Below are 56088 nucleotides of genomic sequence, written 5' to 3' on the forward strand. Positions count from 1 at the left end.
TGCTCGGCTTTATCCGACATGCGCGTGATCTAGGTTTTACCGTCGAAGCCATTCGAGACCTGATCGATCTTCAGGAGAACCCTGGCACAGATTGTGCCAAGGCGGACGAACTTGCGCGGCATCATCTAGTTGAAACGCAAAAACGCATCGAGCAGCTTCGTGTGCTCGAAAGCGAACTTATGCGCATGATCGACGGCTGCGCCGGTGGCAAAGTCGGCTCTTGTGAAATCGTCACAAGCCTCTTCGATCACTCCAAATGCCTGTCGGATCACAAATCAAAGGCTCTCAAAGAGCAATAGTTGACTATTGCTCGCCGTCTTCCAAATTCTGAGACCCATTCCTCCATGCGATCAGTAACAGAACTACGCCAATGAAGATAAGAATGTCGGCCAAATTGAATGTGGGCCAGCGGAGCGCCTGCCATCCAAAATCCAAATAATCTGTTACGGCTCCATCGCCAAGCCTATCGATCGCATTTGCCAACCCGCCCGCCGCAAACAGAATGCCGGCGAAGTTGATGAGTTTGGAGCTTTGCCGTGCGGCCCAGCTCAATGCAAAAACAACCAAGACGATGGCGAAACTTGAAAGCAGATAGGGCGCAATCCAATGCGAACTATCCAGGATTCCGAAGCTAACCCCCCGATTGCGGCCTAAGGTAAAGTTGAACCCAGGGAAGATCGGGATCGACGCGCCAACCTCGGTGAGAATTTGTTCAACTTTGAATTTCACAAGAAGATCGGACGCGATCAGAATTGGCAACATTACCAGTTGGTCGCCGCGAATTTGGCTTAGGCTGGACGCGGTGCGATCAAGAAATTTCGACTTAAAAATTGACATGAAGACAGCAATCTTGGCGGGTTACACGGCGGTGGAAGTGTCATGCCGAATAGCCCGACATTTCCACATTTGTCTTCAGCCAGCTAGTCACGCCATCAGGTCGAGAGACTAGATCGGCGCCCATCGGTCGTTTGCATCACTACCGAAAATGGCAGTCGATCATCTGATCTGAGCCCTTCGGCTCGTTTGACAAGGCACAGACGATTAGGTTGAACCTCCAGCCGCTAGATGGATTAGACTGTTCCAATTGCTTGAGAGTTGATCGACACGGCGCTTCTCTGTAGGAACTGTCGAACCGGAGGTGTTGGTGCTAAACTTGCTGCGCACATTGTTGGCTCTCCTGACTGTCCTATCCTTCTCGGGAGAGGTGGTGGAAGCCGCTGTGCCAGGGTAGGACCACCATCAGGGCCATGAGGACCGCGCCGAGGACGATTCCGGTGAGAGCAATCACCGTCATGCGCAGCACCCCGTCCATGCCTGTGGGGTTTGCCATCATGCGATGCCGGCCAAAACGGGCGCGCCGCACCTGAGTGCGCCGGCCGGTCGGGTCTCCTATCGCCTTTCCCACGAATCCGGTACGGGCCGAGCGCAGGCGCCGCCATACCAGCCGCCGATTGCCTGACGAGAGCGTTCGAACCCTTCGTTCTCTTCAGACAACTGGAAAAACTGAATGTATTCAGACAAATCTCCCCGGCCGAATTGGCCGGGTCGAGGGGTTGCAGGCATGGCTTGCAGCGCTCTCATCGCGTCCGCGGTGCTGGCACAGCCGGTCTCGCAGAATGGTCCGCTTGAACTCTCCTCGGCCCTGCAACGCGCCGTACATTCCAACCCGCATATCGCTTCGTTGCGCGCTGAGGTGACCGCCCGACACGGCGACGCCCTTCAAGCTGGGCTGTGGGACAATCCCTCCTTCGAGGCAGAACTCGAAGGCTTTGGCGGTGATCGCGGCGGTATAGGAGATGGCGACCTCACCGTCGCCGTGCGCCAGACCATCCCGCTGGGCGGCGACCGTCGCCGCGCCCGTGAGGCGGCCGAGGCCTGGGCCGGTGTCGAGACAGCAAGGCTGAACGCCGAGATTGCCGGCCTTCTGGGCGAAGCGGCCACGGCATTCGTAGACGCCCGTGCCGCCCAGGAAACCGCCCGCGTCAGGGCGGAGCTCCAGGATCTCGCGGAAGCTGCCGCTTCGGCCATACGCCAGCGCGTCGAGGCGGGGCGGTCCTCGCCGATCAATCTCGACCGGGCCGATATTCTGGCCGCCACGGCCGGCATCGAGGCGGCATCGGCGTTGACCGAGGCGCGGCGTGCAGGTCTTGCGCTGGCCGCGATGTGGGGCGGCGCGGCGGCGGGCGAGGTCGCGCCCCCGTCCGTGCTTGTGAACAACCCGGAACTGTCGGCACTGACGCCGGAGGCGATGATGCGGCGCAATCCGGATCTGGCGGTGGCCCAGCAGACATCCCGGGCACGAAGCGAAGAGATTGCCAGGGAACGGGCCGAAGCCATCCCGGATATCACGGTCGGTGCCGGGATTAGGCGCTATGGCAGCGATAGCGAGACGGCGTATCTCGCCATGGTCGAAATGCCGATCCCGGTGATCGACCGGAATCAGGGCGCGATCGCCGCAGCCGCGGCGCGCGAGACCGGGGCCCGACTGGACGAGGAGGCTCTGCGGCGGCAATTGCTGGCGCGACATGCAGCCGCCTACCGTCGGTGGAGCGACGCGCAGCAGCGTTATGCAGCATTGAGCGGACACGTGCTGCCTGCCGCTGAGAACGCCTTCTCCCGTACCAGTCTCGCCTATCGCGAGGGCGCGCTGCAGCTTCTCGATCTGCTGGACGTCCAGCGCACTTACTTCGACACACGCATCCAGGCGATTGAGGCCCGGGCAGAACTCGCTCGCTCGGCCATCGAACTTGACGTGCTCTTCGGAGCACCTCGCCTGAAACAGCTCGCCGGCGTTGCCGGCGCGGAGGCAAACCCATGACAATGACCAGAACACTGCTCGCCGGCACGGCGGCATTTTCCCTCCTGGCTGCTTGTTCGGGCCCGCCCGCTCAAGTGTCCGCGCACGAGGCTCCAGTAGGCGCAGATGCCCATGACAACGCGACTGACACCGGGCATGCAGAGGACAATCACGCCGATGAAGTCGGAATCATAGAGCTGTCCGACGACGATATCGCCGCGCTCGGCATTACGGTTGACGCGGTCGATTCTGGCCCCGTGGATGGCGAGGTGGAATTGCCCGCCGAGGTCAGGTTTGACCAAACGCGTCTGGCCCATGTCTCGCCGCGGGTATCCGGTATCGTTCATGCCGTCCATGTCACCGAGGGTGACGCGGTCGAAACCGGCCAGCTCCTCGCCGTGCTCGACAGTCGCGCCCTGGCGGACGCCAAGGCCGGATCCCTGTCCGCCCTGGCCCGCCTCGACCTCAACCAATCGCGGTTCGAGCGCGAGAGGCGGCTGTGGGAGCAGCAGATTTCGGCGGAACAGGATTTCCTCGACGCCCGCCAGGCGTTGGAGGAATCGCGCATCGAGGTGCGCAGCGCCCGCCAGCAATTGGAGGCGCTGGGCGTTGACGAGGCGGCGCGCGCCACCCTTGCCTCGGGAACCGATCAGCCCCTGACACGCTACGCGCTCGCGGCACCGATCTCCGGAATCGTCATCGAGCGCCACGCCGTGCTGGGCGAGGTGATCGAGGAAGGCGCGCAGCCGCCGGCCTTTATCATTGCCGATACGTCCACGGTCTGGGTCGATGCGGCCATCTACGGTGCCGATCTCGACCAGCTGCGGGCCGGAAGTCCCGTCCGGATCGATCCGGGCGACGGCGGCCCCGAAATCGTCAGCGAGATCGCCTTCGTCAGCCCCCAGCTCGGCGAAAGCACTCGCACGGGCCGGGCACGGATCGTGCTCGACAATGCCGGCGAGCGCTTGCGTCCGGGCATGTTCGTCACGGTTCACGCCGAGGCGCTCGCCGCCCGAGCCAGCACCCGTGTGCCGGCCAGTGCGCTGCAGACGATCGACGGCGCCGATGCGGTCTTCGTACGTACCGATCACGGTTTCGAAGTTCGTCCGGTCCGCATCGGACGGCGCTCTGACCGCTTTGCGGAAATCCTCGCAGGGGTCGAGCCGGGCGAACGTATCGCAACCGCCGGCGCCTTCGCTCTGAAATCGGAACTGCAAAAAGGGGAGTTCGAAGATGGACACGCCCACTGACAACACCTCCCCGGAATACCAAGGGGCGGCCACGCGGCTCCTGCATCGCCTCGCCGGCGGACGCCTCCTGGCGGTGCTCGGCTTCATCGCGGTCATCGTAGCGGGCGGCGTCACCTTCCGGACCATGCCGGTTGACGCTTTCCCCGACGTCACGCCCGCCCTGGTGCAGGTCTTCACCGAAACCGAAGGCCTCGCCCCCGAAGAGGTGGAGCGCTACGTCACCTTCCCGGTCGAGACGGCCATGAACGGGCTGCCGCGGCTGACGGAGGTCCGCTCCACCTCGAATTTTGGCCTGTCGGTGGTGAATATCTATTTCGAGGACGGGACCGATATTTACTGGGCCCGCCAGCTTGTCGGCGAACGTCTCCGGCTGGCACGCGAGGACATACCGAACGGCTTCGGCGAGCCGGCCATGGGGCCGATCACCACCGGGCTCGGACAGATCCTCTTCTATTTCCTCGACAGCACCGATGGCGCCCTGAACGGTGTCGAACTGCGCACCATCCAAGACTGGCTGGTGAAGTTCGACCTGCAAACCGTACGCGGCGTGACGGAGGTTCTCTCGCTGGGCGGGTTCGAACGGCAATACCAGATCGAGGTGCGGCCGGACGCGCTCCTGCGCTACGACCTCACCGTTGCGGACGTGGTGGCGGCCGTCGGGGCCAATAATGCCAATGCCGGGGCGCAGTTCCTGGTCGAGAATTCCGAACAATATACGGTACGGGCGGTCGGCCTGGCCGAAGGCGAGCACGATTTGGGCGATATCGTCGTCAAGGTCGTCGATGGCGTGCCGGTGCGCGTTCGGGATATCGCCGGGATCGGGATCGGCGGCGCACCCCGCCAAGGCCTGGCTACGATGAACGGCCAGGGCGAGATTGTCGCCGGGCTGGTGCTCAAGCTGATCGGGGCCAATACCAATGAAGTGATCGGCCGCGTTCACGACCGGCTGGACCGCATCAACGAAACCCTGCCCGAAGGTGTCGAGGCCGTGCCCTATTACGACCAGTCCGAACTGGTCGGTGCCGCCGTCTCGACCATGACGACGGCACTCTGGCAGGGGGCCCTGCTGGTTGCCGTCATCCTGTTCGCCTTCCTGCGCGGCTGGCGGCCGAGCCTGATTGTGGTGGCGTCCATCCCCTTCTCGGTCGGCTTTGCCCTGATCGCGATGCGTCTCTTCAACGTTTCGGCGAATCTGATGTCGCTGGGCGGGATCGCGACCGCTATCGGCATGATGGTCGACGGGGCGGTGGTCATGGTGGAGAACGCTAATCGCCGCCTGCGTGAGGCCGAAGCTGAGGCAAACCGGCGCAATGTGGTGGCACAAGCCTGCGCCGAGGTGCTGCAGCCGCTGGTTTTTGCCATCCTCATCGTCGTGGTCGTCTTCCTGCCGATTCTCACGCTCGATGGCGTCGAGGGGAAAACGTTCCGGCCGCTTGCATTTGCCGTTGTCTTTGCCATGGCGGGTTCGCTGGTCTTCGCCGTCCTTCTGGCGCCGGCCGCGGCCTTTCTCGGTCTGCGGCCAAGGTCGGCCCGTGCGCAAGGCGGCGGACTCTATGCCCGCTGGTTTGGTCCGGCGGTCGGCTTCTTCGTGGCGCGGCGCTGGGCGGCCGTCCTGCTCGCCGGCGTCATGCTGGCGGCGGGCGCGCTGATCTTTCCGCGCCTCGGCTCGGAATTCACCCCGCGCATGAACGAGGGCGACCTGCTTATCCGCTTGACGATGGCCCCTTCTATCAGCCTGCCGGAGGCCCGCAATACGGTCACCCGGTTCGAGCAGACCCTGCTCGACGATTTTCCGGAGGTCGAGCGCGTGGTGACACGGGTCGGCCGCGGCGAAGTCGGCGCTCATGCCGATCCGGTCAACAGCGGCGAAGCCTTCGTTGCCTTGAGGCCGAGATCGGAATGGACGACGGCGCGCACGCAGGCGGACCTCCTGGCTCGCATGAGCGAGCGCTTCGAGGACTTCCCCGGAGCACGGTTCAACATCACCCAGCCGATCGCGGCCGCGACGGACGAACTGCTCACCGGCACCAAGGCGGACCTCGCGATCAAACTGTTCGGCGAGGACATGGCGGTGCTGGAACGGGAAGCGGCGGAGATCGCCCGCGTGATCCGCGGCATCGACGGGTCGGCGGACGTCCAGACCGACCAGGTGACCGGAGCGCCGCAATTGCGCATCACGGTCGATCGCGACGCGATGAGCCGCTTCGGGCTCAACGTCGAGGACGTTCTGTCGGTCGTGCGCAGTGCAGTCGGTGGTGAAACCGCCGGGCAGGTCTTCGAGGGCATTCGGCGGTTCGATATCGTCGTGCGCTATCCCGAGGCCGATCGCGCCAATGCGGAGCGCATCGGCCGTATCGTCCTGAACGGGCCGGGCGGCGAACTGATCCCGCTGAGCCAGGTGGCGAACGTGGAACGGATCGAGGGGCCGCGCCAGGTGACCCGCGAGAACGGGCGGCGCTTCATCACCATCCAGACCAATGTCCGCGGCCGCGACATCGGCTCCTTCGTGACCGAAGGGCAGCAAGCCGTTGCCGCTGGAGTTGACCTGCCATCCGGCTACTACGTCGAATGGGGCGGTCAGTTCGAACTGCAGCAGCAGGCCAATGCCCGCTTCGCCGTGGTCATCCCGGTCACGCTGGGCATCGTGATGCTACTGCTCCTGTTCAGCTTCGGCCGCCTGAAAAGCGCCCTGCTGATCGTGGCCAACATCCCGCTCGCCCTGGTCGGCGGCATCGCAGCGCTCTGGCTGACCGGCCAGAACCTGTCTGTGCCGGCCTCGGTCGGCTTCATTGCCCTGTTCGGCATCGCCCTGGGCAATGGCATGGTGCTGGTCTCCTTCCTCGACCGCTTTGCGCGGACGCGGCGGGATGTCGACGCCTTCAGCGTCGAGGCCGCCGTGATGCGGGCCCAACCGGTGCTGATGACTGCCACGACGACCGGGCTCGGCCTGATGCCGCTCCTGTTTGCCAGCGGGATCGGTTCGGAGGTGCAGCGTCCCCTGGCGGCGGTGGTCATCGGCGGACTGGTGACGTCGACCGTCCTGACGCTGCTGGTCCTGCCGGCCGTCTACAAATGGTTTGCGCCGCGGCCGGTGCTGCCGGAACAGGAGGAGCAGACCTAGCTTGGACTCGCGTTCGGGCCCTCGGATCGCCGCCCCGGTCCGGGGGCTCACTACCAGTTCCAATCCCACCCCGCGCCGACGCCGGTGTTGGCCCTGTAGTCGCTAGAGGAATTAGGTTGTTCCAGATTTCGCCAAGGAGTAGCCCGATGCCACCGGACCATGACGAGCTTGGAGCCGAAATGCAGTCCGGCGAGAGTCGGGCGTTTGCTGCCAATCGGGAAAAGGCCTGCTGACCGTGGCCCGAAGCCTGGGCAGCCTCTAGCCAGCTGTCCGCGTCCTGGTCGCCGATGCGTTTCACAGTTTTACCGAGAAGCTGCGCGGGGCGTCACAATCTGTCGGTCAAGGAGGACGACGATGTTCAACGAAACTCTGCGCGAGAGTGACGACGGCCAAGGCGGCACCTGCGAGAGACGGCGCTCGCAGGTCAATCTGCAATGTGTGCACGTATTGTTGCCCCGGCGGCTCAATTCTGCGAGCCGCCGCCGCAGCGTGCTGGTTGATGCCACTATATTCGACGGTAGCGATGAGTCCAAAGAGGTTACGAGCAACGTTGAGATTAAGCTTGAACGATGCATCTACCTCCCTCACCGTGCCCTCGTGGAACCTGTTGGTGAATTGAATGAGTTCAATTGTTCCGCTGTTGCTTCACAGGTGCCGAAATTCTCTGTCTCGGCATCATGCTCCCTGTTCGATTTGGCCGAAGTGTGATCATGAGCCGTAGTCTGACATCGGCCTGGGCCGAAGAAATGAACCGCGCGCGCTGCTTATGCTCTCCTTGAGGACGAACTGGCGTTCTGCCATTTTGAGCGGGTCCACATTCTCGGCCAACGCTATTTTCTCAAACACTTGTCCGCGCACTGGTGGATGCTGAAGCTCGGTATCCGCCGGTCCAACCGGCAGGAAAATCGCGGACAGGTTGTGCGGCTCGTGGCCGTGATACCGGGCTACGTCTTCGGATGGGTCCCCAAGGGCAACACCGGAGGGGCAGGTGTTCTCGCTATCAAGCCAATGGCGATCCCGAAAGACCTCGAGGCGTTGCTGCAGAACTACTCGGTAGCCCGTGGTGTCATCGGTAGGGGCCCTGTACTCGCCCTCCTCGCGGCTTCGGCTTTTATCGTCCTGAATCGTTGACGTGGACTGAACCGGAGAGCGCGGGATGGACAAGGCGACGGAAAACCAAACGATCACTTCCCGCAGCCCTGAGCTTTATCTGCCAGTACGCGCCGATATTTCCAGCCACATGGTGTTGGCTTATTGCCATCAGCTTGACCCACAGGAGAGATCGTGGCCGCTTGGTTGAAGCTGTTGCCGCGAGGGTGTCATGACTGAGCACAAACAAACGCATTACAACGCTGGCTCCATCTCGCTTCCCGGTGCTGTTGCGATGGGAACAGGCGTGATGATCGGCGCCGGCATTTTTGCGCTGACTGGTCAGGTGGCAGAGCTGGCTGGCCGCCTTTTCCCGCTGGCGTTCATCATCGGCGCTGTGATCACGGGATTCAGTGCCTATAGCTATATCAAAATGTCCAATGCGTGGCCGTCCTCTGGCGGCGTCGCCATGATCTTGGAGAAGTGCTACGGGTCGGGAGCGATTGCAGCCGGCGCGGCTCTCCTTATGGCGTTGAGCATGGTGATCGCGGAAAGCTTGGTGGCGCGGACTTTTGCGACTTACGTCCTGCGAGGTTTCGATGTGTCGGGAGGTCCGCTGGTGCCCGTCCTGGCGGTCAGCGTCATCGGATTTGCCTTTCTGATCAACATTTCGGGCAATCGGTCCATCGGACTGTTCTCGATGTTCATGGCCCTGCTCAAGATCGGCGGGATTGCCGCGTTTGGGATCGCGGCGCTCTGGTCCAGTGGAATCGGGTTTGCCGCTAGCGCAGCTGGTGATGAGGGCGCGAGCGGACTGCTCGGATTCGTCGCGTCAGTAGCGCTAGCCATTCTCGCCTTCAAGGGGTTCACCACCATCACGAATAGCGGCGCGGAAATCACCGAACCGCATCGTAATGTCGGACGCGCTATCATGGCGTCGATCCTGGTGTGTGTCCTGCTCTACCTACTCGTGGCATTCGGTGTCGGGTCCAGCTTGCCACTGGATAGGATTGTGGCGGCACGGGATTTCGCGCTGGCAGAAGCCGCCGAGCCGGCGCTCGGGCGTTTCGGGTTTTATCTTACGGTATTGCTCGCGGCGGTGGCGACTGCTTCGGCCGTGCTCGCCAGTGTATTTGCCGTCTCTCGCATGCTGGCCATGTTGACCGATATGAAAATGATTCCACACAGGCATTTCGGAATGCCTGGGCCGATCCAGCGCCACACCTTGGTATACACGGTCGTTATCGCGTCCGTGCTGGCGGTGTTCTTTGATCTGGGCCGGATCGCGTCACTCGGCGCCTTCTTCTATCTGGTCATGGACATGGCCGTTCATTTCGGTGTGTGGAAATTCCGCCGTGTGGAAATTGGCGCGTCCGGTGTCATTCTACTGATCGCTCTGGGGCTGGATGCTGTGGTTCTGATGGCGTTTACCGGTCTCAAACTGCAGCAGGACCCGTTGATTGTTCTGATCGCTGTGATTTCGATCGCTGCCGTTTTCGCGTTCGAACGCATCTATCTGTCTCATTGGGTCCGGACGGCAGCTGCCGAGCAGAGCGGAACGTGAGCCTCCCGGATCATAAAGGGGACACGCCTGTGACATTCCGTGTGAGGGAAATACCAATACTCATCGTATAGGGTGTCATGATCGGCGCGCGAAGGAGGCACACGATTTTGGTTTGGCGACGGTTCAGCCTGATCCTGGTTTTGCTGGGCGCACTCGCGCTGGGCGGGACAGGCTATGCCTCCGACGTCGGCCCGGATGCCGCGGCCCCAAGCGACATGACCCAAATGTTGGACCATGATTGCTGCCCGCAAGGCAGCGGCATTGAAGATGTCGGCGCCGCAGAGCGTGGCCAGCCCTGTAATGGCATGGATGCGTGCTCCGGTAATCCGTGCGGCCTTGCTTGTTCCTTTTCGACCCTGATCCCAGATAGTGCGACGACGCGCCCGGCAGCGGGCCATATCGAACGAACTACCCGCAGGGTCGTGCTCCGGCCGGTTTCCACCATTCTGGATCATCTGGATCGTCCTCCGCGCGCGTGACGAAGCCGAGCCTTGTTAATGGGCTCATTTCACCTTCGTTCTGCCCGCATCGGAGACATTCATGTCCATGCCCGCCATTGCCGCATTTGCGGCTGCGCTTCAGCTTTCAACTGCGATTGCGCAACCTGCTTCTGAACCCTCTCCGCTCAGCTTGGCGGAGGCCGTGTTGATCGCCGGCCAAACCGAAGACCCGGCCATTGGGAGTTTGAGATCGCGTGCCGTAGCGCTCGAGCGTGCCGGCGAGGCGGCCATGGCTCTGCCGGATCCGACGTTGCGGGTTGGCCTCGCCAACCTCCCCCTCAGCAATCTAGACCCCAACAGTGAAGCGATGACCCAGATGCAGGTCGGCGTGCGGCAGGTCATACCCAGCAACGCGAGCCGTCACCTGCAGCGAGAGCGGCAGCGGGCGCAGGCCCAGGGCGTTCTGGCCCTTGGCGGGTTGGAACAGCGATTGATCACACGATCAGTCCGTCTGGCCTGGCTGGAAGCCTATTACTGGGAACAGGCAGGTGAATTGACGCGGGCCCGGCGCGAAGAGATCCGACAGCTCAGCGAGGTGGCTACGGCCCTGTTTGCCAGCGGGCGAGGCAATTCCCATGACGTCATCCGCGTGGACCTGGAAACCGCATTGCTGGATGCCAGGCAAATTGAGATCGATCGGCAAATTGGAACAGCCCGGGCGCAGTTGGCGCGTTATGTCGGCGCTGCCGCAGCAGGACGAGACATGCTGCCGCGATTACCTGTCCTGCCGGCATTGCCCGGGGGCGACGAGGCTTTGGATGCCTTGGCCAGACATCCGTCCGTGATGTCACGAAACGCCCGGATCGAGGCAAGCGAGCGGGAGATCGATCTGGCACTGGAGGCCTACAATCCGGTCTGGAGTGTGGATGCCGGATATGGCGTGCGAGGCAGCCGGTCGGACGTCGCCAGCATCGGTGTGAGCGTGCAAATGCCCATTTTCAGTCAGCGGCGGCAGGATGAAAGCGTGGCTGGAGCCCGTCAGATGCGTTCCGCCGAAGAGCTGGGCCGTCGAGCGTTGCTGCTCGATCTGCGCCGACAACTGGATGAAGACTGGATACGCTTCCAGCGCCTCAACGAAACGGCCATGATTTATGAAACGGGTGTGCTGGAGCGCGCGCGTGAAACAACGGCAGCCGTCCTTGCAGCCTACGAAAACGAGCAGGCAGACTTTGCCGAACTCGTGCGCTCCGAGCTCGCCTTGCTGGATATCGAGCTGACCTTGATCCGGACCCGCGTTGACGCGTTGCAGGCGCATAGCCGGATCCTGTTCCTGACGGGAGACGTCCAATGACCCCGCGTACAATCCTTCTGGGTACCGGCACTTTGTTGGCGGGGATCGCTCTTGGCGCGCTCGGCATGAGCCTTGTGGGCGGAAGCGATATTGCCGCAACATCCGACGAGCGGGAAATTCTCTACTGGGTCGCTCCGATGGACCCAAATTTTCGCCAGGACGAGCCGGGCAGGTCGCCCATGGGTATGGACTTGATCCCGGTATATGCCGGTAGTGAGCCCACGGACGATTCCACCATTACCATCTCCTCGGCTGTCGAGAACAACATCGGAGTCCGGACGGCAAATGTGACACGGGGTCGGTTTGCGGAAGACCTGGCCACGGTTGGCTATGTGCGGCCCATTGATGACCTAGCCTCTGTGGTTGATGTGCGGGCGCAAGGCTGGATCGAGGATCTGCGCATCGCCGCTGTAGGTGATGTGGTGGAAGCGGGCGACCTGCTTTTCCGTATGTACTCGCCGGAAATTGTCACGGCTCAAAGTGAATTCCTGCAAGCCGTCAATGTGTCCCGCCCAGGCCTGGTGGCGGCGGCGGGCTCGCGTCTGCGAGCCCTTGGGGTCAATCAGGCCCAGATTGACTCAATCGCGCAACGCGGCACGCCACAAAGATTGGTTGACGTTTACGCGCCACGAACAGGCGTTGTGCTGGAGATGAATGTTCGCGAAGGCGCGCATGCTCATCCGAGCATGGTGGTGATGACGATTGCGGACCTGCGAGAGGTCTGGGTTGTCGCGGATTTGTTTGAAGATGAGGCTGCAGCGATCGAGCCAGGGCAAAGCGTCCGGCTGCAGTCGCGCGCCCAGCCAGGCCGGATGTGGCACGGTCAGGTAGAGTATCTCTACCCGACTGTGGACCCGCGAAGTCGTTCCATTCCGGTGCGCATGCGCTTTGCAAACAGCGATGGTGCCTTGCGCCCCGAAGCCTATGTGAATGTTCGCATCGAGGCGTCGCCGCGCGACAATGTGCTGTCAGTTCCGTTCGAGGCGGTCATCCGTACCGGTCAATCGGAGCGGGTGGTTCTGGCACTGGGTGACGGCCGGTACCGTCTGGCGCAAGTGCGCACGGGTGCTGAGGCCGATGGACGCGTCGAGGTTCTCACTGGCCTGTCGGAAGGTGAGCGCGTGGTGGTGTCCAGCCAGTTCCTGATCGATTCCGAAGCTAGTCTTCAGGGTGTCGCCTTGCGCATGGCGGGGGCTGACGCGCCCGCCGCCCCCCCGGAAATCGTACAAGGCGCAGGGGTTGTCGACGGTGTGATGGCGTCGCACGGCATGATCGACCTGACACATGATCCGATCCCGGAACTCGGATGGCCGGTGATGAGCATGTCTTTTTTCACGTTGGACGCCGTTTCGCTCGACGGCCTGTCGGAGGGTGATGAGGTTAGCTTCACCTTGCGTCAGAACGATGAAGGGCAGTGGCGCCTCGCCTCGATAGCTAGATCGGACGCGGCGCAGCCGGATCCCGTGGTCGAAGGGCAAGGCCGTGTCGTTACCCTGATGTCCGATATCAACATGGTTGAGATCGATCATGAGCGCATCGAGGCGATCGATATGCCGGCCATGAGCATGGTCTACGAGTTGGGCGACGGTGTTACGCTTGATGGGGTCTCTGAAGGGGACCATGTCAGCTTTTCGATTGATGAAACGCGGCCAGGCCAATGGCAGATTTCGGGCATTGCGGTCGTGCGGCCAGTTGATGCTGGGGGCGAGGAATGATCGGCTCTCTTATCCGTTGGTCGATAGGCAATCGGCTGATCGTCCTCATTCTGGCAACCATGTTGGCAGGGAGTGGTGTGTATTCGCTCTCCCGCATGCCAATGGACGCCATTCCCGACTTGTCGGATGTTCAGGTCATCATCAAGACAACTTACCCCGGGCAGGCTCCGCAGGTTGTCGAGGATCAAGTCACCTATCCACTGACAACGGCCATGCTGGCGGTGCCGGGCGCCGTGACAGTTCGCGGCTACTCCTTTTTCAACGACAGCTATGTCTATGTCATTTTCGAGGATGGGACCGATCTCTACTGGGCTCGTTCCCGGGTTCTGGAATACCTGTCCCAGGTGGCTCCAACCTTGCCAGACGCGGCCCGTCCGGCATTGGGGCCGGATGCAACCGGCGTTGGCTGGATCTATCAATATGCCCTGGTCGACCGGACCGGGCAGCACGATCTGGCCGACCTCCGCTCACTGCAGGACTGGTTCCTCAAATACGAACTCCAGACAATCGAGGGTGTGTCCGAGGTGGCCACGATTGGCGGCATGGTGCGGCAATACCAGGTTGTCGCCGACCCCGACCGGCTGCGTGCCCTGGGTATACCACTCTCTGCGGTCCGAACCGCGATCGAACGGGGCAACCAGGAAAGTGGCGGCCGAGTCATCGAGATGGCGGAAGCCGAGTACATGGTTCGGGCATCCGGCTATATCGAGGGTGTCGAGGACCTGGAAGCGATCCCGGTTGCGGTTACTGAAACCGGCACACCAATACTGATGTCGGACATTGCCGACATCACAATTGGACCGGAATTACGGCGGGGCATCGGCGAGCTCAATGGCGAGGGCGAGGCGGTCGGCGGCGTTGTCGTCATGCGATATGGCGAGAATGCCCGCGCGACCATCCAGCGCGTCGAAGAGCGTCTGAGTGAACTCGGCGCTTCGCTGCCCGAGGGCGTGGAGATCGTCACCACCTACAACCGGGCAGGCCTGATTGAACGGGCAGTGTCCTCCCTGCGGGAAAAGTTGATCGAAGAATTCCTTGTCGTGGGGCTGATTTGTGCGCTTTTCCTTTTCCATTTCCGCTCGTCACTCGTGATCTTCCTGAGCTTGCCGCTGGGTATTCTCACCGCGATTATCGTGATGAATGCCCAAGGCATTAATGCCAATATCATGTCGTTGGGCGGCATAGCGATCGCCATCGGCGCCATGGTGGATGCCGCGATCGTCATGATCGAGAACATGCATAAGCATGCTGAGCGTGAACCGATCACGCGCGAAAACCGGTGGGAGATCGTCACCAAGGCCTCTGTCGAAGTGGGGCCGGCGCTCTTCTTTTCGCTCCTGATTGTGACCTTCAGCTTCGTTCCGATCTTCGCACTGGAAGCCCAGGAGGGGCGGCTCTTTCATCCGCTCGCCTTTACCAAGACCTACGCCATGGCGGCGGCTGCCGGCCTGGCCATTACCCTGGTGCCGGTTCTGATGGGTTATCTTGTGCGGGGCCGGATCACGCCGGAGCACAAGAATCCGGTCAATCGCCTTTTGATCGCGGGCTATCGGCCTTTCATCGGTCTTGCGATCCGCCGTCCTGTTGCCGTGCTGCTCGCGGCCGGCCTGGTGCTCGCCAGTGCCGCCGTGCCGTTGTCCCGCATGGGAAGCGAGTTCATGCCGGATCTCGATGAAGGTGACATCCTCTACATGCCGAGTGCTTTCCCCGGCGTGTCGGCGGGCAAAGTCACCGAATTGCTGCAGCAGACCAACCGCCTGATCATGACCGTGCCGGAGGTCCTGACAGTGCACGGAAAGGCGGGGCGAGCCGAGACCGCCACAGACCCGGCTCCGTTGACCATGATTGAGACCACCATCCAGCTGCGACCGCGCGAAGAGTGGAGGCCGGGCATCACAATTGACGACATTCGAGCCGAACTGGATGCCGCTGTGGATGTGCCCAGCCTCACCAATGCCTGGATCATGCCGATCCGCGGTCGAATCGACATGCTGGCGACAGGAATCAAGACGCCTGTCGGTATCAAGATTGCCGGCCCGGACCTGGATGTGATTGCCGAGATTGGCGAGGAGGTGGAAGCCATTATCCGGACACTGGACGGAACCGCATCGGTTTATGCCGAACGGGTTACCGGAGGCCGGTTCGTTGATATCGACGTCAATCGGCTGGAAGCCGCCCGGTTCGGGCTGAATGTCGCCGACGTCCATGATGTCGTTCGGACTGCGATCGGTGGCATGACTGTTGGCGAGAGTGTCGAGGGCCGGGAGCGTTATCCCATCAATCTTCGCTACCCGCGTGACTATCGTAATTCTGTGGACTCGATCCGGGATCTGCCGGTGGTCACGCCGACCGGTGCCGAGATTCCGCTGGGGCGGGTTGCTGATATCTCGATCGCCGATGGCCCTGGTGTGATCCGCAGCGAAAATGCCCGTACCAATGGCTGGGTTTATGTCGATATCAATGGGGTCGATATCGGGAGCTATGTTGAGGAAGCCCAGCAGGCTTTGGCCGAGTATATGGAATTGCCGCCGGGATATTCGATCAGTTGGTCCGGTCAGTTCGAATACATGGAGCGGGCACAGGCAAAGCTGGCGGTGGTCGTTCCGGTGACCCTGGTCATCATCTTGCTGCTGCTCTTCCTGAATTTCCGGAGGCTGACCCCGGTCCTGATGATCATGGGGACGCTGCCGCTGGCTTTGGTCGGCGGGGTCTGGCTGCTCGACATGCTCGGGTATAATCTCTCCGTCGCTGTCGGTGTGGGTTTCATTGCCCTGGCAGGCGTTGCTGTCGAGATCGGGGTGTTGATGATCGTCTATCTGGAGCAAGCGCTCACCCGCCATCAGTCTCTTGCAGATGAAGACGGCCGGCCGCTGAACAGATCGGATATTGACGAGGCGGTGATCGAGGGGGCCCTGTTGCGGGTGCGCCCGATCATGATGACTGTCATTGCTACGATTGCCGGCCTATTGCCGATCATGTTCGGTGATGGAACCGGGTCTGAAGTGATGCGACGGATCGCGGCACCCATGGTCGGCGGTATGACCAGCGCCACCATCCTGACCCTTCTGGTTATTCCAGCGGCGTTCCTGATCTGGAAACGTGTGGGGCTGGCCGGGCCGACACAATCCGCCGCAGTGGCAGGAGGCGTGCAGTGAATGTGAAAGACGTCTCCCGTGCGACCGGCCTGCCCTCGAAAACCTTGCGGTATTACGAGGAGGTGGGCCTGGTCGCGCCGGCGCGGGCGGACAATGGATACCGCGTCTACTCAGAAACAGATGTTCACAAGCTCGCTTTTGTCGGTCGGGCGCGAAGTCTGGGCTTTTCGCTCGACGACTGTCGCGCTCTGCTGTCGCTGTACGAAGACCGATCGAGGGCGAGTGCCGATGTGAAGGCTTTGGCGATGGATCATGTTGCACAGGTTGATCGGAAATTGGCCGAGATGACGATGATCAAGTCAGAGCTGCAACGTCTCGTTCTGGCGTGTCATGGCGATGACCGGCCAGACTGTCCGATCATGAACGGGCTGGCCGGCGATTAATCAGAAACGTGCCGCTTGACCTTCCAGCCACTGGAAGCCTCACAACCGGGAAATCCAAAGGAGGACTGCCCGATGAGTTGTCAGCATTGCACATCAGATAAGGCCGACGAACATATGCATCACCAGCCCGTCGCGACCGATCCGGTCTGCGGCATGGAGGTGCGGCTGGGTGCCGGCAAGCCCAGCTACGAGCACGCGGGAGACGCATACCATTTCTGCTCGCAGCGCTGTCATGATCGTTTCGCTGAGGATCCCGAGCATTTTTTAAGCGGAGCCCATCGTGACGCGTATGAAGACATGCCGGCAGGTACGACATACACCTGTCCAATGGATCCCGAGATCATTCGCGACGAGCCGGGTGATTGCCCGATCTGCGGCATGGCGCTCGAGCCGATGGGGGTGCCAACCGGTCAAGAGGGGCCCAATCCTGAGTTAATCGACTTCACACGTCGCTTCTGGTTCGGTGCCGCCCTGACCCTTCCGGTCCTGGTTCTGGCGATGGGGCCGATGCTTGGTCTCGGCTTCCTGCGCGAAGCCTTGGGTGAGACCCGCGCGGCTTGGGCTGAGCTGGTTCTGGCAACACCTGTCGTCCTGTGGTCGGGTTGGCCTTTTTTCGAGCGTGGCGTGAAGTCAGTCATTAACCGTCATCTCAACATGTTCACCCTGATCGCGATGGGAACCGGTGCGGCCTATCTTTTCAGTGTGGTGGCGGTGTTGGCGCCTGGACTATTTCCGGACGCCTTCCGCCACGCGAACGGTCATGTGGGCGTCTATTTTGAAGCGGCGGCGGTGATTATCGTTCTGGTGCTGCTCGGGCAGTTGATGGAGTTGCGGGCCCGGGAACAGACCGGTTCGGCGATCCGGGCCCTTCTGGATCTGGCGCCCAAGACGGCATTGCGGGTCAATGTGGATGGGGACGACGAGGAAGTGCCTCTCGAGCATATCCGTGAGGGCGACCATTTGCGTGTCCGTCCGGGCGAAAAAATTCCGGCCGATGGTGTTGTGGTCGACGGCCGGTCCTCGGTCGATGAATCGATGATTTCCGGTGAGCCCGTCCCGGTCGAGAAGGTCAAGGGCGAGGCGGTCACCGGGGCGACGGTCAACGGCAATGGGAGTCTTGTGATTGCGGCTCGCCGGGTCGGCAAAGACACGGTGTTGAGCCAGATCGTGGAAATGGTTGCCAATGCCCAGCGCAGCCGAGCGCCCATCCAAAAGTTCGCTGACATGGCGTCGGGTCGTTTTGTGCCGGCCGTGATCGTCGTCGCGGCGATCGCGTTCATTTCCTGGTCGGTCTGGGGACCTGAACCGGCTTCGGCCTATGGCCTTATCGCGGCCGTTTCCGTCTTGATCATCGCCTGTCCCTGCGCACTGGGCTTGGCCACGCCCATGTCCGTGATGACCGCAACGGGGCGAGGCGCCCAGGCCGGAGTTCTGATCAAGAATGCTGAGGCGCTCGAACGATTCGCCAAGGTTGATACACTGATTGTCGACAAGACCGGTACGCTGACCATGGGGCGCCCCGAACTCGCGGCCGTGATCGCGTTCGCGGGCCATCTGGAGGATGACGTCCTGCAAATGGCCGCAAGCCTCGAGCGCGGGTCCGAGCATCCACTCGCGGAGGCCATAGTACAAGGCGCCAAGAGTCGCGGGGCGACGATGGAAGTCGCCGACCAGTTCGAGGCCATCACGGGCAAGGGCGTGACAGGCCGGGTCTCCGGAAAGGCTATTGCTCTTGGCAATGCTGCGCTCATGGATGCCGCGGGCATTTCGGTCAGTGAGACCGCAACCGCCGACGCCAATGCTCGCCGGGACGAAGGTGAGACCGTGATGTTTGTTGCGATTGAAGGCCAACTGGCCGGCATGGTCTGCGTGGTCGATCCGATCAAACCGAGCGCGGCCCAGGCGCTTGAAGATCTTCAAGAACTGGGTTTCCGGCTGGTGATGGCAACCGGCGACAATGAGCGCACGGCCAGATCGGTTGCGGCCAGGCTCGGGCTGAACGATGTGCGGGCTGATGTATTGCCGCGTGACAAGGCCCGGATCGTGGAAGAGCTCCAGGCGGACGGGTGCAGGGTCGCCATGGCCGGCGATGGCGTCAATGACGCGCCCGCCCTTGCGCAGGCTGATGTCGGCATTGCCATGGGGACTGGCGCTGATGTGGCGATCGAGAGCGCGGGCCTGACCCTTGTGAAAGGCGATCTGACCGGCATTGTCAGGGCCCGCAAGCTTGCCCTCGCGACTATGCGCAATATCCGCGAGAACCTGTTTTTTGCCCTGGTTTACAATGCTGCTGGCGTCCCGGTGGCGGCCGGCATTCTCTACCCGGTCTTCGGCATCATGTTGTCACCAATGATAGCGGCTGCGGCGATGAGCCTGTCCTCCGTCTCGGTCATCACGAACTCCCTGCGCTTGAGGTCGGTCCGCTTGGGCTGAGGGAAAACTCGTGGACGTGCGTATCTCCATCAAACCAAGGTGGAGATACGCGTGTCCGGATTTCGAATAGGCATGATGGCGGTGTGTGCCATCGTTGCAGCGGCCGGCTTGTCCGCCGCCGGATGGAGCCATCCGCCTGCGGAACACGATCCGCCCGCTGCCGGACAAGTTGAGCCGGCGACCACGTCACGAGAGGCTGAGACAAGCGTGAGACCGACGTCCGAACCGGCTGCCATGCAGATGGTTGGGTCGGATCATGTGCATGATGGCGAAGAGTCTCCTCATATGGATGAGCTTGATCACGCTGACGCGTTGTCCCCGACGACGGCCGGGCACGCCCATTGGGGTGAACGGGGCGCTTCGACGCCTTTCGAGCGGGCCATGTCGCGACTCGGGGCTTTCCACTCTGTTGCAGTACATTTCCCGATTGGCCTGATCCTCGCCGCTGCCCTCGCACAGGCACTCTCATTGGCTGGGCGTTTGCCCGCTGGAGCGGAAACGGTCCGCTTTCTCGTTTGGACAGGCGCGGCGACAGGAGCGCTCGCTGTCCTGCTGGGTTGGGCTCATTCGGGGCCAATGGCAACCGGCGAGACGGGGGTGATGTTAGCGCACCGGGTCATCGGCACCGGCCTTTTGGTCGGATTGGCCGGGCTTGCACTGCTGGGGGAATGGTCGCGCAAGACTGACAGCCAGACGCCGGCGCTTCTCTTCTCGCTGATGCTGTTCGGACTTGCCGCAGCCCTCATGCTCAACGGCTTTCTTGGCGGAGCGCTCGCCCATGGCGGCTTGCGCCACCTGTTCGGTGGCTGACCCGAATTCGAGACCCTCAAAGGAGATTGATGATGCATCGTACTTTGGCTTTGACGATGGTTTTGGCTACGAGCCTTTCGACACCGGCCCTCGCGAACGAGGTGGACGAGATCGAACAGGTTTTGGAAAACTATTCCGGCGCCCTGTCGGACGAGGATGTCGCGGCGGCCGAACGCTGGGTGATGGCGGAGGGGGAAGACTTCACCATTTTCGAGGGAAGTGGCAGTGATATCGGCTGGGCCGTATATCGCGACCACCATCTCGTGCCCGAATTTGCCGCCGAGCACGTGACATTCCATGTGTACGACTGGTCAGGGTATTCTGTCCAAGTTGATCAGGAAATGGCATTTGCGACCTTCGACATCCGGATGGAGTATGAAGTCCGGGGCGAGGCCCGTGAACGGGATGCCCACGGCACCGCTATTCTGGTCCGCACCGGAGATGGGTGGAAGCTTGCCCATCTACACACATCCTGACGGAGGGCTTTGATGTCCGATGAACACATGAATGATGTCCTGGAACGGATCGCTGCCGATCATACAAGTCTGGACCTCGAGCGCTTCCAGAAGAATGTTTGGGACGGTCTTGAAGCGCCGGCTCGTCGTGTGCCGGACATTTCGGGGCTATCAACTGGCCTGGCGATCCGTGCCGCACCTGCCGTTCTGGCGCTACTGGTCGGTAGCGTCGTCGGGGTTGGCCTGGCTCCGTCTGGCGAGCCCGACTTGCTCGCTGTATTTGGCGCCCGTGCCGAATTGCCTTTGACAACCCTAATGGGCGAGGGGACTGAGCTGTGATCTGGCGCGCAGGCGTTACAGCGGCAATCTTGGGGCTTCTGGGCGGACTGGCAGGCGTGTGGCTGGGCGCTCAGCTAGGCAATCGTTCCGATACCGTGACGGTCAGCCTTCACGCCGTGATTCACGGCCAGCTCCATTTGACCCGCGATCAGGAAGCGGAAATCGAGGCCTTGGAGGCGGATTTTGCTCGCGAAAAATCTGCCTTCGACCAACGACTGGCAGAGGCCCGGCACGCGATCGGCACGTCCTTGATGGAAAGTCGGGAAATGTCACCGGAAGTCGTCGAGGCTGCAGAGGCCCTTCATGATGTGATGGGCGAATTGCAGCTGTCCACGCTCAATCACATCCTCGCCATGCGCGCCGTGATGGACGTCGAGCAGCGCGAAATATTCGATGCGCGCCTGGCGGCGGCCCTTGATGCCGAACGCTGACGCCCCCGGTCTGACGCCCAGCGACGAACAATTGGCTTGCCGGGCGCGGGCGGGCGATCGAATGGCCTTCAATCGCCTGATGCAACGCCACGCGCCCCGGCTGGTGAATTTCCTCGAACGGCAGCTCGGCAGTCGGTCCGATGCCGACGATGTTGCGCAGAACACTTTTATCGCCATCCACCGAAACCTTCACCGCTTCGACGAGACCCGCGCCTTCGTAACCTGGATGTTTGTGATCGCCCGGAACAAGGCGAAGGACCATCATCGCCGCCGCGCGGTGCGCAACTGGATAGGCCTGGAAGAACCTTCGGTGCCCGCGCCAGTCGATCCGACCACACCTGAACGGATCGTTTCTGACCGGGATGAGCTGGCGCGCGTGAATACTGCCATCCAAGCCATGCCCGAGGGTTTGCGGACACCGCTCTTGCTTTCCGTAATCGACGGGATGAGCCACGCTGAAATCGGATCGGTCATGGGCTTGTCTGAAAAGGCTGCGGAAGTGCGTGTCTACCGGGCGCGCAGGCGGTTGCGGGACAGCTTTCCGCCTGAGGGATAACCCGATGGGCTGCGTACGGGACGTTCTGATTGCTCGCAGATCGCCCCGGAGGCCCCCATGACCGTGCTGCTTCGCTGGACCCTTCGCATTCACAAGTGGCTCGCCCTGGTGGTCGGAATTCAGATCGTACTATGGATTGCCGGCGGCGTTGTGATGAGCGCCTTGCCGCTGGACCGGGTTCGCGGGGAACACAACATCGCGGAGTTCACGGCACCGGCGCTCGATGTGTCAGGGGTCCTGCCAGTGCAGGCCGCACTCTCTGACCTCGCGATCGGAGGGGCGCTTGAAGCTATCGATCTGCGCGTATGGCAGGGCCGTGTCGTTTACTGTGTCACCGAACTGAGCGGGGCGAGCGTACTCGTGGACGCCGAGACAGGGGAACGCCTCACACCGATTTCCCGTGAAATGGCGATTGAGATAGCCAGCGCCGATCATGCTGATCGACCGGAAATCGCTGCCGTTCGATTCTTCGATGAACCGAGCTGGGAATACCGTCGCTCCGGGTCGGCCTGGCGGATCGATTTCGCGGATGGCGAGGGCACGCGCATCTATGTGTCTCCGGAGACAGGGATGGTGACTGCGCGCAGGAATGATACCTGGCGCGTCTTCGACTTCTTCTGGATGCTCCACATCATGGACTATGAGGAGCGGGAAAACTTCAACAATCCCCTGCTGATCACAGCGTCGGTGTTTGCATTGGTTACGGTGCTCGCCGGCTTGCTTTTGCTCGTCTTGCGTTTGCAGCGCTTGGTCCGAATGGAATTGGCAAAGCGCCGTTAAGCAGATCGTCGGCTTGAGGGATGCGCGCGTCCTCCGCGTATTCTGGCAAGGGCCGATGGAGGGACTGACATCGCAGGTTTGATAACGATCGGGACGGCATTCGCGGGTCGCGACAATCGGCTCACGCCGATCCGTCTGGTGTTGGCGGCTGCCGTGCTTGCTGAACATGCAATTATCGTTACGCAGGGGCCCACGTTGCCGCCCCCATTGGTCATCAATGGCTGGTCGCTCAGTTATGCGGCGGTAAATGCTTTTTTCGTCCTGAGCGGTTTTCTGATCGCCGACAGTCTCGAGCGTCGATCCAATCCATTCCAGTTCGCCGCGGCGCGCATGCTTCGGATCTGGCCAGCGTTGCTCGCTCTTTCGCTTCTGGCCGTCCTGGCCATTGGTCCAGTTGTAACAGACCTGAGCGCCGCATCTTATTTCGGCTCATTGCAGACGTTGAGCTTTCCCGTCCAAGTACTTGGCTTTCTTGATACGAGCCAGGGCCCCGCAGGCATCTTCTCGGACAATCCTTGGGCGGGCGAGTTCTCGGCGACTCTCTGGACCTTGCGCTATGAGGTGCTGGCCTATGCTGGTGCTGCGCTGATTTTCTTCTCTCCGCTGCCTTGGGGGCGGGGCGCTAAACTTTTCCTTTTTGTCGGAGTGACCGCCGCTTATTTGGTCGTCCGGTCCTTCTGGTCCGATGCGCCGGCCATGATCGAGAGCGGCCTGCGTCTGGCGTCGGCGTTCACTCTGGGCATGCTGGTTCATGTTTGGCGTGAAAAGATTCCGGTTCTTCCTTGGCCGACCCTAATTGTATTGCCGGTCTGGATTGCGTTGGGCAGTCATCCCTTGGCAGAGGTATTTCTCAACCTCACACTGGCGTCCATATTGTTTGCGGTCGCCTTTGCAGGGCTGGGGCGCTGGCCGACCGGCGCCCGCCTGCCCGACTGGTCCTATGGTATTTATATCTGGCATTATCCGGTCATGCAGGTGGTGCTGTACTGGTATCCAGCGGCGGACCCGCTGGAGGTCGCCATTTATTCAATTCCCGTTACGCTTTTGATTTCCGCCGCGTCCTGGTCCTGGATCGAGAAGCCCAGCTTGGCGGGCAAGGCTGGATTGGGCCGCTGGTTGGAGCTGGCTTTCAAGGGGATGCGGCCATCCCCCTGAGGCCGGCATGGTCAGTGGTGTGATAATTCGGCGTCAGCGATCTGGAACCCGTCCGCAGTATTCACGACGGTAATCATCAGGTGTGCACCTGGCCGGAAGAGATCGAAATCCACGGTCTCAGCTACAGAGAAGCGCATCGTCATGGCCGACATGCCCAGCTCGGTAAGAGCTTCATGACTGACGACAGCAGTGCGCCCATCAGCGTCGGCTGTCCGCACCTCCGCCGCGACCGTCGAGCTGGCCTCGGTATGCCCGTGATGGTTTCCATCGTGGCTAGGCTGATCATGGTGGTCGACTGTCGTGAAGATCAGGGCAGACGCGGCAATAAGTGTGATCATGGGGTCTCATTTCTGGGTTGATGAAGGGACTTCAGCATTACGCGCAAACTGGCGTCACCCCTCACGCAAGCAAGCCGCCAGCACGTTGGCCAGCGCCGACTTTACCCCGAGCGTAAGCCCAGCAAAACAAGATATCACCGGCCTATGAGGAAGCGCGCCGCATCACATGGGCAATCTGGCAGCTGCGGGTTTAAGGTGCATTTTGAAATAGTCCGCATCTAGTTGGTTTGGAATTTGCGGGATGCTCGAGTTCTTCCCGTAGCGCCGGGGAAGATGCGCTGTTGGTTGAACGTGTGAAACGCAAGGTGTCCCGGGCAATGACATCCATGTCTACATGAATTGACCCGACAGTGGGGAGATCGCGTTGCCAAATCGGCGCCCGCGCTTCAGCCGGCGTCTTCTTGTCAGGCGACAACTATGGGGCGTCGGTTCGCTCAACTTTCCTGTTGTCACCGCGCCGTTGCCAATTGGAACTTATTGTTTTTCTTGCATTATTGGAATTCTGTGGTATGGTCATCACAACTCTTATTCAGAAAATATGGAGGTCGCCGTTGCGGCTCTTTTGTCTCCGCCTGCCGTCGGAAGAAACGGCTATTGCGTCGCTCAGTGAGTGGGTTGGCCACGCGGGCTCGCCCAGACGCATTCCGGAATGGGTCGGTGGAAAGCGGCAGGCCCTGGATCAGCATTTCCCGTGCTTCTTCGGGCAACCTGGCAGTATCTCCCGCCGCATGGTCCGCTGCGAGCGCTTTCCAGACGATGCCGAGAGTGTTCGCATCACTCAGTCCGAGCCGTACATGCAATCGACGGAGCGGGCAGTCCTAGCCATCGCGGCGATTGAGGGCGATTGTCGTAGTTTTAATTTTGACGGTCACCTGGATGTCACTAGTGCAGAGGGATCTATCTTATTTCTCGCTGGTGAGGTGTACCGCGCCAGGAGCTATGATGCTGATCCGGTGTTCTGGCCTTGTATCGTTCAGTCGCCGGCGGACATTGGTCGAGCGACGCCATGGTTTCCCTTGATCCTGCGCCCATTCGAACTTTCCGAGTGGTTTCGTCCTACCTACGGTCACACTGACTTGATCCGTGATCTCCCAACTGGTTCGCTACGCGTGAAGCATACGAGCTATACTGCGGAGCGACCGAGGTCGGCTTTTGAAGTGAAGCCAGCTCGCGAGGCATGGGAATCCTTTGGATAGCCTAGCCTAAGCATAGCAGGGTTTCAGCTCTCTCGGGCCCCGGCTGAAGTGGGGCGGGCTTTACGTAGTCGGCCCCACCTAAGCCGACACCTGTTCAATCTGGGTAAAATTTGGCGGGCGCGATCTACCAGCTGTGCGCGAGGCTCGTGGCGCATCGAGCTGGTGGCCGCCCTAGAAGGCTTATTGATTTGCAGGGTTGAGCGTCTATCGAAGGTTTCTGAGCCATTTCGTTGGAGTTTTTAGAACGCCAAGTGGTCTTCCCGTCAGGCGAGGTGCCTGCCCTCCAAAACGCACTAGTAGATGAGTCTCTCAATAGGATTAGATCAGGCGTCGAGAGCTTTGATCAGAAAGAGTGGATGATCAGCTTGATCAGCGACCCAGTCGCCGAGTGCGATCAAATTTAACTGTCGCATCGCGATCACTTCATCGAGCTCGTTTGCTCCCGGCACGTTCTTGTTGAGCTCTGGCGGGCCGTTGTCCGCCCAAGTAATTGAGATAACTTGCTGAGTGTCGCCGAGACCGCTCACGCCCCGTGCGATATGGTCGTGCTCGGAATATTGCGCGAAAAACTCGGCCACTGCTGAGCGTGTCCCCTCTACTTTCAGTGTCGAAGGCGAGTTGATAATAGCAGCGTATAATACGCTCGCCGCTGTTGCTTGGCCCAGCTGCTCACTTTCGCGCGGCGGAAAGCCAAGTGACGAAGCCCAAGCGCGGACCGCGAGAGCCGCGACGGACCTTGTCCTCATTTTTCCACGCGTGCCATCGCTCGGACCTAGGTGCCCTCGGTGTCGCCAGTTCCGTTGACCGTCCATTGCCAAGCTCGTCATTTCCGCAACTCGCTTAGGTCCGTGTAATGTCTCTTCAATTTCGAACTTCATTGCAGCTCTTGTCCTTGCCCAGCCGCGAGCATTAACCATAGACTAAAAAAATTTGTCAACTTCCTTAAATTGACATTGACAATTTTTACTCGTCATCGCAAATTATGGTCATGACCGATAAAGCCACATTCGCGCCGCGGGGAAGCCGCGCTTCAAAATTTCGCCAGCTCGGACTCTATCAAGGCGCGGAGCCCACGAGAACTTGGAAGCCCGGAAAGGTTTGGGTCGCACGCGACGGGATTTTCGCCAAAACTCCCAAATGCCTGAATTCATACGCGCCGTTTGAAAGCCACCTCGAAAGCTTAGGCCACCTCCTTCTTTCGGTAGACCCTCGCATTCAATACTATGTCTGCCAGCCGAATCCGCTCCTCTATTGGATGGAAAGCAATAATAGCGGGCGAGTTAGGCGTGAATACACACCTGATTTCATCGCTTTGAATAAAGACGAACGCCTTTTTGCTATTGACACGAAGGCAAGCTACTTCGCTGAAGCGGACCAATGGGTGTCGCGAGTAGCCGCTATTCGCCAAGCATATCGTTTTGATCACGGCGTTGAATTGCTCGTCTGGACGGAGCGCGACCTTTACGCAGAGCCCAGGCTGTCAAACGCGCGGACGATGTACCGCCACCGGCATGCACCGCAGGATCCGTCGAGTGAATACACGGTGCGACGTACGCTTGAAGCACACGGCGGCGTCTCAAGCATCGGCCAACTCTGCGAAGAAGCATCAATCGAAGCGCGTTGTCAGATGGCCGAGGCCTTTGGCTCGGTAATGCGCTTGGGCCTTGCCGGCGAGGTCGTACTCGCTTCAGGCGCAAAGTATGGGCGCAACACTGAAGTGCGGTTCAATGAGGCCGCTGAATGACCAGTTCTCACCTCAAATCAGTCGAGGTTCCACATGGCAATCTCTATCCCCGGCTGAGACTTGTTGTCGGCGATAGTGTTTGGATTAACGGTGAGGAGCACTTTGTCCAAAAGCGCCAACGCGACAAGTGGATACTTATTCACCTCGAGACACAAGAATTGCTGATCGAAACCGATCTTCGGTTGGTCGACCTCTATGGCTCTGGGAAACTTAAATACCGATCCCGATCATCTATGTGCCCACCCCTTTCTCCGATGGCACCGCACCTGGAAGACCCACACGCGCGAGCCGCCGCGGCGCTCAAACATGACTACGTGAAATATGTGATGCAGCATCCGACCGGATTTCGAACAAGCCGGAAGTGGCTCAAGGATCGGATCGCCGAGAAAGCCCTTGAACGCGGTGAGGAAACCTCGCCCTCGCCTACCTCGGTGCTCAACTGGAAGCGCTTGCACGACGCCCATTTCCAAGAAATCGGCCTCGCCGCTTACGCTCCGCGTCATGACCTGAAGGGAAAAAGGGGCTCAAGGCTCCCCGAAGCGAAAAAGGTCGCGCTTGATCGCGCTGTCGACCGGTACCTTCAGGGCGGTTCGATAAAAGATGCTCACCTCGAGGCACTGAGCTACATCTCTGACGTCAACCGCTCGGCGGAAGGCAAGAAATATAGCGAGTCCGCTCCGCTCAAACACCTCGACGAGAAAGGACTTCTGACGCCGCCGAGCCTGTCGACGCTTGAGCGCGAGATTCGCAGGAAGGTGTCGCCTTTCGTGAAACAGGCGGGACGTATAGGCACATACTATGCGCGTAAGAATTGCCAGAGCTACCAGACGCGTGGGTTGCCTGATCGCCCTTACGGCGAGGTTGAGGTCGATTTTACGCCTGTGGATCTCATTCTCGTCGACGACAACCGCGTCATTCTCGGACGTCCTTACCTTATCGCGTTTCTGGACCGCGCCACCCGCATGGTTGTCGGGTTTTCGATCTCGTTCGACGTCCCGGGCTACGCTTCCGTTCTAGACGGTCTGCGCAATGCAATCTTTCAGAAGCGCATTGACCATATCGATGGCCTCAATGACGAAGACTGGCCTTGTATGGGCCGGATTGAGAATCTCTACATCGACAACGGAAGAGAGTTTGCCAACGGTCACCTCTTGGCCGCTGCTGCGGACCTGGGCTTCAATCTCATTCGCCTTCCCCCGCGTGAACCCTGGCACAAGGGCCTTGTCGAACGCTTCATGCGCGAAGTGGCGCGCTTTAGCCACCGCTTCCCCGGCACGACCCACTCTAACGCGGTTCAGCACCGCGATTACGAGGAGCCGGAGGCGCCTGTTTTGACGCTGTCAGAGTTTCGTGATCTCGCGACCAAATGGATCGTCACGGACTACAATCGGCGGCCGAACCGGGGACTCGGCAGGGCGCCGGGGGTTCCAAGGGCACCGATCGACGCGTGGCGAGACAAGCTGGACCTTCTCGACAGCCCGAGCCTTCCCAGCGAGGAGCTCTTCATCGCGCTCGCTGGGCAGACCGCCGAGCGTACGGTCCAGAAGTACGGCGTTGAATGGGATCATATCAGGTACTGGTCGCCTGACCTGGATCGCATTCTCGCCCATCCCGATCACAGAGGTCAGTCGTCCAAGGCTTGTTCAGCCAAGTACCACGTCCGCCGCGATCCCTACGATGTCTCTAAGGTGTACCTCTACAACCATCACGCCAAAGAGGTCATCGAGCTTCCGGTCGTCGACAAGTGGCGGAAGTACACCAAGGGGCTCTCTGTTTTCCAGCACCGGCTTTGCCGCGAGCACGAGCTGATGCGGGAGGAACACCGCAGCGACCCGGAAGCGCTCTGGAAGGCTAGGGCGGCCCTGATAAATGCAGGGATGGGTGCCCTCCGGTCGGGCCGCCGCAAGCAACTCGAACGCAAGCTCACCCGCTATCTCTACGGCAACCGTGCCCATCCGGGCGTAAGCGAGCTCGTATTCGAGGATCAGTGTGGAGGCGAAGCAGATCTCATACCCCTGACCGCAGTCCACGAAGAGCCTGTGCTTGTGACCTCGGATCCGACCACCGGTTTGGAAACGCCTTCTACCGGCGAAACCCAAATTTCCAAGATCGAAATCAACTCGGCTGCCGGGAGCGACGACATGGACGAGATCCTCATGCTCGCCGCGCAAGTCAATTCAGGGAGTAGAAGTGATGCGTGACTTCAAGGAACGGCTGCCGGCGGATCGTCAGAGGCAGATGACAAACATCTTCGTTGACCATGCCAACCATCAGCAAGCAACGAAGGCCATTAGGCGATTCTTCAAACCCGTCGAAGGTGGAGTGCCGGGTCGGGGCAATATCTGTGCGCTGATCGGCGAAAGCCGGACCGGTAAGACTTACGGCGCATCTGAAGTTCTGGCGGAATACAAGCCGGAGATCGGAGCAGATGGGATTAAGCGCAGCGTTTTGCTGGTCGATTCTCCCATCGAGGGCGGAGCTCGCGCAGTGCTGGACAGCATCGCCAGCGGACTTGGCATGCAGGTCTCGCTGCGGATGACTAACTCCAACTTAATCCTGGCGATCCTGCGGGAACTCCAACGGTCGGAAGTTCAGTTTGTCATCTTTGATGAGGCTCAGGAGCTCTTCCCTGAGAAGAACAGGAAGGTGCTTAGTTTTTCGCGCAAACTGCTGCGCAAGATGCTCAACCTCAATCAGTTCAACATCCTTTGCATCGGACTGCCGGAGACTTATTCGATCATCGCAGAGGATTCTCAGCTCATCGGGCGCGGCGGCCTGCCTTACAAGCGGCTGCGTCCCTACGACTGGACGGACCCCGTAGACTGCCAGCATTTTCGGGTCCTTTGTCACAAGTTCGACGAGGAAATGCCGTTCGAGCTCTCTGATTTTGCCTCAATGGATTTTTCGAGCCGACTCTTCAAAGCGACAAAAGGATGTATCGGCATCCTCAAGGTCTACATGATCGCCGCGGGCGAAATCGCGCTCGAAGCCGGTTCGGATAGGCTGGAACTCTGCCATTTCGCGGAGGCATACGACGATCGCAAGCGCCCCAATGAGGTTTTCAATCCATTCCGCAACGACCCGTCGCTCTCATGACCGCGGCAATGGAAGGAAATAAGATGGTCAGTGCCCATCAAGACGTAGTGGATATCGCTAGGCTTCCCATGTCGAACTGGCCGGGTGAGGTCTATCCGCACGAGCCCGTTTACGGATTTTTGCAGCGGGCAGCGACCGCCAACTACGCGTTCAGTACCGAGGCCTTTCTGCTCTCGCTAGGCCTGAACGGACTAGACTGGGATTTCGACGAGCAGTTGGAGGTTGTGAACCAACTCCCCATCTACGGTAGCGACGAACTCGCCTGGAACACGCCCAGGCGCACGACTCAAGGCTATGAAATCTGCGGTCATCTGCTCCCCAGTCGGACGTTCTCGAAGGGTCGACGCCGGGTCTGCCCGCTCTGCCTGGAGGAAGAGCGCTATATCCGGATTTGGTTCGACATCGTGCCGGTGGCCGCATGCCCCATCCATGACGTGAGGCTGATCGAGGGACTCGACGGCGACCCGATTGATTGGCGGTACCCGGAGGCCGGCTGGACCCAGCGGGGTGTAATGATTGGCCAAGACCACGCCATACCCTACCCCGCCACCGCGTTGGATCGTCACGTCTTCAACAAGGTAACGGGGGTGGAGACGGCAGAGCCTTCTCACTTTGCTGGACAGTCCTTGCATTCCGTTCTCCGGGCTGCGGTCGTCCTGACCAAGCTCCACCGAGGGATAGAATCGCCTTCGCACACACCATGTGAGCTCCGAAATTTGGCGCAGTTCAGTTTTCCGTCACTGCTTGCGGGCCGAGACGCAATCGTGAAATTTCTCGCGGAGGCTAAGTGGCTGCAGCCTGATTCCGATCAGACTCGCTATCACTCGCGCTGCCACTACGCCCCGCAGCTCACTCGCACCATTCCAACGGAAGGCTTGCGTACGCTGGTCAGCGATTGCTTTGGCGAAGTTCGGGTTCGTAGTGGTCTTGCTACTCCCTCCGGCAGGCTGTCTCAACATGACGGCGCGGACGGGGCCTGGACTTTGGAATCAGTCGCTACTGACTTGAAGCTCGAAAGCAAATATCTGCGCAAGATTTTGGAGGCGGCGGCGGTTCCGACTCAGCGATGCGCTCACACACGGGCTTATCGCCTCAGTAGTGACAACATCGATGCTGTCAGGCGCTATATTGCCACCGCTTTATCTTTGGAGCACGTCGCGGCGGAGCTGGGCTGCACAATTGATGAGGTCGACGAGCTGGTCAGCAGGGGGACCCTCAAAATGGACTTCCGGTGTGATGGGCAGCGCTATTTCCAGGAAGACGCGATCAAAGCCTTTATCGCCCGGGCGCACCAGGGGCGGCGCGAGGGCTTCGACCCCAAGGGAATGCCTCTCGCGTCGTTTGCCGCTAAAGTCGGCATCTCGCTCCCCGCAGCCTATTCACAGCTCATTCGGAATAATACCATTGGCCTGATCGATTATGATCAAGATGCGCCGTTCTTCCATGGTGCGAGGGTCGCCTATTTCCAAAAGACACGCCTTCGGCCCGGTGCCCAGATCAAGAACGCAATCACGTTCGCGAAAGCAAAGGCACGTCTCGGAACGGAAACTGACGGTTTGGCCCAGCTGGTTGAGCTTTCTTACCTGAAGATTGTCGAGGATGAATCTGGCCGATCACGGATTTGCGAGGCGTCTCTCGATGCATTCGAGGACGCCTACGCCAGGGCGGCTGATTATGCCCCGTTGTTGAGATGCTCTGCGCGGAGCGCGCTCAAGTTGCTCAGAAAAAAAGGCGTGGAGCCGATCAACGAGTATGGGAAACGTGTAGTTTGTTTCGTCTCTCGGGAACAGGTTCACAGTCTTGTGGGCATTAGGCTAGAGAGTCGCACCGGCTTCCAAGCCCTTGAGGTACTGCGCGATGAACTTACCGAGAAGTTCGCATCGGCATCGGTGCCTGGAACAGCTCGCGTGATTACTGATCCTGCGATTGTAGTGGAGGCGACATCGCGGAATTGGTCATTCAAAGTTACCCGCAAGCCGACACTTGATCGCTATGACCTTGTGGCATTGTTCAGGTCTGTCAATGAGGGCGGCCGTTTGCGGAAGATCCTCGCTGCTGCTGTTGAGCCTGAGAAGATCTGGCCTGGAGCCGAAGTGCGGCGGGAACCTGGTGGCGGCTTCGTACTCGTTGATGGTGTTGGATTCGGTGTTTCGCCGGAGTCTGAAACCTCTCATCTCGTCGACCGAATTGTGGGTCGTGCGCACGAACTTCACCGCTACCTCTAATCGATACAGCCAAATCGTCTAAGGGCCGCCCCCAACTGGGGCGGCGCTTTTTTGCCCGATGAGAGGAAGATCCAACTTGTTCTGCTGAATGAGACGTTTTGTCCAAACTGATTTGACGTTTGGTCTAGCCAAATTGGACGCACGCTTCGGCTAAGATATTGAATGTACTTGCGCAACGTCCAACGACTTGTGACGTCCAACATTTCTTTTTTTGTTCCCGCTCCGCTCGACCCGAGCCTGATACCAATTTCGGTGCCGGGGTCGATGCTCACATGGAACGCGCTCAGGGCTGTGGGGTTTGAACCTGATCCCTCAAGGTGCGCCATTTTTCTTATCTCGCGACAGTCCGCTGCGCGGACGTCTCCGAAGGGGCGGCCTGACCGGCCGACGCGCGGTCGCGCTTGCGAACCCGTTGGGTTCGAATTGGCGCTTCTGAGATGCGCCATTCTTTCCCTGGTTCCCGCTCCGCTCGACCTGAGCCTGACGCCATCTTAGGTGCCGGGGTCGATGGTCATATGGAATGCGCTCAGGGCAGTGGGGGACGAGGCTGGTCCCCCACCAGATGCGCGATCTTCCGGACCTCTCGGCAATCCGCTTTGCGGAAGCCTCGATACAGCAAGCCCGACCTGCATTGGTCGGTCAGCGGTCAGGCGGCCAATCAGTCCAGGCTCATGACCTGGCGAGCCTGCCAGGTGTCGGCGTATTGCTGGAAGGCGACCGCGCGACCATTCTCGATCGTCCAGACGTGGACGAACTGGGCGTCCATGGCCGTTCCCGTGGCGTTGAAGGTGCCCGTATAGCGCCCCATCACGGCGACCCGATTGCCTTGTGCGATCATGTTTTCCGGCGTGGCCGCGAAGCCGTCCCAACCGTTGGCGATCGGTCCGATCACACCACCCACGACGGCGTCCGGCCCGATATAGGGATTGCCGCCGTCATAGGGGAAATTCTCGGCCTCGTTCCAGACAATTTCCGGATCGAGCAAGGCCGTGAAGGCGGGCACATCGCCGATAGCGAAGGCGTCATAGATGGCTTGCGCCACGGCGGCAGACTCTTCGCCCGTCTCGGCGCTCTGGTCACCTGGAAAACAGGCAGAAGCGGCCAGGGCCGCGACGGCGACTATCATCAATCTCATGCTGGGATCCCCTCCACAAATCTGGTTCACACAATCACGCCATGACGTCCCTGTCGCCAATTTGTTGGCGTCCGTACGTCAATTCAGACACCAAAGCCCGGTGCAAATCCCGAAAAAAACCTGCATCGCCAGATCCAGGAGGCCAGTGACGACCAGTAGCGGCAAACCGATATAGAGAAAGGCGAGCCACACAGCCATCAGGGTGGGGCGCGGTTCGGCGATGCGGTGACCCATGACGGTTTCAGGACGCTTGGCAAACATATGGCCTCCGATGCTCTATACTTAACTCTCGTTAACCGGATTTCCCTAACGCTTCCTGTCATGCATATCGACCTCTCGATCAATCAGCCGACCTGGGACCTGGCCCTGATGGCCAAGCCCGCCGCCCTGCAACAGGACTGGAGCTATGGCGACGCCGTGGCCGCCCTTGGCGGGCGGGTGATCCGGGCCGGGCTGGTCGAGGATGGCGTGCTGGTCGGACTGGCCCAGTTCACGGTGCGCCGTGTCGGCGGTCTGGTCGGCATGGCCTTGTGCACCCGCGGACCGGTCTGGCTGGAAGCGGTGACGCCGGCCGGAAAGGCCGAGGCCTACAAGGCCTTGAAGGCCGGGTTGGGTCTGCCATGGCCGCGCATTGTCATGTTTACGCCGGACGAGGTCGCGGCGGCGGGTGTCCACCGGATGAGCCGGGTGATGACGGGATATTCCACCGTCATGCTCGACCTGACACAGCCGGCAGAAACGCTGCTGGCCGCGGCCGACGGGAAGTGGCGCAACCGGTTGCGGTCGGCGGAAAAATCAGGGGCCAAGGTTGTCGTCAACGGCACCAAGCTGGCGCAATACCGCTGGTTGCTCGAAACGGAAGAAGCACAGCGTGCCGAGCGCGGTTACCGGGCGACCCCGGCCGCGCTGATCCCGGACTATATTGCCGCCAAACCGGACCGTGAAAGCCTTATCGTATTGCGGATTGACGAGGGCAAGCAAAAGCGTGCGGCCATGCTCTTCCTCATCCATGGCTGCGCCGCGACCTATCATCTGGGCTGGCTTGATCCGGAATTTCGCCAGAGCAGCGCCCATAATCTGTTGCTGTGGCAGGCCATCGAAAGGCTTCAGCAAAGAGGCGTCCGCCAGCTTGACCTGGGCGGTGTCAACACGACATCCGGTGCGGGCATTGCCCGCTTCAAGATCGGTACCGGAGGTGCCGTGACCACGCTGGCCGGGACCTATCTCTAGCGCTGAAAGACAGCCATGCTCGCCAAGCCGGTCTAGTCGTTGCGGGTGTTGCGCAAGACGCGTCCGTCAGCAAGATGAAGGTCCATCCGTGACGCCGCACCGGATGCCTCGACCACAAAGACAAAGCGGGCATCATCGTCACCCGCGAGCCGGAAACGGTGATTGCCGAGCGGTTCGAGCGCGGCCGCGGGGCGGCCGTCGCGGCTGTAGGCCAGTCGGCCGTCCTCGACGCTGAATGCCCGGATGCCGTACTCGCCGGCATAGCGGGCCAGCTCCGATGTGGTCAGGATGACCGGGTCAGCGCTGGCAGACAGGCCTTCGAGCGCCCATTCCAGTGTCAGCCGGGCGCCGTCATCCAGCTCGCCTTCCAAAAGCGTTGCGTAGGCCTGTGACAGGGCGGTATCGAGGGCGGCATCGGCGCTGGTTGCGATATGCGGGGTTACGCCGGTGCTTTCCCAATTGGTGCCGGTGATCGGATTGCGGGCCGAGCCGGTCGACACGAAGATGGCAAAGCCGGACGCGGTGAAATAGGTGCCACCCGGATTGCCGGCGCCATAGGTGGTCTCGCCGATCAGGGTCGCCCGTTCCAAAGCCTGGAGATGGTAGGGGAAGGCCTCGCCGGCCGAGCCGGTGCGGGCACTGGTCAGCACATAGAGCGGCACGTCGGGTCGGTGTCCGGCCGGATGCGATGGCAGGGACCACAGTTGGTTGGGGTATTCATAGTCGCGCGACACGAAGGTGTTGATCAGCGTATCGCCGCCCGGCTCCAGGAAATGGCTGATCAGATATTGCACCATTGACGGCGCGCCGCCGCCATTCTGGCGGACATCGAAGATCACGGCGTCGGTCCCGGCGACGAATTCCAGGGCCGCGCGGGCGGTCTGTTCTGCCGGCGCGATCGGCGCAAACTGGCGCAGGTCGATATAGCCGATATTGCCGGCCAGGATCTCGACCCGGGCGAAGCCGAAATTCTGGCGACGCAGGGGCGCCCAAGGGTCAGCAGGGCGCGCGTCGGACGGGTCGCTTTCGCGGCGGCGCGGCCCCGCCATCGCAGCCGCGGCCGCGTCACGGCCGACATGATTGACACCGAAATGACGGTCTTCGGCAGACAGGCGGGTCGTCAGGGCTGTGGCGAGCCCCTCCCCGTCCGTGATCGCGTCAAAGGCGCCGGCCACTTCCGCGGCGCGCAGGTCTGCAGCGATTGCGGTCGCGCGCTCGGCGTCGAAGAATTCGTCTTCGATGATCTGCGACAGCTCGCCGATCGCTCGCTCGCGATCGCTGGCCGACAGCGGCGTTTGGGCCGCGACAGGCATGGATATGGCGGTCAGAGCAAGACTGAATGCGAGGCTGGTCGTGATGGACTTGATCATGGAAATGCTCCCCGTGCTGGGCGGAAAACTTTCCTGAAAACAGCAATCGCTCAACTTAATTCGCGCTCACAATGCTGACATCAAGGCGCAGAAAACCCTTTCCACACCCCGCGACAACTTCCTAATGTGCGCGCAGCAAAAACATGGGGAACGGCATGAACGTCATTTCTGGATATGTCGATATGGTCAACGGCTTCGTGTGGGGGCCGCCAATGCTGCTGCTTCTGCTCGGCACCGGTCTGTATCTGACCATCGGGCTGGGCTTCATGCCCCTCCGCAAGATCGGTTTCGCGTTTGGCGAGTTGTTGAAGGGGCGCAAGTCTGAGGGCGATGGCGATGTCACGCCGTTCCAGGCCCTGATGACCGCGCTGTCTTCGACCATCGGTACCGGCAATATCGCCGGTGTTGCGGTGGCCATCGCGATCGGTGGACCCGGCGCCCTGTTCTGGATGTGGATGACCGCCCTGGTCGGCATGGCCACCAAGTTTTCCGAAGGCGTGCTGGCGGTAAAATTCCGCGAGGTTGACGCCGACGGCCGCCGCGTCGGCGGGCCGATGTATTATATCAAGAACGGCATGGGCAAGAAGTGGGTCTGGCTCGGCGGACTGTTCGCCTTCTTCGGCGTCATGGCCGGTCTGGGCACGGGCAATGCGATCCAGACGGCGGAAGTCGTGCGTACGGTCGGCGACACTTATGGCGTTGATTATTACATCACCGGTGGCGTGATCGCGGTTCTGGCCGGGATGGTCATCCTGGGCGGCATCAAGCGGATCGCCAGTGTGGCAGAAAAAGTCGTGCCGGCGATGGCGATCACTTATATCGCACTCGGCTTGGTCGTGGTTGTGATGAACATCGAGGCCGTCCCGGCAGCGTTCGCCAGCATCTTCTCGCACGCATTCGGTTTCGGTGCGGCGGCAGGCGGCTTCTCCGGTGCTCTGTTGATGTTGGCCATGCAGCGTGGTGTGGCGCGCGGCATCTTCTCCAACGAGGCCGGTCAGGGGTCGGCCCCGATCGCGCATGCGGCAGCCCAGAACAATGATCCGGTTGATCAGGGCATCATCGCCATGCTCGGCACGTTCATCGATACGATCATGGTGTGTTCGATCACCGGCCTGGCCATTCTCACCTCCGGGGTCATCCCGACCGAGTGTGATGCCGGTCTGATCGCCCTGGGCGGCAATGTCCCGGAAATCTGCGACACGGGTGCCCGCATCACGACGGCGGCCTTCGCCGACGCATTGCCGGGCTTTGGCGATCACTTTGTGACCTGGGCGCTGGCACTGTTCGCCTTCACCACCATCCTCGGCTGGTCCTATTATGGTGAGCGTTGTGCCGAATACCTGCTCGGCGAAAAGGTCATCATTCCCTTCCGCCTGGCCTGGATCGGCATGATCCTCGGCGCTACCTTCCTGCTCTATGCCGGCGACAACGTCACCCAGCTGATGAACACGGTCTGGCTCACGACGGACACGCTGACCGGGCTCATGGCTGCGCCAAACCTGATTGCACTGCTGGTGCTCTCGCCCTTGGTCTTCAAGATGACCAAGGCCTATTTCGACAAGCTCGAAAAAGGTGCCAAGACCAGCGATGAGACGCCGTCGGCCTGACTTGGTTGACGCGCACGAGAAAGGGCCCTGCCTTGGCGGGGCCCTTTTTATGTCCGGATCAGTGTGCCTGGTTGCGGCCCGCCAGCCAGGCAAGCCCAAGGCCAGCGACCGCGCCGATCATGTCAGCCACCAGGTCTGCCATTGACGCGGTTCGACCGGCATCGCCGTGCGCCTGAAGCCACTCGATCGTGCCGCCATATCCAACCAGAATCAGTAGCCCGAACCATCGCGGGAGGCTTGGCCAGGCAATACGGGCGAGCACGGCCAGCACCGCGAACGCACCGAAATGTTCCAGCTTGTCCGAGCCGAACAGGCGTGGCGGCAGCGCGCTTCCCGGTTGCAGGGCGAGGTCGGTGATGAGCACAATGGCGACGACAAACAGTATCCGGGCAGCCCAGCGCAGTGTCATGTCTGGACGCGGCGCGCCGGTCTTCCTAGTTTCCGGTGTCATTTTTCGGGACTGATCTTCCATGAGCCTTCTCAACGATATCGACCAACTGACGCAGGTCCGCACGGACTGGACCCGCGAAAGCGCCGGCGAAATCTACCGCGCACCGTTCAACGATCTCATCTTTGCGGCGCAGTCCGTGCACAGGAAGTGCCACCCGGCCAATCAGGTGCAAACCAGCCAGCTCCTGTCGATCAAGACCGGGGGCTGTGCCGAGGACTGCGGCTATTGCAACCAGTCGGCCCATTTTGACACCGGCCTGGCCGCCTCCAAGCTGATGCCGCTCGATGATGTCATGAGTGCGGCGAAAAAGGCCAAGGACGGCGGCGCGACGCGTTTCTGCATGGGCGCCGCCTGGCGCGAGTTGAAGACGCGGGACGAGGACAAGGTCTGCGCCATGATCGAGGGCGTCAAATCGCTCGGCATGGAAACCTGTGTCACGCTCGGCATGCTCGGCGACGGTCAGGCCGAACGCCTGCGCGATGCCGGGCTGGACTATTACAACCACAATCTGGACACGGCGCCGGAAGATTATGGCCGGGTGATCTCGACCCGGACCTATCAGGACCGGCTCGACACGCTGGCCCGTGTTCGTGGCGCCGGCATCCATGTCTGCACCGGCGGGATTGTCGGCATGGGCGAGGATGAGGCGGCCCGCATCGGCCTGCTCACCGAGCTCGCCTCGATGGACCCGCATCCCGAAAGCGTGCCGATCAACCACCTGGTCGCCGTGCCCGACACACCGCTGGGCGACAGCAAGCCGCTCGACGGGATTGATTTCGTCCGCACCATCGCGACGGCCCGCATCCTGATGCCGCGCTCCATGGTCCGCCTGTCGGCGGGTCGTGAGGGCATGAGCCGGGAATTGCAGGCTTTGTGTTTCCTGGCTGGTGCCAATTCGATCTTTGTCGGCGAAGAATTGCTGACCACGCCGAACCCGGAACGGAATGAGGATTTCGACCTGTTCAAGGCCCTGGGCATCGAGCCGATGAGCCTTGGTGCGACCGGTTCGGTTCCGGCGGAATAGACAGCGACAGGGAGACGGTGATGGACAGGATCGGGGCGCAGGCGGCGTTGGCGCAATTGTCCGGCTGGCAAGTCGTCGATGGCCGAGACGCCATTCGCAAAGTCTTCGAGTTCACCGATTTCAACCAGGCGTGGGGCTTCATGAGCCGCGTCGCGGTCAAGGCCGAGGCGATGAATCATCATCCCGAATGGTTCAATGTCTGGAACAAGGTCGACATCACCCTGGCCACGCATGATGCGGGCGGGGTGACCGGCCTTGATGTCGAACTGGCCGGTTTCATGGACGCGATCACCAGCTAGGCAGCCAGTGGCGGTATCAGTCGGCGTGGATGATGATCATGCCGATCAGGACTTCCGCGCCTTCCTGGCCCAGCGTCATGTCGGTGGCTTCCTGCAGGATTTGCGAAATCCGGTCGGCGTCCGGCACATCGCCATAGCGATAATGCATGCCGGTATAGATCGACAGGGCCGAGATATAGGCGTTGCGCAGGCGCGGCATGTACATCTCGACGCGGCGACGCAGGCGGGTGTCGGAAATTTCCAGCCCGGCCTCGATCTGCATCAGGCCCTGGGCGCGTCGATTGGACTGAACCGTTGCAGTCAGCGGCGGCAGCGGCATGTAGGTGTCTGACGAGGTGATCGAGCGGTGCCGGTTCTCGTCCGTTGATTCCTCGGCCGGCGGTGCTGCCAGGGCTGCGGAAGCCGGCACGACGGTTGTGAGCAACAGGCCGAGCAGACCCGGCAGGAGGAGGGCAGGTGCTTTCATGCCTTGTGGATAACACGCGGCGGTAAAGGAAGGGTTCGCGCATGGCCGGGCGGTTGCGCGGCTCAGTTCAGCGTGTGCACGATCATCGGCCTGTCGCGTGCGGCCATGCGGCGGGCAAAGGTGCCGGCGTCGAGCGCCTTCATTGCGCAGTGCAGATACCAGCCGCCCTCACCGGATCTGATTGGCGTCATTATGCCTTGCCACTGATAGCGATGACGATCGATTTCCGCCTCCCAAACCGCGTCGATGGCGGTGACATCACCGTCAAATATGCCCGACCCCATCATGTCGAGCACCAGCGTTTCGCCATTGCGACTGGCCTCCTTGCGGACGGTTTGGCCAACCTCGATCGTGCGGAATTGCGGATGTTCGCGAAAGCCGCGTGACAGGGCGACATAACGCATATTGTCGTCCGCCGCCTGCACCAGGCAGACGACATGCGGGCAAAACTGGATGGCGGTCATCAGGCCGTCGAACAGGCTGCGATTATCGGGGCGCTCTAATAAGGCCCGGATCGCACTGGCCACATCGTCGCGCGGCGCCGCCGCGCCGGCTTCGATGCGCGAGACCTGCGGTTGGCTCACCCCGATTTGGTCGGCCAGGCGCTGTTGATTGATGCCCAGCCGCGCCCGGTAGGCGCGCAGTGACTTGCCCCAGTCCAAAACCGTCCCCATCCGGCCAATCCAGTACTAAAATTAGGTGTATATCCGCCACGCCGACGTGCAAGGCGAAATGCCAGCGGGTGTGAGCTGGAACACACGCAGGCGACGCTCATCCATGGCAGCCTTTCCGTTGGAACCTTGCCCACGCGGTCGTGGACACGGGAGTTTGGGGAGTTCGGGGCAGCCTGCTGACGGGGGCCGGCGCCGGCGAGTAGAGAGCTTGGCCATGAAAACCGTGTTGCTGGTCGAAGACTGCGAGGGAGATGTTGAACTGGTCCGGACCGCGTTCGAGCGCTATTCCGGCGCCGTCCGTCTGGAGGTGGCGCGGTCGGGCGAAGCCGCCCTCGACCTGTTGCGTTGCCGGCAGGTCGGTGACAGTCCGAAGCTGCCGGTGTGCATCCTGCTCGACATGTGCATGAGCCATGGCGATGGCATCTGGCTGTTGCGCGGCCTCGATGACACGCCCGGCCTGCGCGACATCCCGGTGATGGTGATGAGCGAGACTGGCGACATGCTCGGTCCGGCCCGGGCTTTCGGCCGCGTCGTCGGCGCTGTCGAAAAACCGGCCCGCCTCCACGAATTCCGCAAGCTCGTCGAAGACCTCGCCCGCCTCGCCGGTGCGATGCCGCAACTGGTCAGTTGAACGGGGATGGGTGCCCGTAGGGCGAAGGGGGGTCGAGCTGGACGAACCCGCCTCGAACCCGCAGGGTTCGCAAGCGCGACGGCGCGCCGGCCGGCCAGGCCGCCCCATCGGAGGCGTCCGCAAAGCGGACTGCTGTGAGATCAGGGAAATGGTGGAGCCGAGGGGAATCGAACCCCTGACCTCGTCATTGCGAACGACGCGCTCTCCCAACTGAGCTACGGCCCCGAACCAAGGACGCCGAGGTACTTTTCCGCCGCTGCGCTGTCAAGCATCCGCGTCTGGACCTTTCCGGACCGCACGCGCTAAACAGGATCAAACGCGAAACGCAAGCGAGAGCGCAATGAACCAGTCCCTTGGGCAAGCCCTTATCCAATATTTCGTCGATCCCATTCTGTTCCTCTTCTACATCATCATCATCGTCGGAATCATCCTGAGCTGGCTCGTCAATTTCAACGTCGTGAACACCAACAACCAGCTGGTGAACATGATCTGGCGGATGACCCATTCCATCACCGAACCGGTGTTGCGGCCGATCCGCCGGGTCCTGCCGCCGATCGGAGGGCTGGATTTCTCGCCGCTGGTCCTGCTCCTGATCCTGATGTTCATCCGCGGTTGGCTGTTGCCGCAGATTTATGTCGCCCTCTGACGCGTATTCGATGTCGGTCCGGACAGCGTTGTCCTGCGCGTCCGGCTGACGCCAGGCGCATCCCGCGACGGTATCGAGGCCTGGCGGTGCGACGCGGCCGGACAGATCCATCTTGCGGCGCGGGTCCGTGCCGTGCCGGAGAAGGGCCGCGCCAATACGGCCCTGATCGCGCTGTTGGCCAAGCAATTGGCTATTCCCAAGCGTGACATCGATGTGATACGCGGCGCGACATCGCGTCTGAAGACGATCCGGATTGCCGCTGACCGAGCGGAGCGGGACCGGGTTGTCGTCCAACTGGAGGCCTTCGCGGATGAGCGCAAACCTGATTGACGGCAAGGCGGTCGCCGCCGAGATCGACGCCCGCGCCGGCGAAGTCGGAGCCGGGCTGGCCGCCGCGCTGGGGCGGGCCCCCTGTCTGGCCGTGGTGCTGATCGGCGATGATCCTGCGAGCGATGTCTATGTTCGCAACAAGGTCCGGCGCACCGAGGCGGCCGGTCTCACCTCGATCGAAATTCGCAAACCGGCGGATGTCAGGGAGGCTGATGTGATCGCGATCGTCGAGCGCCTCAATCAGGATGAGGGTGTCGACGGTATTCTCGTGCAGATGCCGCTGCCGGATCATATCAACGCCAATCGCGTGATCAGCCATATCGACCCGGACAAGGATGTCGACGGGCTGACAGAAACCAGTGCCGGGCGGCTGGTCCTGGGCCAGGCCGGTCTGCGCCCGTGTACGCCGGCGGGCTGTGTCTTTCTGGCGGAGCGCGCCCTGGGTGACCTGTCCGGCAAGTCGGTCGTTGTGATCGGCCGGTCTATCCTGGTCGGCAAGCCGGCAGCGCTGTTGTTTCTCGAGAAGAACGCCACGGTGACGATTGCGCATTCGCGCACCGCCGACCTGCCGGCCCTGTGCCGCACGGCGGATATCCTGGTGCCGGCGGTCGGACGAGCGGAAATGGTGCGTGGCGACTGGGTAAAGCCGGGCGCCTGCGTGCTGGATGTCGGCATCAACCGTATCGACGCGCCCGAGCGCGGCGCCGGCAAATCGCGTCTGGTTGGTGATGTCGCGTTTGATGAAATCGTTGGCCATGCCGGCTGGATTACGCCCGTTCCGGGTGGAATTGGCCCGATGACCATTGCAATGCTTTTGAGAAATACCGTAATAGCGGCAGCGCTTAGGGCGAAACTTCCGCTGCCGGATGATTATTGATCGGACTTGCCTGATTTTGTAAACGGTTCAATAACGCAACCTGCATAGAATATGAGCCAGGGAGGATTCCATGAGCAATCACGCACTGCGCGTTCTGCATGTAGAAGACGATTTCGCCGATGCGATGCTCGTCCAGCATGCCGTGTGCGAAGCGGGTGATCTGGACATCTCTTTCGAGGTGGCCCGCACGCTCAAGGACGCCAAGCGCTGCCTCGCCCGGTCGCAATATGATCTCATTCTGCTCGATCTGCGCCTGCCGGACTCGATCCATCCGACGGACACACTGGAAACAGCGCAATCCTGTGCCGGTGACACGCCCATGTTGATCCTGTCCGGCTCGATCATCGTCGATGAGGGGCATTTGCCCAGCGGTGTTGGCCGCGTCGACAAGAATTCCAGCTTTCGCAGTCCCAAGGGGGAGATGCCCTTGCATCTCGCGCACATGATCCGCGAAGCCGCTGAGTCCGCCGATATCCAGACCATCTGACCGCGCCCGACAGGGGACATGCAAGGGGCGTTTTACCGCTTGTTCCCGTGCCGACCGCCGCTAACCTTGCGCCTTCAGTCAGCGACAGGGAGAGCGCAATGAGCCAGGCGGACGTGATCGATTACGAGATCGGCGGCGAGGACATCCAGTATGTCGAGATCGAACTGGACCCGGGCGAAAGCGTGGTGTCCGAAGCGGGCGCGATGATGTTCAAGGCGCCGAGCATCAGCATGGAAGCGGTGTTCGGTGACGGTTCCCAGAAGAACCAGGGCGTCTGGGGCGCCCTCGCCGGCGCCGGCAAGCGGCTCCTCACCGGCGAAAGCCTGTTCATGACTGTCTTCACCCATGGTGGGCAGGGCAAGGCCAAGGTGGCGTTCGCAGCGCCCTATCCCGGCACCATCATCCCGGTCCACCTGCCCGATCTCGGTGGCGAGCTGATCTGCCAGAAGGACAGCTTCCTGGCGGCAGCCAAGGGCGTCTCGGTCGGGATCGCCCTGCAAAAGCGCATCATGACGGGCCTGTTCGGCGGCGAGGGCTTCATCATGCAACGCCTTGAGGGCACGGGCTGGGTCTTTGTCCATGCCGGCGGCACGTTGATCGAGCGTGAGCTGGCGCCGGGCGAGGAGCTTCACGTCGATACCGGCTGTGTCGTCGCCTATACGCCGGGCGTTGATTTCGAGATCGAGCGGGCCGGCAATATCAAGTCGATGATCTTTGGCGGTGAAGGCGTGTTCTTTGCCCGCCTGCGTGGACCGGGCAAGGTCTGGATCCAGTCGATGCCCTTCTCGCGCCTGGCGGGCCGCATCCTGGCCAATGTCCCGGTGACCGGGTCCGGTCAGGGCGAAGGCTCGGTGCTGGGGCCCTTGGGGTCAATCATGCGTGGCAATTGACGGCAGGCCGGTTTTCGTGCGCCGGGCGGTATGGGCGGCCCGGCGCATACATTATGCAGTTGACAGTCATTCGCATTCACGGGAAAGATTGCGAAAGGCTTTCAGGAAACCGTGTCCGTCCATGTATGTCTGCATCTGCAACGCGCTGCGCGATCGCGAGCTCAAGGCTGCCGCCGCCGACCCGTCCGTCAAGGGCGCGGCTTGCGTGTTCCGGGCTTGTGACGCCAAGCCGAAATGTGGTCGCTGCCTGCCGGACGTCGCCGACATGATCGCCGCCAACCGGCTTGGCCCGGACGGTTTTGCCGCGGCCGCTGAATAATCGCGACCGATACCCACTTTCACTTGCAAACTTAACGTTTTGGCCTGCGCTCGGCTTTCCGTAGAGTAGCATGTATTGCTGCGCACGGGAGAACCGCCATGAAGGGCGATGCCAAGGTCATTGAATTGCTGAACGGAGCGCTCAAGCTCGAACTGGCAGCCGTGAACCAGTACTTTCTGCATGCGCGCATGTTCAAGGATTGGGGTTTCGCGAAGATCGCCAAGGTCGAGTATGAGGAATCGATCGACGAGATGAAGCATGCGGACATGCTGATCGAACGCATTCTTTTCCTCGAAGGCCTGCCCGCCGTCCAGGACCTCGCCCGCATCTATATCGGCGAAACGCTGAAGGAATGCCTTGAGTGCGACCTCAAGGTCGAGCAGCGCGCCCATCCTTACTACAAGGAAGCGATCGCCTATTGTGAAGAAGCGGGCGACTATGTCTCGCGCAAGATTTTCACCGACATTCTCGACAGCGAAGAAGAGCATATCGACTTCCTCGAAACCCAGCTGGGCCTGATCGAGAAGATCGGCGAGGCGCGTTACATGCAGTCGCAGATGGCGCCTGGCGAGGGATAGGCGCCGGCCATTGGGTGGCCGTGCTATTTCCTTGAACGCACAAGCATGATTACATTCCTGTTACGTTGACCTGTCAGCCCGGCCTGCCGCGCCGGGGGCAACGCCGGGGAGATCATGTTCCGAGCCATCATTCCTGCCGTGCTGGCAAGCTGCCTGTTTGTTGGCCCCGGGCACGCGGCCGACCCGCCGATCTTCCAGCCCGGCGCGCCGGGCAGTGCCGCCCGCACCGTCACGCCGGACGAATCGATCAGCCTGGCCGGCAGCCGATATACCGCTGACGATGTCGCCTTCATGCAGCATATGATCGTGCATCACGGTCAGGCCGTTGACATGGGTAATCTGATCGCCGAACGGACCGACAATCGCGATATCGCCCTTATGGGAGATCGCATTGCCCGCTCACAGGCTTCTGAAATCGAGATGATGCGCGCCTGGCTGGTCCGCCGCGGATTGCCGACCGCGATGTCGCACGCCCCGGCCGGTCACGCGATGGCGACGGGTCATGGCGGGCATCACGGGGCGCATGGGGCACCGTCCGATGTGCCGTTGATGGCTGGCATGCTGTCGCCGGCGCAAATGGCCGAACTGGCTGCCGCAAGGGGTGATGCGTTCGACCGCCTCTATCTCACCGGCATGATCCACCACCACCAGGGCGCCATCGGCATGGTCGATCGTCTGCTTGCCGATGCCGGCAATGGTGAGGATCCGCAATTGTCGGAATTCCTGTCTGCGGTCATCGCCGACCAATCCGCCGAGATCGCGCGCATGCGTGGCCTGCTCGCCGGGCTTTAGCTTTTCGACGTCCGAGGGGGACATCATGACACCGAATTTCAGATCCATGGTTTCGTTGGCCGCGCTTGGCGCCGCCCTCGCCGCCTGTTCACCGGCCGCCGAGGAGGTTGCGAGCGGGCCGCCCTCGCGCGCCGATCTCGCGCCGGGCCTGTTTGACGCCGGTTCGGTGATCTGGAATCTCGAACGGACGGCCTCGGTGCCGCCACCGGATGGTTTCTTTGATCGCGACACCGCGATGATCGCCCTCAGCATCCCCGCCGACGAGGCCGGTGCGGCGATCGAGGACGAGGCCCCTGACGGCGCCGATGAAGGCGCCGACGAAGATACCCACGAAGACGCCAATGAAGACACGGATGACGACGAGGGCACCGGGCCGGGCCTCCTTTCCTTCGCCAATTCCGACCTCGCCTTCACCGGCGACCGGGTCATTGTCGGCGGGTTTCATGGCTTTAACGTCTATGACGCTGCCAATCCCGACGACCCGCAGCATATCCTGTCCGTGGTCTGCCCCGGCGGTCAGGGCGATGTCTCGGTGCACGGGAGTCTGGTCTTCTTCTCGACCGAACAAAACCGGGGCCGCCTCGATTGCGGCAATGATGGCGTTGATGACGAGTCCAGCCCGGAACGCTTCCTCGGTGTACGCATCTTCGATATCAGCGACCTGTCAGCGCCGCGCCAGGTGGCCGCTGTCCAGACCTGCCGCGGTTCGCACACCCACACGTTCGTGCCGCACCCGAGCGATGACCGCACCGCCTATATCTATGTTCAGGGCACCAGCAGCGTCCGTCCGGACAGCGAACTCGCCGGCTGTAGCGGTGGCGAGCCGGACGAAAATCCCGAGACCGCGCTCTACAGTATCGACGTGATCGAGGTCCCGCTCGACGCTCCGGAACAGGCCGCCATCGTCAGTCGGCCGCGCATCTTCACCGATTACGAGACCGGCGAGATTGCCGGCCTGTGGGCTGGCGGCGAAATGGAAGAGGGTGCCCAGACGGCCGCATCCACCGTGGCTTGCCACGACATCACGGTCTATCCGGAGATGGGGCTGGCCGGCGGGGCCTGCGGCGGAAACGGTATCCTTCTGGACATTTCCGACCCGGTGAATCCGCGCCGCATCTCCGACCTCGCCGATCCCAACATGGCCTATTGGCACTCGGCGACCTTTTCCAACGATGCCAGCAAAGTCCTGTTCACCGATGAGTGGGGCGGTGGTTTGGGCGCCCGTTGTCAGGCCGACGATCCGGCCGAATGGGGTGCTGACCTGATTGCCGATATCGTCGATGGTGAGCTGCAGCGGCGCGGCTTCTTCAAAATCCCGGGTGAACAATCGGCGATCGAGAACTGTGTTGCCCACAACGGCAATATCATCCCGGTCCCGGGGCGCGATATCATGGTGCAGGGCTGGTATAGTGGCGGCCTCTCGATCATCGACTTCACCGACAGTGACAATCCGTTCGAGATTGCCTTTTTTGACCAGGGTCCGCTGGGCCCCGACGCCCTGCGCGTCGGCGGCTATTGGGCGGCCTACTGGCATAATGGCCGCATCTGGGCGCCAGAGTTGGTTCGCGGCATGGATGTTTTCCGCCTGCAGCCAAGCGAATTTCTGACGGCCAACGAGATCGCCGCAGCGGAGCTCATTCACTTTGACGAGGCGAACACCCAGACGCAGTTGCACGTTACCTGGCCGGACCAGCCCGTGGTCGCCCTGGCCTTGCTCGACCAGATCGGTCGCACCGATGTGCTTGACGGCGGCGTGCTGGCCGCGATCGGCGAGACTGTCGAAGCTTGGTCGGCGGGAGAGGCTCATGCTGAAACGCTGGCGGCGGCAGGCGCGTCCCTGACGGCGGCAGCGGCTCAGCCCGGCCTGTCTTCGGCTGATGCTGACCGTCTTTCGACGCTCGGCGGGATCCTGTCGCGGGTCAATTAGGCCAATAAGAAACCGGGCGGGCCGGCTTGAATCCGACCCGCCCCGGCTTTCGTCGCGCCAGATGTCCTAGCGCTTGGTGTCGAAATCGGCGGCGCTGTGGCGTTCGGGAAGCTGATTGGCTTCCTCGCCCCAGACCCGATTGACCCGGATACCGCGTTTGACGGCCGGGCGATCGGCAATCTCGGCCGCCCAGCGTTGCACATGCGTGTAATCCCGGACTGATAAGAACTCGCCAGCCTCGTAGAGAACGCCGCGGGCGAGCGCGCCATACCAGGCCCAGACCGCCATGTCGGCGATCGAGTATTCAGCGCCGGCCAGATAGGGGCGTTCGGCAAGCGTCCGGTCGAGCACATCCATCTGGCGCTTCACCTCCATGGCAAAACGATTGATCGGATACTCCCATTTTTCCGGCGCATAGGCGTAGAAATGGCCAAAGCCGCCGCCCAGATAAGGCGCGGAACCCATCTGCCAGAAGAGCCAGTTCAGGGCCTCGGTGCGGCTGGCATGATCGGTTGGCAGGAAGGCGCCGAACTTCTCCGCCAGATAGAGCAGGATCGCGCCGGATTCGAAGACACGGGTCGGTGTCTCGGTGCTGTGGTCCATCAGGGCCGGGATCTTGGAGTTCGGATTGACCGCGACAAAGCCGGATGAGAACTGGTCGCCCTCGGTAATCCGCACCAGCCAGGCATCATATTCGGCCTCGCTGTGACCGAGCTCCAGCAGCTCCTCAAGCAGGATGGTGACCTTCACACCATTGGGCGTGGCCAGCGAATAGAGTTGCAGCGGATGCTTGCCGACCGGCAGGTCCTTGTCATGGGTCGAGCCGGCAATCGGTCGGTTGATACTGGCGAAGCGGCCACCGCTCTCGCTGTCCCAGGTCCATACTTTCGGCGGCACGTATTGGCTGGTCTCGGTCATGAAGGCACCCTGTTTGCTTGCGCCGATATGTAAGGCGCTCGACGCGAGGCACAAGGCGTGTTGCCTGATCGATCAGACCGGGCAGCGGTTCGAGTGGCGTGGAAGCAAAGAAAACTGGTCAAGGCTGATGGATCAGGCTCGAACATCCCAGCCTTGAGCGCGCTTCATGTGAGCACGAACCCCAACACCAAGGGTGGGCCTGAGCACGGGTTCGAGCGCAACGGAAGCAATGAAAGAATGGTGCCGCTTAGGTGACTCGAACACCTGACCTACGCATTACGAATGCGTTGCTCTACCAGCTGAGCTAAAGCGGCTTACCACAGGCCTGCCGACCGTCACCGGTCGAGAGGCGGCGGAAACTAACCGCGAATGGGGCGGTCGGCAAGCCCTTCATCATGGCAAAATCAGCGGTTCACGACCGTGTCGCGAAGGCGATCCAGCACCGGTTCGGCAAGGCAGTCGAAATCCGGCGGCCCCATATTGGTGATGATGATGTCGGCCAGGGGTTTTTGCGGCTCGACATGCAGGGTGTGCATGGGTTCGACGATGGTGTCGAACTGGTGACGGACCGAGTCCGGTGTCCGGCCGCGTTCGGACACATCGCGTTTGAGGCGGCGCTCGAAACGCACCGGGCGGGTGGCGGACACATAGATGACCAGGTCGAACAATTCGGCCAGGTCGGGTGTCGCGACCGCGTGCAAACCCTCGATGATGATGGCCGGAGCCGGCTCCACACGGCGGGTTTCGCGCTTGCGCGAATGGGTTGCGAAATCATATTGCGGGATGTCGACGGCGGCGCCGGCCTTCAGCGCCCGCAGGTGTTTAACCAGGAGTGCGTGCTCCTTGGAGGCGGGTTCGTCGAAATTGAAGCTGGCCGGATCGAAATCATCGAGCAGGGTCGCGTCGAGATAATAATCATCTTCCTTGATGACACAGGCGCCCGGAATTGCATCCGCGATGGCGTAGGCGAGGCGGGTCTTGCCGGAGGCGGAGCCACCGACAATCGCTATCAGGGTTACGTCGGGCCCGCTCACGCGCTGCGTCCGGGTTTGCCCTCGCCCTCGTCCGGCACGCCCGGGTCGTCAGGCATGCGCGCCGGAGTGTCGGCGAAGCTGGCTGTGCGCGATGTGGCGGATTTGACCGGTCGGGGCGCGTCGAGGAGTGCGGTTTCAGGCACCGCACCAGCGGCGCGTTCATAGCGCTCATAACGCGGATGGGTCAGGCGGTTTTCATCGCCGAAGACATAGACCATGCGTTTCCAGTCGTCCGGTGTATAGGCGAACAGACGGCCTTCCGGATCAATATCGGACCAGTCGGCATCGGCGCCGGCATGCGAGGCGCGGGTCATCCAGCGACGGGCCAGCTCGTCCTTGCCGTCGAGGCGCGCCAGCCGGGCCGACAGGGCACACAGGCGCGAGGAGGGCTGCCCGCTTTCCATCAGCGGGTCCAGCAGGGTGCGGGCGGCGGGTGCATCACCCTCCTCCAACGCCGTCTGGATCAGGATGAGGCGGCTTTCGCGATGGTCCGGATTGAGCTCGGCCAGCGCCTTGAGGCGCTCCATCCGTTTGGCCTTGGTGTCGGATTTCCGCAAGTCCTGGAAGGCGCGGGCGAGAGCCGGATGCGGCGCGGCAGCCCACGCTGATTCCAGAACTTCGGCGGCGCGCTTGTGACGGCGGCCATCGGCGAGGAGGCGGGCAGCGAGGGCCGCCGCCGGGGCAAAGCCTGGCGCGGCGCGGTGGGCTGATACCGCCAGCTCGCGCGCGGTCTCGGCATCATTGGTCTCGGCTTCCAGCGCCGCTGCGGTCAGCAGCACGCTGCGGCGACGACGGCCGGTATCCGGTGCGACATGTTTGCGGCGCTCGCCCTCGGTCAGTGTGGTCAGGGCGTCCTGCCAACGCGCCTTGGCGACCTGGGCATCGAACAGTGCATCAAAGGCCCAGCGCGCGCCCTTGGCTTGCTGGAACGCGTCGGCGGCGTGGTCGATCGTGGCGCCAAGATCGCCGCGTTCGCTGGACAGCTGGGCGAGGCCGCGCCGGGCAACAACCCGCGTTCGCTGATCTTCCAGCAGGGCTTCATAATGGGTCTGGGCGCCATCCAGATTGCCAGCCGACTCAGCGGCCCGGGCAGCGAGCAGGCGGGACAGGGCCGGCCTGTCGAGCAGGGCGTCGGCACGGGCGGCCTGGCGCACAGCCGCTTCACCGTCCCCGGCAGCCGACGCGATCAGGGCCTTTTCCAGTGCGTCATAGCCTTGCTCACGACGACGGCGGCCCATGAAACCCTTCACCTTGTCCGGCGAAGTCCACAACAGGTAGATGCCCCACCAGATCACCAGCATCAGGAAGGCAAACAGGATCACGCCGCCGGCAGCGACGACGAACGGCATTTCGGTCTGAACACCGAGGAATTCAAAGGAGGCATGGCCGGGGTTGAGTGCCAGGAAAGCGCCGAGGGCGGCGGTCAGCAGCGCAAAGACAACGGCCAGGATGAGGCGGATCATGTCGGGTCGCTTCCCTGTTCAGCCGCTTCAGCCGCCAGCGCGTCGCGCAGTGCTTGCAGGCGCTGGTCGAGATCAAGCCGGGCCCGGGCCTGGATCAGCCAGTCTCTGGCGGTTTCAAGCGCTTCGCCGTCAAGCCGTTCGGCGATGGTCACGGCGCCCACCAGGTCGTTCTCGGCCAGTCGGCGCTCGGCCAGTGCGGTCATCGCCAGGGGGCCACTATCGCTGTCCGTGCCATCAGTCCGACGCACTTCGATCAGGCCGAAAAAGACCCGGCCCGGGCCGGCGGCTTCGCGGATCGCGTCGCCGGGAAAGCTTGCGGTCAGTTCTGACAGGGTTGGCACGCCGGCGCGCGAATAACCGGCCATGGCTGCAAGGTCTGCCTGGCCGCGCCACAGCCGCGCCAGGGCAGCGCGCTCGGCCTCGAAACCGTCTCCGGTGCGGGCAATTTCGCGTAAGGCCGTCAGGGCCAGCGCGCGGGCGGCGAGCTGGCGCGAGGCTTGCCCGGTATCGACGGGTTGGCTGGACGCTGTCCGGGCCGCGCTGTCAGCACGATCCCTCGCCGTTTCGGCAAGCCCCCTGACCGTATCGAGTTCGCTCTGCAGCGCGACCAGGTCCTGACGCAGCCCGGCAATCGCCGGATCGGACCGGGCGGGCGCCGCGAGTGCATCGACCGAGGCTTCCACCGCCATGATCCGATCAGTCAACGCTTGCACGACCTGCGGATCAAGGGCAGCGCCATCGCCCGCCGATTGGCTGGCGTCCAGGGCTTGCTGGGCGCGGGCATCGGTCAGGGACTGGGCGGTTTCGAGGGCAGCGAGACGTGCTTCCAGCTCGCTTGGGTCAAACTGAGCCGCGGTGCCGGATGACGCATCATTGGCACTCACTTCCAGCCTGTCGAGCCGCGTTTCGATGGCCGACAGGTCGACGGTCTGTCCGCCTGACCCAGACCCGCCATTGGCTTCCAGTGTCGCCAGGCGTTGCTCCAGCGACCGGATATCAAGGGCAATCGCAGCGGCTGGGTCTTCGGCCTCAAGCGCACCAAGGCGGGTGTCCAGACCGGTGATCTCGCTGGTCAGGGCCGCGCGTTCGGCGGCGGCGCCGGCGTCCGGCATATCGGCGGCGGGGACGTAGCGCGAGGCGGCGAAGCCGACGGCGCCGCCGGCGACTGTCGCCAGCAGAAAGACGAGCACATGGCCCAGCGCGCCGCCGCGCTTGGGCGCAGTGGCACCGGCAGCGTGGCTGTCATCAGCCGGCTCGAACTCGGCGTCAACGGGTTCGGGATCGAGTGTGTCTTCGGGATTAGCCATGACGGCCCATGATTCGTGCGAATTTGCGCCAGCTTAGGACGCGTGGCCTGCCGAGGCCAGTTCCGATGAATCATCAAGCAGCGCCAAGAGCGCGTCTTCATTGGGCGATGCGGCCGCGACCAGGGCGCGAAACCCGGCCCCTTCCAGAGGGATGAGGGAGTTGGCCGAAATTCCCAGCGCTGTCACCGATCCCAGCCAATGATGGAGACCGAATTTCCGCAACAGGTCGAGGAAGGTCTTGGCGCCGCGGGCCGAGTGGATCAGGACCGAGACCGGCGCGCCGGACACGATGGCCGCAATCGCTTCCTCGCCCAGCGCATCGACGGCGACGGCGCCATAGCCGATTGCGTCGCGCACCTTGTAACCATCCGGCTTGAGTGCGCCAGACAGGTCGCCGGAGACATGGATGCCGCGGACATGCAGCAGCGAACCTTTCTCCGGGTTGAGTTTGCGGCGGATGAGTTGCGCCAGTGAGGTCACATCGCCGCCGGCGGCGTGGACTTTTCTGAAACCGATATCGCGCGCCGCCTGCGCAGTGGCATCGGCGACGGCGAAGACGGGCAGGTCGCGCTCGCTGCGACGCGGACCCCAGGCACGAACACCATTGGCCGAGGTGAAAACCAGTGCCTGCACACGCTCGAGACTGGCATCGATGCGGGCGCGGAAATTGATGTCGAGCACGGGCGATATGATGGGGTCGATCCCCATCCGCCGCAGCCCGGATGCGGTGCGTTCAGCGCCGGGCCAACCACGTGTGACCAAGACGGTCATGCGCCCACCAGGGCTGCGGCAAGGTCATCGCCGGCGGCGTCGCGCACGGCGCGGCCGAGCCTGTGTCCGGCCTCGCGGGCGCTATCGGGTGTCGCAGTGGTCATGTCGAATCGAATCTGCTTCCGCCAGCATTGCTTTCCATCAGGAGTCAAAACTTCGCCGATGAAGTCCATGGATACCTTATTCACATGGGCCGCAATCGGCGTTCGGCAAGAGCCATCGAGTTCGGCGAGGAAGGCGCGCTCGGCGGTGACGGCCAATTCGGTGTCGCGGTGATGCAGGCCGATGAGGTGGTTTGCTGCCTCCTCATCGCCAGCGCGAATGGCAACGCCGACAGCGCCCTGGGCCGCGGCCGGCAGCATTTCATCGGCGTGCAACGGGTCACGTCGGGCCTCGTCGCGCCCGAGGCGATTGAGACCGGCTCGGGCCAGGAAGGTGGCGTAGATTTCGCCGGCGCTCAGCTTGCCGAGGCGGGTATCGACATTGCCGCGCAGCGGGACGACCGTGAGGTCAGGCCGCTTGTGCAGGAGTTGCGCCTGACGGCGCAGGCTCGCGGTCCCGACTGTGACGCCGGCGGGCAGATCGGCAAGGCGGGTCTCGCCATTGCGGGCGATCAGCATGTCGTGCGGATCTTCGCGTTCCAACAGGGCGCCGACGACAAGCCCGTCGGGCAAGACGGTCGGGACATCCTTCATCGAGTGCACGGCGAAGGCGGCGCGGCCGTCAAGCTGCGCCTCGTCGATTTCCTTGGTGAACAACCCCTTGCCGCCCGCTTCGATCAGGGTCCGATCCTGGATCATGTCGCCGGTCGAGACCAGGCCCAGGATCGGGAAATGTGCCTCGACGCCGTCACCGGACAGCCCGCATTGTGCGGCCAGCCTGGCCTGGACATCGCGTGCCTGGACAAGGGCCAGCGGAGAGCGGCGGGTGGCGATGGCGAGCGGTCTGGACGGCGGCTTCACGTTGCAATCATCCCGGTCTTGGGGCTAGTGGACAGTCATGGACTTAGCGCCCCCCTCACCCCAAGCGCAAGCGCGCGCACTGACCGTGCTCGGTCTCGAATCCAGTTGCGACGAGACGGCGGCGGCTATCCTGCGCCGCGCGCCGGATGGCCAGGTCGAGGTTCTTGCCGACCGGGTACTCGGCCAGACCGAGGCGCATGCGCCCTTCGGCGGGGTGGTGCCGGAGATTGCGGCACGGGCCCATGCCGAGGCCATGGACGGTCTTGTGATGGAAGCACTGGCAGAGGCCGGGCTGTCGGTCGCCGATCTCGACGGGATCGCCGCGACGTCCGGGCCGGGCCTGATCGGCGGGGTGATGGCGGCGCTGATGACGGCCAAGGGGTTGGCGTTGGGCGCGGGCAAGCCGCTGATTGCAGTCAATCATCTGGAAGGTCATGCCCTCTCGCCACGGATTTCCGAGCCGCTGGCCTTTCCTTACCTGCTGCTGCTGGTCTCCGGCGGGCATACGCAATTGCTGATCGCCGAAGATGTCGGCGTCTATCACCGGCTTGGTTCGACGCTGGACGATGCGGCCGGCGAGGCGTTCGACAAGACCGCCAAGGTGATGGGGCTGGGCTTTCCCGGCGGGCCGGCGCTGGAGCGCTGCGCCGCGAGCGGTGATGCCAAGCGCTTCGAACTGCCGGTGCCGCTCAAGGGCAAGCCGGGCTGTGACTTCTCCTTTGCCGGCTTGAAGACCGCGGCCCGCCAGATCTGGGACGGGCTGGAGGCGCCCTCCGATCAGGACAAGGCGGATCTGTCCGCCAGCGTGCAGGCGGCCATTGCCCGGGCGCTGTCCCGACGCACGCGGCGGGCATTGGCGATGTTTGTCGAGCGCTATCCCGATGCGCCGCGGCCGATGTCGCTGGTTGTGGCGGGTGGTGTGGCGGCCAACACGGCTGTGCGCGCGGCGCTGGAAGTCGAGGCGGGCGATGCCGGTTTTCGCCTGATCGCGCCGCCGATGAAATGGTGTACCGACAACGCGGCGATGATCGCGCTTGTCGGTATTGAAAAGCTGGCGCGTGGCCAGATTGACGGGCTGGATGCGCCGGCACGGGCGCGCTGGCCATTGGACGCGGCTTCGGCCAAGGCCGATCCGGCCATCGGCTCCGGACGAAAGGGACCCAAGGCATGAGTGAATATCAGAGCATTGGCGTGATCGGCGCCGGCGCCTGGGGCACCGCCCTGGCGCAAACCGCTGCCAAGGCGGGCCGCGACGTGACCCTGTGGTCCTTCGAGCAGGATGTCACCGATGTGGTGAACAGCAAGCACGAGAACACGATCTACCTGCCCGATGTGAAATTGTCCGACGCCATCGAGGCGACGACCTCGATCTCGGATCTCGATGCCTGTGACGCCATACTGGCGGTCGCCCCGGCCCAGCATCTGCGCCGCGTGCTGGAAAGCTTCCTGCCCTATGCCCGGCCCGGCCTGCCCATCG

Annotated in this window: 55 protein-coding genes, 2 tRNA genes and 1 pseudogene (1 of these 58 only partly in view); 41 read left to right on the forward strand and 17 right to left on the reverse strand. The window is 61.9% G+C overall.

The window, feature by feature from the left end; genetic code table 11:
- A partial coding sequence (locus tag C7435_RS10780) for a MerR family DNA-binding protein (protein ID WP_170150438.1) occupies nucleotides 1-299 on the forward strand: 299 nt, incomplete at its 5' end.
- A gap of 4 nt (nucleotides 300-303) precedes the next feature.
- On the opposite strand, the gene lspA is transcribed toward C7435_RS10780, so the two are convergent.
- On the reverse strand, nucleotides 304-837 hold the full coding sequence (gene lspA / locus C7435_RS10785) for a signal peptidase II (RefSeq protein WP_121211454.1): 534 nt from the start codon (nucleotides 835-837) through the stop codon (nucleotides 304-306).
- Between the two features lie 724 nt (nucleotides 838-1561).
- On the opposite strand from lspA, the gene C7435_RS10790 reads away from it, so the two are divergent.
- The 20 genes and pseudogenes from C7435_RS10790 to C7435_RS10880 all read left to right on the forward strand — a co-directional run bounded on the left by C7435_RS10790 (nucleotide 1562) and on the right by C7435_RS10880 (nucleotide 23824).
- Entirely contained in the window at nucleotides 1562-2818 is a 1257-nt protein-coding gene (locus tag C7435_RS10790) for a TolC family protein (RefSeq protein WP_170150439.1), read from the forward strand.
- A complete protein-coding gene (locus C7435_RS10795) occupies nucleotides 2815-4047 on the forward strand; it encodes an efflux RND transporter periplasmic adaptor subunit (protein WP_121211458.1) in 1233 nt (410 codons plus the stop codon). The genes C7435_RS10790 and C7435_RS10795 overlap by 4 nt, the downstream gene beginning before the upstream one ends.
- Nucleotides 4031-7168 carry an efflux RND transporter permease subunit gene (locus tag C7435_RS10800; protein ID WP_121211460.1) on the forward strand — a complete coding sequence of 1046 codons (3138 nt, stop codon included), beginning with the start codon at nucleotides 4031-4033 and terminating at the stop codon, nucleotides 7166-7168. The genes C7435_RS10795 and C7435_RS10800 overlap by 17 nt, the downstream gene beginning before the upstream one ends.
- Nucleotides 7169-7522: 354 nt before the next feature.
- Nucleotides 7523-7876: a hypothetical protein gene (locus C7435_RS10805; RefSeq protein WP_121211462.1), complete on the forward strand. Its 354-nt coding sequence runs from the start codon at nucleotides 7523-7525 to the stop codon at nucleotides 7874-7876.
- A gap of 57 nt (nucleotides 7877-7933) precedes the next feature.
- A pseudogene (locus C7435_RS10810) lies at nucleotides 7934-8299 on the forward strand (DUF3703 domain-containing protein); the annotation flags it as partial.
- Between the two features lie 25 nt (nucleotides 8300-8324).
- A complete protein-coding gene (locus C7435_RS17160; protein ID WP_170150440.1) occupies nucleotides 8325-8468 on the forward strand; it encodes a hypothetical protein in 144 nt (47 codons plus the stop codon).
- Between the two features lie 21 nt (nucleotides 8469-8489).
- Nucleotides 8490-9821: an APC family permease gene (locus C7435_RS10815; protein WP_121211465.1), complete on the forward strand. Its 1332-nt coding sequence runs from the start codon at nucleotides 8490-8492 to the stop codon at nucleotides 9819-9821.
- A gap of 77 nt (nucleotides 9822-9898) precedes the next feature.
- Nucleotides 9899-10300 (forward strand): hypothetical protein, encoded by a 402-nt coding sequence (locus tag C7435_RS10820; protein WP_147422679.1) that lies wholly within the window; start codon nucleotides 9899-9901, stop codon nucleotides 10298-10300.
- A gap of 61 nt (nucleotides 10301-10361) precedes the next feature.
- Nucleotides 10362-11612 carry a TolC family protein gene (locus C7435_RS10825; RefSeq protein WP_121211469.1) on the forward strand — a complete coding sequence of 417 codons (1251 nt, stop codon included), beginning with the start codon at nucleotides 10362-10364 and terminating at the stop codon, nucleotides 11610-11612.
- A 65-nt stretch (nucleotides 11613-11677) separates the two neighbouring features.
- The gene (locus tag C7435_RS10830; protein ID WP_075189179.1) at nucleotides 11678-13327 is read left to right on the forward strand and encodes an efflux RND transporter periplasmic adaptor subunit; all 1650 of its coding nucleotides are present in this window, start codon (nucleotides 11678-11680) and stop codon (nucleotides 13325-13327) included.
- Nucleotides 13324-16482 (forward strand): efflux RND transporter permease subunit, encoded by a 3159-nt coding sequence (locus C7435_RS10835; protein ID WP_121211470.1) that lies wholly within the window; start codon nucleotides 13324-13326, stop codon nucleotides 16480-16482. The genes C7435_RS10830 and C7435_RS10835 overlap by 4 nt, the downstream gene beginning before the upstream one ends.
- Complete coding sequence (gene cueR / locus C7435_RS10840; RefSeq protein WP_075189177.1) at nucleotides 16479-16865, forward strand: Cu(I)-responsive transcriptional regulator; 387 nt, start codon at nucleotides 16479-16481, stop codon at nucleotides 16863-16865. Before C7435_RS10835 ends, cueR begins: the two co-directional genes overlap by 4 nt.
- 114 nt (nucleotides 16866-16979) lie before the next feature.
- Nucleotides 16980-19298, forward strand: coding sequence for a heavy metal translocating P-type ATPase (locus C7435_RS10845; protein ID WP_121211472.1), 2319 nt, complete (start codon nucleotides 16980-16982; stop codon nucleotides 19296-19298).
- A gap of 207 nt (nucleotides 19299-19505) precedes the next feature.
- Nucleotides 19506-20108: a DUF2231 domain-containing protein gene (locus C7435_RS10850; protein ID WP_147422680.1), complete on the forward strand. Its 603-nt coding sequence runs from the start codon at nucleotides 19506-19508 to the stop codon at nucleotides 20106-20108.
- 32 nt (nucleotides 20109-20140) lie between these two features.
- Nucleotides 20141-20584, forward strand: coding sequence for a nuclear transport factor 2 family protein (locus C7435_RS10855; protein WP_170150441.1), 444 nt, complete (start codon nucleotides 20141-20143; stop codon nucleotides 20582-20584).
- A 12-nt stretch (nucleotides 20585-20596) separates the two neighbouring features.
- Complete coding sequence (locus C7435_RS10860; protein WP_121211477.1) at nucleotides 20597-20902, forward strand: hypothetical protein; 306 nt, start codon at nucleotides 20597-20599, stop codon at nucleotides 20900-20902.
- Nucleotides 20899-21333, forward strand: a complete 435-nt coding sequence (locus C7435_RS10865) for a periplasmic heavy metal sensor (RefSeq protein WP_121211479.1) — start codon at nucleotides 20899-20901, stop codon at nucleotides 21331-21333. The genes C7435_RS10860 and C7435_RS10865 overlap by 4 nt, the downstream gene beginning before the upstream one ends.
- Nucleotides 21320-21889, forward strand: coding sequence for an RNA polymerase sigma factor (locus tag C7435_RS10870; RefSeq protein WP_170150442.1), 570 nt, complete (start codon nucleotides 21320-21322; stop codon nucleotides 21887-21889). Before C7435_RS10865 ends, C7435_RS10870 begins: the two co-directional genes overlap by 14 nt.
- 57 nt (nucleotides 21890-21946) lie before the next feature.
- Nucleotides 21947-22669 (forward strand): PepSY domain-containing protein, encoded by a 723-nt coding sequence (locus tag C7435_RS10875; protein ID WP_121211483.1) that lies wholly within the window; start codon nucleotides 21947-21949, stop codon nucleotides 22667-22669.
- A gap of 138 nt (nucleotides 22670-22807) precedes the next feature.
- Nucleotides 22808-23824 (forward strand): acyltransferase family protein, encoded by a 1017-nt coding sequence (locus C7435_RS10880; RefSeq protein WP_267896459.1) that lies wholly within the window; start codon nucleotides 22808-22810, stop codon nucleotides 23822-23824.
- A gap of 11 nt (nucleotides 23825-23835) precedes the next feature.
- On the opposite strand, the gene C7435_RS10885 is transcribed toward C7435_RS10880, so the two are convergent.
- Nucleotides 23836-24162 carry a copper-binding protein gene (locus C7435_RS10885; RefSeq protein WP_121211487.1) on the reverse strand — a complete coding sequence of 109 codons (327 nt, stop codon included), beginning with the start codon at nucleotides 24160-24162 and terminating at the stop codon, nucleotides 23836-23838.
- Between the two features lie 1519 nt (nucleotides 24163-25681).
- Nucleotides 25682-25936: a hypothetical protein gene (locus C7435_RS16970; RefSeq protein WP_047158062.1), complete on the reverse strand. Its 255-nt coding sequence runs from the start codon at nucleotides 25934-25936 to the stop codon at nucleotides 25682-25684.
- A gap of 410 nt (nucleotides 25937-26346) precedes the next feature.
- On the opposite strand from C7435_RS16970, the gene C7435_RS10900 reads away from it, so the two are divergent.
- The 4 genes from C7435_RS10900 to C7435_RS10915 are packed head-to-tail and all read left to right on the forward strand — an operon-like array spanning nucleotide 26347 to nucleotide 32423.
- Complete coding sequence (locus C7435_RS10900; RefSeq protein WP_147422681.1) at nucleotides 26347-27102, forward strand: hypothetical protein; 756 nt, start codon at nucleotides 26347-26349, stop codon at nucleotides 27100-27102.
- Entirely contained in the window at nucleotides 27099-29303 is a 2205-nt protein-coding gene (locus C7435_RS10905) for a TnsB C-terminal domain-containing protein (protein ID WP_121211493.1), read from the forward strand. Before C7435_RS10900 ends, C7435_RS10905 begins: the two co-directional genes overlap by 4 nt.
- The gene (locus C7435_RS10910) at nucleotides 29296-30198 is read left to right on the forward strand and encodes a TniB family NTP-binding protein (RefSeq protein ID WP_121211494.1); all 903 of its coding nucleotides are present in this window, start codon (nucleotides 29296-29298) and stop codon (nucleotides 30196-30198) included. The genes C7435_RS10905 and C7435_RS10910 overlap by 8 nt, the downstream gene beginning before the upstream one ends.
- A 23-nt stretch (nucleotides 30199-30221) precedes the next feature.
- Complete coding sequence (locus C7435_RS10915) at nucleotides 30222-32423, forward strand: TniQ family protein (protein WP_233350754.1); 2202 nt, start codon at nucleotides 30222-30224, stop codon at nucleotides 32421-32423.
- Between the two features lie 658 nt (nucleotides 32424-33081).
- Here the strand turns inward: C7435_RS10915 and C7435_RS10920 are convergent.
- Both C7435_RS10920 and C7435_RS10925 read right to left on the reverse strand, forming a co-directional pair.
- On the reverse strand, nucleotides 33082-33558 hold the full coding sequence (locus tag C7435_RS10920) for a nuclear transport factor 2 family protein (RefSeq protein WP_121211498.1): 477 nt from the start codon (nucleotides 33556-33558) through the stop codon (nucleotides 33082-33084).
- 78 nt (nucleotides 33559-33636) lie between these two features.
- The gene (locus C7435_RS10925; RefSeq protein WP_075189162.1) at nucleotides 33637-33819 is read right to left on the reverse strand and encodes a hypothetical protein; all 183 of its coding nucleotides are present in this window, start codon (nucleotides 33817-33819) and stop codon (nucleotides 33637-33639) included.
- A gap of 60 nt (nucleotides 33820-33879) precedes the next feature.
- Here C7435_RS10925 and C7435_RS10930 point away from each other — a divergent pair, with 60 nt between their 5' ends.
- A complete protein-coding gene (locus C7435_RS10930) occupies nucleotides 33880-34788 on the forward strand; it encodes a lipid II:glycine glycyltransferase FemX (protein WP_121211500.1) in 909 nt (302 codons plus the stop codon).
- Between the two features lie 32 nt (nucleotides 34789-34820).
- Here C7435_RS10930 and C7435_RS10935 read toward each other — a convergent pair whose 3' ends face one another.
- Nucleotides 34821-36158, reverse strand: a complete 1338-nt coding sequence (locus C7435_RS10935; RefSeq protein WP_121211501.1) for a S41 family peptidase — start codon at nucleotides 36156-36158, stop codon at nucleotides 34821-34823.
- A gap of 155 nt (nucleotides 36159-36313) precedes the next feature.
- On the opposite strand from C7435_RS10935, the gene C7435_RS10940 reads away from it, so the two are divergent.
- A complete protein-coding gene (locus tag C7435_RS10940; protein ID WP_121211503.1) occupies nucleotides 36314-37765 on the forward strand; it encodes an alanine/glycine:cation symporter family protein in 1452 nt (483 codons plus the stop codon).
- A gap of 58 nt (nucleotides 37766-37823) precedes the next feature.
- Here the strand turns inward: C7435_RS10940 and C7435_RS10945 are convergent, their stop codons facing one another.
- Nucleotides 37824-38237 carry a VanZ family protein gene (locus C7435_RS10945; RefSeq protein ID WP_121211504.1) on the reverse strand — a complete coding sequence of 138 codons (414 nt, stop codon included), beginning with the start codon at nucleotides 38235-38237 and terminating at the stop codon, nucleotides 37824-37826.
- Here C7435_RS10945 and bioB point away from each other — a divergent pair.
- A complete protein-coding gene (gene bioB, locus C7435_RS10950; RefSeq protein WP_121211506.1) occupies nucleotides 38236-39240 on the forward strand; it encodes a biotin synthase BioB in 1005 nt (334 codons plus the stop codon). The two genes, C7435_RS10945 and bioB, sit on opposite strands and share 2 nt — an antisense overlap.
- A gap of 20 nt (nucleotides 39241-39260) precedes the next feature.
- A complete protein-coding gene (locus tag C7435_RS10955) occupies nucleotides 39261-39539 on the forward strand; it encodes a 4a-hydroxytetrahydrobiopterin dehydratase (protein ID WP_121211508.1) in 279 nt (92 codons plus the stop codon).
- A gap of 16 nt (nucleotides 39540-39555) precedes the next feature.
- Here the strand turns inward: C7435_RS10955 and C7435_RS10960 are convergent, their stop codons facing one another.
- On the reverse strand, nucleotides 39556-40005 hold the full coding sequence (locus tag C7435_RS10960; protein ID WP_075189156.1) for a flagellar basal body-associated FliL family protein: 450 nt from the start codon (nucleotides 40003-40005) through the stop codon (nucleotides 39556-39558).
- Between the two features lie 62 nt (nucleotides 40006-40067).
- Entirely contained in the window at nucleotides 40068-40679 is a 612-nt protein-coding gene (locus C7435_RS10965; protein WP_121211510.1) for a type II toxin-antitoxin system RelB family anti-toxin, read from the reverse strand.
- 214 nt (nucleotides 40680-40893) lie between these two features.
- On the opposite strand from C7435_RS10965, the gene C7435_RS10970 reads away from it, so the two are divergent.
- On the forward strand, nucleotides 40894-41310 hold the full coding sequence (locus C7435_RS10970; RefSeq protein WP_075189154.1) for a response regulator: 417 nt from the start codon (nucleotides 40894-40896) through the stop codon (nucleotides 41308-41310).
- Between the two features lie 149 nt (nucleotides 41311-41459).
- On the opposite strand, the gene C7435_RS10975 is transcribed toward C7435_RS10970, so the two are convergent.
- Nucleotides 41460-41535, reverse strand: a tRNA-Ala gene (locus C7435_RS10975).
- A gap of 115 nt (nucleotides 41536-41650) precedes the next feature.
- Here C7435_RS10975 and C7435_RS10980 point away from each other — a divergent pair.
- The 9 genes from C7435_RS10980 (at nucleotide 41651) to C7435_RS11020 (ending at nucleotide 48156) form a co-directional block, all read left to right on the forward strand.
- The gene (locus C7435_RS10980; protein ID WP_075189153.1) at nucleotides 41651-41956 is read left to right on the forward strand and encodes a YggT family protein; all 306 of its coding nucleotides are present in this window, start codon (nucleotides 41651-41653) and stop codon (nucleotides 41954-41956) included.
- A gap of 33 nt (nucleotides 41957-41989) precedes the next feature.
- On the forward strand, nucleotides 41990-42286 hold the full coding sequence (locus C7435_RS10985) for a DUF167 family protein (protein ID WP_121211512.1): 297 nt from the start codon (nucleotides 41990-41992) through the stop codon (nucleotides 42284-42286).
- A complete protein-coding gene (folD, locus tag C7435_RS10990) occupies nucleotides 42267-43163 on the forward strand; it encodes a bifunctional methylenetetrahydrofolate dehydrogenase/methenyltetrahydrofolate cyclohydrolase FolD (RefSeq protein ID WP_121211513.1) in 897 nt (298 codons plus the stop codon). The genes C7435_RS10985 and folD overlap by 20 nt, the downstream gene beginning before the upstream one ends.
- A gap of 70 nt (nucleotides 43164-43233) precedes the next feature.
- Nucleotides 43234-43650: a response regulator gene (locus tag C7435_RS10995; protein WP_075189150.1), complete on the forward strand. Its 417-nt coding sequence runs from the start codon at nucleotides 43234-43236 to the stop codon at nucleotides 43648-43650.
- Nucleotides 43651-43748: 98 nt separating this feature from the next.
- Nucleotides 43749-44540, forward strand: a complete 792-nt coding sequence (locus C7435_RS11000; RefSeq protein ID WP_121211515.1) for a TIGR00266 family protein — start codon at nucleotides 43749-43751, stop codon at nucleotides 44538-44540.
- A 121-nt stretch (nucleotides 44541-44661) separates the two neighbouring features.
- Nucleotides 44662-44859 carry a (2Fe-2S)-binding protein gene (locus C7435_RS11005; protein WP_121211517.1) on the forward strand — a complete coding sequence of 66 codons (198 nt, stop codon included), beginning with the start codon at nucleotides 44662-44664 and terminating at the stop codon, nucleotides 44857-44859.
- A 98-nt stretch (nucleotides 44860-44957) separates the two neighbouring features.
- Entirely contained in the window at nucleotides 44958-45437 is a 480-nt protein-coding gene (bfr, locus tag C7435_RS11010; protein ID WP_075189147.1) for a bacterioferritin, read from the forward strand.
- Between the two features lie 114 nt (nucleotides 45438-45551).
- On the forward strand, nucleotides 45552-46229 hold the full coding sequence (locus C7435_RS11015) for a DUF305 domain-containing protein (RefSeq protein ID WP_121211519.1): 678 nt from the start codon (nucleotides 45552-45554) through the stop codon (nucleotides 46227-46229).
- Between the two features lie 25 nt (nucleotides 46230-46254).
- On the forward strand, nucleotides 46255-48156 hold the full coding sequence (locus C7435_RS11020) for an LVIVD repeat-containing protein (protein ID WP_121211521.1): 1902 nt from the start codon (nucleotides 46255-46257) through the stop codon (nucleotides 48154-48156).
- Nucleotides 48157-48222: 66 nt separating this feature from the next.
- Here the strand turns inward: C7435_RS11020 and yghU are convergent, their stop codons facing one another.
- From yghU to hemC, 7 genes are all read right to left on the reverse strand, one after another.
- Complete coding sequence (gene yghU / locus C7435_RS11025) at nucleotides 48223-49074, reverse strand: glutathione-dependent disulfide-bond oxidoreductase (RefSeq protein WP_121211523.1); 852 nt, start codon at nucleotides 49072-49074, stop codon at nucleotides 48223-48225.
- Nucleotides 49075-49312: 238 nt separating this feature from the next.
- Nucleotides 49313-49388: transfer RNA gene (locus tag C7435_RS11030), tRNA-Thr, on the reverse strand.
- A 90-nt stretch (nucleotides 49389-49478) separates the two neighbouring features.
- A complete protein-coding gene (gene udk, locus C7435_RS11035; RefSeq protein WP_121211524.1) occupies nucleotides 49479-50108 on the reverse strand; it encodes a uridine kinase in 630 nt (209 codons plus the stop codon).
- Nucleotides 50105-51571, reverse strand: coding sequence for a heme biosynthesis protein HemY (locus tag C7435_RS11040; protein ID WP_121211526.1), 1467 nt, complete (start codon nucleotides 51569-51571; stop codon nucleotides 50105-50107). The genes udk and C7435_RS11040 overlap by 4 nt, the downstream gene beginning before the upstream one ends.
- Nucleotides 51568-52878 (reverse strand): hypothetical protein, encoded by a 1311-nt coding sequence (locus tag C7435_RS11045; RefSeq protein ID WP_121211528.1) that lies wholly within the window; start codon nucleotides 52876-52878, stop codon nucleotides 51568-51570. The genes C7435_RS11040 and C7435_RS11045 overlap by 4 nt, the downstream gene beginning before the upstream one ends.
- A 33-nt stretch (nucleotides 52879-52911) precedes the next feature.
- A complete protein-coding gene (locus C7435_RS11050) occupies nucleotides 52912-53649 on the reverse strand; it encodes a uroporphyrinogen-III synthase (protein WP_121211530.1) in 738 nt (245 codons plus the stop codon).
- On the reverse strand, nucleotides 53646-54611 hold the full coding sequence (hemC, locus tag C7435_RS11055) for a hydroxymethylbilane synthase (RefSeq protein ID WP_121211532.1): 966 nt from the start codon (nucleotides 54609-54611) through the stop codon (nucleotides 53646-53648). The genes C7435_RS11050 and hemC overlap by 4 nt, the downstream gene beginning before the upstream one ends.
- A 37-nt stretch (nucleotides 54612-54648) precedes the next feature.
- Between hemC and tsaD the strand changes: the two genes are divergently transcribed.
- Both tsaD and C7435_RS11065 read left to right on the forward strand, forming a co-directional pair.
- Nucleotides 54649-55782 carry a tRNA (adenosine(37)-N6)-threonylcarbamoyltransferase complex transferase subunit TsaD gene (tsaD, locus tag C7435_RS11060; RefSeq protein WP_121211533.1) on the forward strand — a complete coding sequence of 378 codons (1134 nt, stop codon included), beginning with the start codon at nucleotides 54649-54651 and terminating at the stop codon, nucleotides 55780-55782.
- A protein-coding gene (locus tag C7435_RS11065; RefSeq protein ID WP_121211535.1) for an NAD(P)H-dependent glycerol-3-phosphate dehydrogenase crosses the window boundary here: on the forward strand, nucleotides 55779-56088 show its 5' portion. Its footprint extends 692 nt past the window's final position; the window shows 310 of its 1002 coding nt (coding positions 1-310); the start codon lies at nucleotides 55779-55781; the stop codon falls past the right edge of the window. Before tsaD ends, C7435_RS11065 begins: the two co-directional genes overlap by 4 nt.

Origin of the sequence: Maricaulis maris (genome assembly GCF_003634045.1) — a bacterium.
Taxonomy (GTDB): domain Bacteria; phylum Pseudomonadota; class Alphaproteobacteria; order Caulobacterales; family Maricaulaceae; genus Maricaulis; species Maricaulis maris.

Bases quoted from the DNA above. Each gene is read 5' to 3' on its own strand.
- lspA (WP_121211454.1), bottom strand. From the start codon at position 837: ATGTCAATTTTTAAGTCGAAATTTCTTGATCGCACCGCGTCCAGCCTA.
- C7435_RS10790 (WP_170150439.1), top strand. From the start codon at position 1,562: ATGGCTTGCAGCGCTCTCATCGCGTCCGCGGTGCTGGCACAGCCGGTC.
- C7435_RS10795 (WP_121211458.1), top strand. From the start codon at position 2,815: ATGACAATGACCAGAACACTGCTCGCCGGCACGGCGGCATTTTCCCTC.
- C7435_RS10800 (WP_121211460.1), top strand. From the start codon at position 4,031: ATGGACACGCCCACTGACAACACCTCCCCGGAATACCAAGGGGCGGCC.
- C7435_RS10805 (WP_121211462.1), top strand. From the start codon at position 7,523: ATGTTCAACGAAACTCTGCGCGAGAGTGACGACGGCCAAGGCGGCACC.
- C7435_RS17160 (WP_170150440.1), top strand. From the start codon at position 8,325: ATGGACAAGGCGACGGAAAACCAAACGATCACTTCCCGCAGCCCTGAG.
- C7435_RS10815 (WP_121211465.1), top strand. From the start codon at position 8,490: ATGACTGAGCACAAACAAACGCATTACAACGCTGGCTCCATCTCGCTT.
- C7435_RS10820 (WP_147422679.1), top strand. From the start codon at position 9,899: ATGATCGGCGCGCGAAGGAGGCACACGATTTTGGTTTGGCGACGGTTC.
- C7435_RS10825 (WP_121211469.1), top strand. From the start codon at position 10,362: ATGTCCATGCCCGCCATTGCCGCATTTGCGGCTGCGCTTCAGCTTTCA.
- C7435_RS10830 (WP_075189179.1), top strand. From the start codon at position 11,678: ATGAGCCTTGTGGGCGGAAGCGATATTGCCGCAACATCCGACGAGCGG.
- C7435_RS10835 (WP_121211470.1), top strand. From the start codon at position 13,324: ATGATCGGCTCTCTTATCCGTTGGTCGATAGGCAATCGGCTGATCGTC.
- C7435_RS10845 (WP_121211472.1), top strand. From the start codon at position 16,980: ATGCATCACCAGCCCGTCGCGACCGATCCGGTCTGCGGCATGGAGGTG.
- C7435_RS10855 (WP_170150441.1), top strand. From the start codon at position 20,141: ATGCATCGTACTTTGGCTTTGACGATGGTTTTGGCTACGAGCCTTTCG.
- C7435_RS10860 (WP_121211477.1), top strand. From the start codon at position 20,597: ATGTCCGATGAACACATGAATGATGTCCTGGAACGGATCGCTGCCGAT.
- C7435_RS10870 (WP_170150442.1), top strand. From the start codon at position 21,320: ATGCCGAACGCTGACGCCCCCGGTCTGACGCCCAGCGACGAACAATTG.
- C7435_RS10875 (WP_121211483.1), top strand. From the start codon at position 21,947: ATGACCGTGCTGCTTCGCTGGACCCTTCGCATTCACAAGTGGCTCGCC.
- C7435_RS10885 (WP_121211487.1), bottom strand. From the start codon at position 24,162: ATGATCACACTTATTGCCGCGTCTGCCCTGATCTTCACGACAGTCGAC.
- C7435_RS10900 (WP_147422681.1), top strand. From the start codon at position 26,347: ATGACCGATAAAGCCACATTCGCGCCGCGGGGAAGCCGCGCTTCAAAA.
- C7435_RS10905 (WP_121211493.1), top strand. From the start codon at position 27,099: ATGACCAGTTCTCACCTCAAATCAGTCGAGGTTCCACATGGCAATCTC.
- C7435_RS10910 (WP_121211494.1), top strand. From the start codon at position 29,296: ATGCGTGACTTCAAGGAACGGCTGCCGGCGGATCGTCAGAGGCAGATG.
- C7435_RS10915 (WP_233350754.1), top strand. From the start codon at position 30,222: ATGGTCAGTGCCCATCAAGACGTAGTGGATATCGCTAGGCTTCCCATG.
- C7435_RS10920 (WP_121211498.1), bottom strand. From the start codon at position 33,558: ATGAGATTGATGATAGTCGCCGTCGCGGCCCTGGCCGCTTCTGCCTGT.
- C7435_RS10925 (WP_075189162.1), bottom strand. From the start codon at position 33,819: ATGTTTGCCAAGCGTCCTGAAACCGTCATGGGTCACCGCATCGCCGAA.
- C7435_RS10930 (WP_121211500.1), top strand. From the start codon at position 33,880: ATGCATATCGACCTCTCGATCAATCAGCCGACCTGGGACCTGGCCCTG.
- C7435_RS10935 (WP_121211501.1), bottom strand. From the start codon at position 36,158: ATGATCAAGTCCATCACGACCAGCCTCGCATTCAGTCTTGCTCTGACC.
- C7435_RS10940 (WP_121211503.1), top strand. From the start codon at position 36,314: ATGAACGTCATTTCTGGATATGTCGATATGGTCAACGGCTTCGTGTGG.
- bioB (WP_121211506.1), top strand. From the start codon at position 38,236: ATGAGCCTTCTCAACGATATCGACCAACTGACGCAGGTCCGCACGGAC.
- C7435_RS10945 (WP_121211504.1), bottom strand. From the start codon at position 38,237: ATGGAAGATCAGTCCCGAAAAATGACACCGGAAACTAGGAAGACCGGC.
- C7435_RS10955 (WP_121211508.1), top strand. From the start codon at position 39,261: ATGGACAGGATCGGGGCGCAGGCGGCGTTGGCGCAATTGTCCGGCTGG.
- C7435_RS10960 (WP_075189156.1), bottom strand. From the start codon at position 40,005: ATGAAAGCACCTGCCCTCCTCCTGCCGGGTCTGCTCGGCCTGTTGCTC.
- C7435_RS10965 (WP_121211510.1), bottom strand. From the start codon at position 40,679: ATGGGGACGGTTTTGGACTGGGGCAAGTCACTGCGCGCCTACCGGGCG.
- C7435_RS10970 (WP_075189154.1), top strand. From the start codon at position 40,894: ATGAAAACCGTGTTGCTGGTCGAAGACTGCGAGGGAGATGTTGAACTG.
- C7435_RS10980 (WP_075189153.1), top strand. From the start codon at position 41,651: ATGAACCAGTCCCTTGGGCAAGCCCTTATCCAATATTTCGTCGATCCC.
- folD (WP_121211513.1), top strand. From the start codon at position 42,267: ATGAGCGCAAACCTGATTGACGGCAAGGCGGTCGCCGCCGAGATCGAC.
- C7435_RS10995 (WP_075189150.1), top strand. From the start codon at position 43,234: ATGAGCAATCACGCACTGCGCGTTCTGCATGTAGAAGACGATTTCGCC.
- C7435_RS11000 (WP_121211515.1), top strand. From the start codon at position 43,749: ATGAGCCAGGCGGACGTGATCGATTACGAGATCGGCGGCGAGGACATC.
- C7435_RS11005 (WP_121211517.1), top strand. From the start codon at position 44,662: ATGTATGTCTGCATCTGCAACGCGCTGCGCGATCGCGAGCTCAAGGCT.
- bfr (WP_075189147.1), top strand. From the start codon at position 44,958: ATGAAGGGCGATGCCAAGGTCATTGAATTGCTGAACGGAGCGCTCAAG.
- C7435_RS11015 (WP_121211519.1), top strand. From the start codon at position 45,552: ATGTTCCGAGCCATCATTCCTGCCGTGCTGGCAAGCTGCCTGTTTGTT.
- C7435_RS11020 (WP_121211521.1), top strand. From the start codon at position 46,255: ATGACACCGAATTTCAGATCCATGGTTTCGTTGGCCGCGCTTGGCGCC.
- yghU (WP_121211523.1), bottom strand. From the start codon at position 49,074: ATGACCGAGACCAGCCAATACGTGCCGCCGAAAGTATGGACCTGGGAC.
- C7435_RS11040 (WP_121211526.1), bottom strand. From the start codon at position 51,571: ATGATCCGCCTCATCCTGGCCGTTGTCTTTGCGCTGCTGACCGCCGCC.
- C7435_RS11045 (WP_121211528.1), bottom strand. From the start codon at position 52,878: ATGGCTAATCCCGAAGACACACTCGATCCCGAACCCGTTGACGCCGAG.
- C7435_RS11050 (WP_121211530.1), bottom strand. From the start codon at position 53,649: ATGACCGTCTTGGTCACACGTGGTTGGCCCGGCGCTGAACGCACCGCA.
- tsaD (WP_121211533.1), top strand. From the start codon at position 54,649: ATGGACTTAGCGCCCCCCTCACCCCAAGCGCAAGCGCGCGCACTGACC.